Origin of the sequence: Nocardioides sp. (genome assembly GCF_031397825.1) — a bacterium.
In the GTDB taxonomy this organism is placed as follows: domain Bacteria; phylum Actinomycetota; class Actinomycetes; order Propionibacteriales; family Nocardioidaceae; genus Nocardioides.
Window position 1 is genome coordinate 1 of the sequence record NZ_JANNML010000030.1, and the last position, 42,863, is coordinate 42,863.

The 42,863-nt window shown below is 69.3% G+C and carries 44 protein-coding genes and 1 tRNA gene; 25 read left to right on the forward strand and 20 right to left on the reverse strand.

What is annotated here, in order from left to right; all coding sequences use genetic code 11:
* The first annotated feature begins 204 nt into the window (after nt 1-204).
* Complete coding sequence (locus RMN98_RS02005) at nt 205-2,568, forward strand: DNRLRE domain-containing protein (protein WP_309647130.1); 2,364 nt, start codon at nt 205-207, stop codon at nt 2,566-2,568.
* Between the two features lies 1 nt (nt 2,569).
* Here RMN98_RS02005 and RMN98_RS02010 read toward each other — a convergent pair whose 3' ends face one another.
* Nucleotides 2,570-2,947, reverse strand: coding sequence for a hypothetical protein (locus RMN98_RS02010; RefSeq protein WP_309647131.1), 378 nt, complete (start codon nt 2,945-2,947; stop codon nt 2,570-2,572).
* 1,028 nt (nt 2,948-3,975) lie between these two features.
* Between RMN98_RS02010 and RMN98_RS02015 the strand changes: the two genes are divergently transcribed.
* On the forward strand, nt 3,976-4,683 hold the full coding sequence (locus RMN98_RS02015; RefSeq protein WP_309647132.1) for a hypothetical protein: 708 nt from the start codon (nt 3,976-3,978) through the stop codon (nt 4,681-4,683).
* A 2,033-nt stretch (nt 4,684-6,716) separates the two neighbouring features.
* Here the strand turns inward: RMN98_RS02015 and RMN98_RS02020 are convergent.
* Genes RMN98_RS02020 through RMN98_RS02030 form a run of 3 tightly spaced genes read right to left on the reverse strand, consistent with a single transcriptional unit; the run spans nt 6,717 to nt 7,638 of the window.
* Nucleotides 6,717-6,923 (reverse strand): hypothetical protein, encoded by a 207-nt coding sequence (locus RMN98_RS02020; protein ID WP_309647133.1) that lies wholly within the window; start codon nt 6,921-6,923, stop codon nt 6,717-6,719.
* Complete coding sequence (locus RMN98_RS02025) at nt 6,920-7,291, reverse strand: hypothetical protein (RefSeq protein ID WP_309647134.1); 372 nt, start codon at nt 7,289-7,291, stop codon at nt 6,920-6,922. Before RMN98_RS02025 ends, RMN98_RS02020 begins: the two co-directional genes overlap by 4 nt.
* Complete coding sequence (locus tag RMN98_RS02030) at nt 7,291-7,638, reverse strand: hypothetical protein (protein ID WP_309647135.1); 348 nt, start codon at nt 7,636-7,638, stop codon at nt 7,291-7,293. Before RMN98_RS02030 ends, RMN98_RS02025 begins: the two co-directional genes overlap by 1 nt.
* Nucleotides 7,639-7,845: 207 nt before the next feature.
* On the opposite strand from RMN98_RS02030, the gene RMN98_RS02035 reads away from it, so the two are divergent.
* The 4 genes from RMN98_RS02035 (at nt 7,846) to RMN98_RS02050 (ending at nt 11,995) form a co-directional block, all read left to right on the forward strand.
* Nucleotides 7,846-9,108, forward strand: coding sequence for a hypothetical protein (locus RMN98_RS02035; protein WP_309647136.1), 1,263 nt, complete (start codon nt 7,846-7,848; stop codon nt 9,106-9,108).
* Between the two features lies 1 nt (nt 9,109).
* Nucleotides 9,110-11,029 carry a hypothetical protein gene (locus tag RMN98_RS02040; RefSeq protein WP_309647137.1) on the forward strand — a complete coding sequence of 640 codons (1,920 nt, stop codon included), beginning with the start codon at nt 9,110-9,112 and terminating at the stop codon, nt 11,027-11,029.
* Nucleotides 11,030-11,462: 433 nt separating this feature from the next.
* A tRNA-Asp gene (locus RMN98_RS02045) sits at nt 11,463-11,536 on the forward strand.
* 102 nt (nt 11,537-11,638) lie between these two features.
* Nucleotides 11,639-11,995 (forward strand): metallopeptidase family protein, encoded by a 357-nt coding sequence (locus tag RMN98_RS02050; protein WP_309647138.1) that lies wholly within the window; start codon nt 11,639-11,641, stop codon nt 11,993-11,995.
* Here RMN98_RS02050 and RMN98_RS02055 read toward each other — a convergent pair.
* From RMN98_RS02055 to RMN98_RS02065, 3 genes are read right to left on the reverse strand one after another with little or no spacing between them, the layout of a single operon-like run.
* Nucleotides 11,986-12,312 carry a CrcB family protein gene (locus RMN98_RS02055; RefSeq protein ID WP_309647139.1) on the reverse strand — a complete coding sequence of 109 codons (327 nt, stop codon included), beginning with the start codon at nt 12,310-12,312 and terminating at the stop codon, nt 11,986-11,988. The genes RMN98_RS02050 and RMN98_RS02055 overlap by 10 nt on opposite strands.
* Nucleotides 12,309-12,722, reverse strand: a complete 414-nt coding sequence (locus tag RMN98_RS02060) for a CrcB family protein (protein ID WP_309647140.1) — start codon at nt 12,720-12,722, stop codon at nt 12,309-12,311. The genes RMN98_RS02055 and RMN98_RS02060 overlap by 4 nt, the downstream gene beginning before the upstream one ends.
* Entirely contained in the window at nt 12,719-13,615 is an 897-nt protein-coding gene (locus RMN98_RS02065; RefSeq protein ID WP_309647141.1) for an ATP-binding protein, read from the reverse strand. The genes RMN98_RS02060 and RMN98_RS02065 overlap by 4 nt, the downstream gene beginning before the upstream one ends.
* Nucleotides 13,616-13,872: 257 nt before the next feature.
* Here RMN98_RS02065 and RMN98_RS02070 point away from each other — a divergent pair, with 257 nt between their 5' ends.
* Nucleotides 13,873-15,351, forward strand: coding sequence for an NAD(P)/FAD-dependent oxidoreductase (locus tag RMN98_RS02070; RefSeq protein WP_309647142.1), 1,479 nt, complete (start codon nt 13,873-13,875; stop codon nt 15,349-15,351).
* Nucleotides 15,352-15,373: 22 nt separating this feature from the next.
* On the opposite strand, the gene RMN98_RS02075 is transcribed toward RMN98_RS02070, so the two are convergent.
* A complete protein-coding gene (locus tag RMN98_RS02075) occupies nt 15,374-16,045 on the reverse strand; it encodes a PaaI family thioesterase (protein ID WP_309647143.1) in 672 nt (223 codons plus the stop codon).
* 85 nt (nt 16,046-16,130) lie between these two features.
* On the opposite strand from RMN98_RS02075, the gene RMN98_RS02080 reads away from it, so the two are divergent.
* A complete protein-coding gene (locus RMN98_RS02080; protein WP_309647144.1) occupies nt 16,131-16,682 on the forward strand; it encodes a GNAT family N-acetyltransferase in 552 nt (183 codons plus the stop codon).
* Here the strand turns inward: RMN98_RS02080 and RMN98_RS02085 are convergent.
* On the reverse strand, nt 16,639-17,553 hold the full coding sequence (locus RMN98_RS02085; protein ID WP_309647145.1) for a hypothetical protein: 915 nt from the start codon (nt 17,551-17,553) through the stop codon (nt 16,639-16,641). The two genes, RMN98_RS02080 and RMN98_RS02085, sit on opposite strands and share 44 nt — an antisense overlap.
* Before the next feature lie 151 nt (nt 17,554-17,704).
* Nucleotides 17,705-18,946, reverse strand: coding sequence for a lytic transglycosylase domain-containing protein (locus RMN98_RS02090; RefSeq protein WP_309647146.1), 1,242 nt, complete (start codon nt 18,944-18,946; stop codon nt 17,705-17,707).
* A 196-nt stretch (nt 18,947-19,142) separates the two neighbouring features.
* Between RMN98_RS02090 and hemL the strand changes: the two genes are divergently transcribed.
* The 6 genes from hemL to ccsB are packed head-to-tail and all read left to right on the forward strand — an operon-like array spanning nt 19,143 to nt 25,135.
* Nucleotides 19,143-20,474: a glutamate-1-semialdehyde 2,1-aminomutase gene (gene hemL / locus RMN98_RS02095; protein WP_309647147.1), complete on the forward strand. Its 1,332-nt coding sequence runs from the start codon at nt 19,143-19,145 to the stop codon at nt 20,472-20,474.
* Nucleotides 20,471-21,151, forward strand: coding sequence for a histidine phosphatase family protein (locus RMN98_RS02100; RefSeq protein ID WP_309647148.1), 681 nt, complete (start codon nt 20,471-20,473; stop codon nt 21,149-21,151). The genes hemL and RMN98_RS02100 overlap by 4 nt, the downstream gene beginning before the upstream one ends.
* Before the next feature lies 1 nt (nt 21,152).
* On the forward strand, nt 21,153-21,740 hold the full coding sequence (locus RMN98_RS02105) for a TlpA disulfide reductase family protein (RefSeq protein ID WP_309647149.1): 588 nt from the start codon (nt 21,153-21,155) through the stop codon (nt 21,738-21,740).
* The gene (locus tag RMN98_RS02110) at nt 21,733-22,494 is read left to right on the forward strand and encodes a cytochrome c biogenesis protein CcdA (protein WP_309647150.1); all 762 of its coding nucleotides are present in this window, start codon (nt 21,733-21,735) and stop codon (nt 22,492-22,494) included. The genes RMN98_RS02105 and RMN98_RS02110 overlap by 8 nt, the downstream gene beginning before the upstream one ends.
* The gene (locus RMN98_RS02115; RefSeq protein WP_309647151.1) at nt 22,491-24,098 is read left to right on the forward strand and encodes a cytochrome c biogenesis protein ResB; all 1,608 of its coding nucleotides are present in this window, start codon (nt 22,491-22,493) and stop codon (nt 24,096-24,098) included. The genes RMN98_RS02110 and RMN98_RS02115 overlap by 4 nt, the downstream gene beginning before the upstream one ends.
* A complete protein-coding gene (gene ccsB, locus RMN98_RS02120; RefSeq protein ID WP_309647152.1) occupies nt 24,095-25,135 on the forward strand; it encodes a c-type cytochrome biogenesis protein CcsB in 1,041 nt (346 codons plus the stop codon). Before RMN98_RS02115 ends, ccsB begins: the two co-directional genes overlap by 4 nt.
* Here ccsB and RMN98_RS02125 read toward each other — a convergent pair.
* Entirely contained in the window at nt 25,132-25,707 is a 576-nt protein-coding gene (locus RMN98_RS02125) for a TetR/AcrR family transcriptional regulator (protein WP_309647153.1), read from the reverse strand. The two genes, ccsB and RMN98_RS02125, sit on opposite strands and share 4 nt — an antisense overlap.
* 74 nt (nt 25,708-25,781) lie before the next feature.
* Between RMN98_RS02125 and RMN98_RS02130 the strand changes: the two genes are divergently transcribed.
* Complete coding sequence (locus RMN98_RS02130; RefSeq protein ID WP_309647154.1) at nt 25,782-26,360, forward strand: dihydrofolate reductase family protein; 579 nt, start codon at nt 25,782-25,784, stop codon at nt 26,358-26,360.
* A 4-nt stretch (nt 26,361-26,364) separates the two neighbouring features.
* On the opposite strand, the gene RMN98_RS02135 is transcribed toward RMN98_RS02130, so the two are convergent.
* Nucleotides 26,365-26,613: a hypothetical protein gene (locus RMN98_RS02135; protein ID WP_309647155.1), complete on the reverse strand. Its 249-nt coding sequence runs from the start codon at nt 26,611-26,613 to the stop codon at nt 26,365-26,367.
* 44 nt (nt 26,614-26,657) lie between these two features.
* On the opposite strand from RMN98_RS02135, the gene RMN98_RS02140 reads away from it, so the two are divergent.
* Nucleotides 26,658-26,951, forward strand: coding sequence for a DUF4229 domain-containing protein (locus RMN98_RS02140; protein WP_309647156.1), 294 nt, complete (start codon nt 26,658-26,660; stop codon nt 26,949-26,951).
* Between the two features lie 25 nt (nt 26,952-26,976).
* On the opposite strand, the gene RMN98_RS02145 is transcribed toward RMN98_RS02140, so the two are convergent.
* From RMN98_RS02145 to RMN98_RS02155, 3 genes are read right to left on the reverse strand one after another with little or no spacing between them, the layout of a single operon-like run.
* Entirely contained in the window at nt 26,977-27,111 is a 135-nt protein-coding gene (locus RMN98_RS02145; protein ID WP_309647157.1) for a hypothetical protein, read from the reverse strand.
* Between the two features lie 52 nt (nt 27,112-27,163).
* A complete protein-coding gene (locus RMN98_RS02150) occupies nt 27,164-28,054 on the reverse strand; it encodes a 1,4-dihydroxy-2-naphthoate polyprenyltransferase (RefSeq protein ID WP_309647158.1) in 891 nt (296 codons plus the stop codon).
* 31 nt (nt 28,055-28,085) lie between these two features.
* Nucleotides 28,086-29,369 (reverse strand): MFS transporter, encoded by a 1,284-nt coding sequence (locus RMN98_RS02155; RefSeq protein WP_309647159.1) that lies wholly within the window; start codon nt 29,367-29,369, stop codon nt 28,086-28,088.
* Nucleotides 29,370-29,397: 28 nt separating this feature from the next.
* Here RMN98_RS02155 and RMN98_RS02160 point away from each other — a divergent pair, with 28 nt between their 5' ends.
* From RMN98_RS02160 to RMN98_RS02175, 4 genes are all read left to right on the forward strand, one after another.
* The gene (locus RMN98_RS02160) at nt 29,398-30,405 is read left to right on the forward strand and encodes an AMP-binding protein (protein WP_309647160.1); all 1,008 of its coding nucleotides are present in this window, start codon (nt 29,398-29,400) and stop codon (nt 30,403-30,405) included.
* Entirely contained in the window at nt 30,398-31,360 is a 963-nt protein-coding gene (locus RMN98_RS02165) for an o-succinylbenzoate synthase (protein ID WP_309647161.1), read from the forward strand. The genes RMN98_RS02160 and RMN98_RS02165 overlap by 8 nt, the downstream gene beginning before the upstream one ends.
* Complete coding sequence (gene menD / locus RMN98_RS02170; protein ID WP_309647162.1) at nt 31,357-32,943, forward strand: 2-succinyl-5-enolpyruvyl-6-hydroxy-3-cyclohexene-1-carboxylic-acid synthase; 1,587 nt, start codon at nt 31,357-31,359, stop codon at nt 32,941-32,943. The genes RMN98_RS02165 and menD overlap by 4 nt, the downstream gene beginning before the upstream one ends.
* A gap of 275 nt (nt 32,944-33,218) precedes the next feature.
* Complete coding sequence (locus RMN98_RS02175; protein WP_309647163.1) at nt 33,219-35,081, forward strand: Na+/H+ antiporter; 1,863 nt, start codon at nt 33,219-33,221, stop codon at nt 35,079-35,081.
* Nucleotides 35,082-35,091: 10 nt separating this feature from the next.
* Here the strand turns inward: RMN98_RS02175 and RMN98_RS02180 are convergent, their stop codons facing one another.
* Nucleotides 35,092-35,925, reverse strand: coding sequence for an NAD(P)H-binding protein (locus tag RMN98_RS02180; protein ID WP_309647164.1), 834 nt, complete (start codon nt 35,923-35,925; stop codon nt 35,092-35,094).
* Entirely contained in the window at nt 35,922-36,416 is a 495-nt protein-coding gene (locus RMN98_RS02185) for a GNAT family N-acetyltransferase (protein WP_309647165.1), read from the reverse strand. Before RMN98_RS02185 ends, RMN98_RS02180 begins: the two co-directional genes overlap by 4 nt.
* Nucleotides 36,417-36,443: 27 nt before the next feature.
* Here RMN98_RS02185 and RMN98_RS02190 point away from each other — a divergent pair, with 27 nt between their 5' ends.
* On the forward strand, nt 36,444-37,076 hold the full coding sequence (locus tag RMN98_RS02190) for an MBL fold metallo-hydrolase (RefSeq protein ID WP_309647166.1): 633 nt from the start codon (nt 36,444-36,446) through the stop codon (nt 37,074-37,076).
* A gap of 1 nt (nt 37,077) precedes the next feature.
* On the opposite strand, the gene RMN98_RS02195 is transcribed toward RMN98_RS02190, so the two are convergent.
* A complete protein-coding gene (locus RMN98_RS02195) occupies nt 37,078-38,349 on the reverse strand; it encodes an isochorismate synthase (protein ID WP_309647167.1) in 1,272 nt (423 codons plus the stop codon).
* Nucleotides 38,350-38,407: 58 nt separating this feature from the next.
* On the opposite strand from RMN98_RS02195, the gene RMN98_RS02200 reads away from it, so the two are divergent.
* Nucleotides 38,408-39,031, forward strand: coding sequence for a hypothetical protein (locus RMN98_RS02200; protein WP_309647168.1), 624 nt, complete (start codon nt 38,408-38,410; stop codon nt 39,029-39,031).
* Nucleotides 39,032-39,043: 12 nt separating this feature from the next.
* Here the strand turns inward: RMN98_RS02200 and RMN98_RS02205 are convergent, their stop codons facing one another.
* A complete protein-coding gene (locus RMN98_RS02205) occupies nt 39,044-39,937 on the reverse strand; it encodes a L,D-transpeptidase family protein (protein WP_309647169.1) in 894 nt (297 codons plus the stop codon).
* A gap of 146 nt (nt 39,938-40,083) precedes the next feature.
* On the opposite strand from RMN98_RS02205, the gene RMN98_RS02210 reads away from it, so the two are divergent.
* Nucleotides 40,084-40,773, forward strand: a complete 690-nt coding sequence (locus RMN98_RS02210; protein WP_309647170.1) for a demethylmenaquinone methyltransferase — start codon at nt 40,084-40,086, stop codon at nt 40,771-40,773.
* Nucleotides 40,774-40,794: 21 nt separating this feature from the next.
* Here RMN98_RS02210 and RMN98_RS02215 read toward each other — a convergent pair whose 3' ends face one another.
* Nucleotides 40,795-41,547: an adenosylcobinamide-GDP ribazoletransferase gene (locus RMN98_RS02215; RefSeq protein ID WP_309647173.1), complete on the reverse strand. Its 753-nt coding sequence runs from the start codon at nt 41,545-41,547 to the stop codon at nt 40,795-40,797.
* A 233-nt stretch (nt 41,548-41,780) separates the two neighbouring features.
* On the opposite strand from RMN98_RS02215, the gene RMN98_RS02220 reads away from it, so the two are divergent.
* Nucleotides 41,781-42,140: an NADH-quinone oxidoreductase subunit A gene (locus RMN98_RS02220; protein ID WP_309647171.1), complete on the forward strand. Its 360-nt coding sequence runs from the start codon at nt 41,781-41,783 to the stop codon at nt 42,138-42,140.
* A 148-nt stretch (nt 42,141-42,288) separates the two neighbouring features.
* A complete protein-coding gene (locus tag RMN98_RS02225; protein ID WP_309647172.1) occupies nt 42,289-42,843 on the forward strand; it encodes an NADH-quinone oxidoreductase subunit B family protein in 555 nt (184 codons plus the stop codon).
* Nucleotides 42,844-42,863: the final 20 nt, after the last annotated feature.

The window sequence follows — 42,863 nt, forward strand, 5'->3', positions numbered from 1 at the left end:
AGGCAGCTCCTACCGGCTCAAGGACAGCGGCATCGACACGCTGCCATCGGCCAGAGCCGAGAACACGGCACAATGACCAACACCGAAGTGGCCTAACTTTCAAAGAGCAGAACCGGCCGAACTTTCGACGAGCGCTGACAAAATCTGGCGCGCTTACTGAGCACCTCTAAACAGGGCGGTGCCAGCCACTCTGGGAGCAGTTCATTGTACCGTCTCGTTCATTTTTCACGCCCTCTCAACTTTTCAGCCGCCACCATTTTAGTGTCGCTGCTTTTGGTGTCGATGACGCAGCATGTGTCTGCCGCACGGCTTCCAGAGCAGCAGGGCGCAATAGAAGTATTACCAGCGCAAAGCACGGGCATAGTGCCGGAGATGTCCACGGCGACAAGCAACACGTACATTGACGAAAATGGCGATATGCGCCTCGAAGCCTTCGCTGAGTCGGTGAATTATTGGGCTGAAAGTCAGGAATGGTTGCCGATCGATAACGAACTCGTCCCGGCCCCAGGTGCGGCATATGAGGCCGTCAATAGTGCCAACAGCTTTCAGGCGAAGATTCCTGCCGACCCGTCGACCACTCCGGTTCGATTCGAGACCGAGGATGTGTGGGTCACGATGCGTCTGCACGGCCTTTCCGAAGCCCCCGAAGTTTCAGGTGCGGCTGCGACGTTCGACGAAGTGCGTGGTGCGGATGCGGTCACCTATGAGGTCACCAGCAACTACCTGAAGGAGAACATCCTTCTCGAAGAGGCTCCGGTCGGCCCGCTTCGCTATACATACACCATTGGGACTAGCGCGGGTTTGACACCACACCTAAATGCTGATGGCTCGATCGAGTTCCGCAAGGCCAACGGCGATGTTACCGTCGTGATGCCAGCCGCCTACATGTTCGACTCCGGCGAAGACGTAAGCGTGAGCACGCAAGTGTCCTACGAGCTGGTTCGTAACGGCGCAGGCTGGATGCTCGCCGTCACTCCTGATGCGGGCTGGTTGCAGGACCCTGCTCGAGTTTATCCTGTTACAATTGACCCATCGTTGGGAAATGAGCCTGCAGCCAAGGATTGCTGGATTCGAGATAGCACGCCATCCGGCAACAATTGCGGGGATGCCGCAACATACGTGAAGGTAGGACGAAGCTCGGGCCCCATCAATTACCGAGGGCTACTTGACTTCGACACCTCCTCTATACCCGCTAACGCAACGGTCAGCTCCGCGGAAGTGCCTCTATACCTCGATCACACGCAGTCGGCGAGCGCCGTTACTGGTGAGTACGCGCTCTTCCGTGCGGGTCTTGCATTCAGCGGCAGCTCTGCGACTTGGAGCAACTCGGGGACATCCGGAGCATGGGATGGCGGAGACCCTGGAGCCACCGCCTACGGCACGCTGTCGATGAACGGCAGTGCGTCCGGATTCCGTATCTTCGGCGGAAATCTCAAGGATCTTGTCCAGAGCTGGGTCACTAATCCGGGGAACAAGACGGGGCTGGTCCTCAAGCAGGCGGGAACGTCTACCCTGAACGTCCTGTCTTTCTACTCCTCAGCGCCCGCGGCTTCTAACGATAATAAGCGTCCTAGGTTGAATGTGACCTACTCCGTCCCCAACAATGCACCAGCAACACCCACGGGCGCGTTCGCATCACCTGGCACGCCTCAGTCGGCGCACTCTACAACGCCGACATTAGGCGCATCAGTGTCCGATCCCGACGGTCAGATGCTCACCGCGAAGTTCACGGTGCTGAAAGACGGCGTCAGCGTCGCCACACTCTGGGACTACAGCGTTCCCTCTGGAACTGTGGCGGATGCGTTGGTGCCGTCGGGGGTGCTCAATTTGAGTGTAACTTATGAAGTCTTCGTGAGCGCTTTCGATGGGGCCCTCTGGTCGCCCGAAGCTCGCATGGCCATGCTTGTAACGACCGCAGCGACTGATGACACTCTAATTGACCCAGGTACTGCTGGTGACTCTGTCATCGCTGAAGAATTTGACAGCAGTCTCCCGGGATATTCAGACCCTGACGGTAGCGGCCAATGGAGGTCCTACGTCACGGCGCCGGATGGGTCGAAGACCTACTTCTCGAGTGACTCAACAACCAACGTTGAGGGTCGAGGGTCAACGTGGTGGGACGCCCAGTGTCCCGGAGATTCCGGCAGCGACAAGTACAGGCACCTCAAGGAATACCCCCGCAAATCGCTGCACACGCGGATGGTTGGATCTGACGCTATCCACTACTGCGGTATGGCGAATCGCGACGGGAGCGAGGCGGCTTTTGGTCTGCGCTACATCCGCGCTGGTCACAAATCGCAATTCGCAAAGCTCGCTGCCTGGGAGGGGCGTGACTGGGGGAGCTTTATGAACTGGTGGGTATGGCACACGGTTTCTGAACCGGACGCAGTCTTCGAGCAGAACGAGGCCCGCTTCTGTTACGAGCGCATGGTCTCATTCGTTAATCCGGCAGGAAATATTACCCCTCGAGTCATGGTGGTTATCCTTGGAAAGACGGCTAGGCGAATTATGACTGCCTGGCCTAGGAGTAACGCTTCGTATTACTGTACGGGTAATCAATTGGATTAACTCAGGTCGCTATGCCGTCGCTCGACAATGGCAGCATTGTTTGGAGGCTGCGCAACACGTCGATCCAGTAGGCGTCGTCGTAGCCATGAATAGTGGTCCACTCTCTACCGGTGCCGAAGACGTCGCTAGCAAAGATGAACTCTGTAGAAACGAGCGCTCGTGACCAATCCAGAACTGTAAGTCCCCTCCCGGCATGAATCGCGTCAGCGATGCGACGACCATCCTGTTCAAGTTCTTCAAGTCCGGAGAAGCCCATGGCTATGGCCAACGCAGGAGTGCACTCCGATGGCCCTTGCCAGTCAACGAGACCATAAAAAAGCATGTACCGCTGTGCATCAGAGAGGGGTGGAGAGATCAAAGGCTCGTCGGTGCTCGGCATGCCGAAAGTATGCCAGATAAGCAGTTTGGTCGTGTGGGAGCGTTGCCTGTCGACATCGGGAACCGCTGCTCGCCACTTTCGCCCGCCGTGACGTGGGGACAAATTCTTGCCCCTGATGAACTCCTGTCGTGATCACACCATCCCTTGCGGGAACGCTCGCGAGTCGTCCAGAGAGACGGCCTGTACGTCTGGAGCGTAATCACGCCATGTACTCCCGCGGGGTTCGACAAGTGACGCCAGCGACAAAGGCCAAGAGACCCCCGGGCCCTGCGTAGATGCGCCCAGGGCCGGGGGTCTCGCTTCGTGCGAGACCGGACAAAGCACGCCCTATCGAGGTGACGACTGATCAACCGGTTGATGCCCTGATCTCGCGGTATAGCCGCATCGAGGTCGATGCTCTGCTTAGATCCGGCGCTGGTCTACGAAGGTGTTCCGGTCAAAGTTGCGCGGCTCGCGCTCCACCCCGTGTCGAGATCGACACAACAGCACGGTGCGGGCATCTCAGATGCGACCTGGTGAAGACCCGAGGCTGTTCGAGTTTGCCCGCCGGCAAGGTAGAACGATTCGCCCGCTTCCGCCCCCACCCAGAGGAAGTCAACTTCGATCATGACGGTCTCCCGCCGTTACCAACCCGGCGAGCGGTGGGGCCGCGGCGTCCGAATTGACGTCTCGCCTGGGGTTTCGCGATCAGTTCTCGCCAGTTCACCGAATCTATCTTTCAGGTGCGCCGCGTGGGCGTTGCCGGACACGGCATGTGCGACGCGGCAAGGGAACGAATCACAAGCGACCGTCACGGCGAGCCGAGGCGCTGACCTTGCTCGCTGCATCAGATTGTAGTAGCAAATATGCTACATGAATCAAGAGTTTGTGTATCAAAGCGCGGAACGTTCACCGGTCTTGAATGAGGAGTCACTCCTCAGGATCGAGTGCCACCCCCCACCACCCCCACCCGGTGCGCGTTGATCTTGAGTTTCGTGGATCGTCGGCTTATGATGTTCGCCCCTCTTGATTGGTCTCCAAGGATGAAAATGAACGCGCGAAGCGTCGGCGCAATTCTCGCAGTGGCTCTGTTCTCGGGCAGCGGACTGTCGGCCTGCGGAACTGCAGCTTCCCCGGCTCCGGAAGTGGCGGCACCTCCACTTGACCAAAGCCGACCACCTTCTGAGGTAGTTGAAGTGGTTGAGTCTCATGCAAGAGAGGGATTTGAGCACACTGGAGGGGTGCTTAAGCGCACAGGGATTGTCGTGGCTGATGCAGGTGGGCAGAGACTCGAACCTGGAGAATTCGGTCGAGCCAGATCGATTGAAGCGTTGTTCGCAGAAGGTGAACATTCCTTTCGTCTGGCCCTGAATTACTCGGCTGCTGAGTCCGAAGGGGACCCAGAGCGCATCTGCGACGTTGGGGTTGCGGACGGCGCCTACGTGTCTTGCGAGGCCGAGAAAGTTGAAGGCCTAACGAAATTTGTGAAGGTGATGGCGTTGCTGCCTCCCGAGGAGGTATATATCCGGGAGCCACTGGTTATTGCTCGGCCCGATAGGTTGAAGGAGCATGACGGGCTAGTTTGGTATCGGCGAAGTGTTCAATTTGTTGATCCCGAGAACTCAAGAATTGTTTCCGCTAGCGAGGTATTTCCAGCGAATTCGGTGGATGCCGCGATGAAGGAAATGCGGATGTCGATTACAGAGCTAACGAACATGGCCTCTGATCCTGATTTGGCTATGGACGTGACAGAATGAGGGCGACTGCAAAGGGCGTTGAGAACACGCTTCAGGGCGGATCTGGGACTGCGCGGATCGTGGTGGTCGCGATACTCGCTCTCGTATTGATCGGGTTGCCAAGCCAACCTGCCCATGCGGCGCAAAGTTATATTGCTAAAATACCAAATACGTTCTCACCCGACGCCAGCCGTTATGGGGGCCTGACGTTCTGGCAGGCTGTGAAAACCCGCTTCACGGCGGACATGACCCTCCAAGACACTGAGTGCGACAATAAGGGCGTTCATGCCTATTTCAACGTTTTTCCTGTGAGTGGCACAGTTGGCTACACGCGCACCTTCTACTGGGGCGGCGGATGCGGAGGGGGGAATGGGACTACTGGGGATTTCCCGAACGAGTATTTTGACCGACCTTCAAACATTGATGACGTTTTCCCCGTGGTATGTCTAATAGACGATGGCATGATCGACGGTTGTCTGGGCGGAGCGGGCCACGACAATCCGTACACGTAGTAGCGACACGCCCTCACGCGCCGATAGAGTTCAGGACATCGCCTGGTTCCAGTTGCCAGCCGCGCCCCCCTCAGGGATAATTCCACGGAATTCCAACGACGACACCAAACGCCGTGACTGGGCGATACGGCTCCCGTGAAGACATGGCGGGGTTATGCTTTTGCCATCGGGGGAAGACGACGACGAATTCGTGCGGAACTGTCTCACAATTAATTTCTCCACCCGGAAGCGGTGGAATTCCGGATGGGACCTACCTACCTTTGCGCACCCGGATTTCCTGTTGTCATGGGAAGTTCGTTGAGATGCTTTGGAGGTGACAGTGGGGACTTTTGCACGCTGGCGGCGGGGATTCACAAAGGCGGATCTAAGACCGGGCCCGGGGCTGGGGAGTGCAATTATGCTTATTTTAGTCCGATCGGGAAGATGGCCAATCTCGATAAGCGCCTAGTGACGCCAAGATGACGTCCGCGAAAACGCTCTGCCTTGCATTCACATTCTTAATAACTGCCAGCGCCCGCAGCGATGAGGGGGGCACCCTGAATGGTCCCGCTCCCTCCAGAGCGCCCAGAGAAGCAAGCGGCCCGGTTTCCCTCAACCCGGGAGACTTGCCTCCAGATGGAGACGACGCCCTATTGTCCGGGACCCTAAAGTTGAAGAATTGTGCTTAATTGTGGACGTCCCACAATACCCGGCCCTGATTCCAGTTTTCTTTACGTTGGAAGTTGAATGGAAGCCGACCGGGGAGCAGGTACTCGCGGATGGGGAGATTTACGCTGTGGGCGATGAGGTTAACTTTGGAGGAGGCATGGCCAGCGAAGACGAGACGCCGCCCGCGGGGTACGTTGTCTCGAAAACGTGCACGAAGTTTGGTTTATTTCGCGTGACCAGTCTCGGATAGGCGGGCTCCGTCTTTCGTGGCTTGAGTCATTGCAACTCCACGTAAGGCGCGACAGAGGTCTTGGGATATTCAGCCAGTCTGCGGGCCGGCTTTCGAGTGTGGAATTGCAGCACCCTCTACCCACCCGCGAAGCCAACAGTGAAACTGATTCACGACCGGCTGCACTACTTGCACTTGGCCGATTCGTCCAGGGTCTGTCTGTTGGCAGCCCTGACTGGGCATTTCGCCATCCAACTGAACCCGCGACGAACTGGCCGCGGAAGTTCAAGGAGGTGGTGGTGGGGAAGTTCCCCGGTCCGTTGAGGATGACTCCGGAGCACCGGATGGGGTTCCCGGAGGGCTGGGCTGTCCAAACCAATGTGGTCATACGACCCCAAGTCGCGGTAGACAATGGTGCCGGTGCATCGCGTCCGGGAGCGGCCGAACGCAACGCGACCATGAACTACTTACCCTTCTTGCCGCCCTTGGCCTGTGCCAAGGCGCTGGCTGCGATGCTCTTCGTTCGGGGCGACGAGCGGCCGTCGCGCAGAGCGCTTGAGGCCTGCTTGGCGACCTTGGCGCTCGTGACCTTGCTACTGCTTCGCTTGGACATTGGCTTACCTCCTTCCTGTCCGCCTGCACTCCGACTTCGGCTTCCCCGCCGATCAGCAACGCCGCTCCGCTCTGATGAATGAGTCCTCAGGCATCGAGACGTAGGCCTCAAAGGCGCCGAACTTCTCTTTCAACTGTCGCACGGTGTAGCCGGGGAGGAGGCGGTCCAGGTCGCCGACGAGTCGTGCCGCGATTGCCTCCCACCCGATAGGTACCGAGCACATCCAGTAACCGGGATCGTTCGGGATTCGGACCGTCATCGGGTCTCCTCAATGGCGGCCACCGAGAGGGACGGGTCGCCGAGCAGGCTGACCGAGACGACGGGGGTGGTGTCTCGCAAGGTGCCGACTGCGGCCGGGTTAAGGCCTGTGATCCAGAACCGGTAGCGCTCGCCGGTGATCGGCTCGGGCAGGTTGCCGATGACGGGCAGGACTTCGCCGTCGCGTCGGAGCGTGTCGCTCCAGTAGGCGTCCGGGTCCTTGGAGTGGGGCTCCGAGTTCGTTGCGTCGGGCACGCGCATGTACGTGTCGCCCTCCCCGAAGGAGAAGAGGTGGCAGGACCCAGACGAGGTCTCGACGACCCAGCGGGTTCCCAGTGCGCCCCACGTGGCGCTGCTCTTGTTGGTCATCATTCGGTCTCCTCGATGGTCGAGTCGGGCTGCCAGTAGGACTGGTCGATGCCGCAGCAGTCGCACGCGCACTCGTGGAGCCAGGACGGTCCGCGGGCGTACCGGTAGGCGCTCTGGGTGCCCTGATCGTCTAGGTAGACGGCGTCGTCGAGGTCGGGGTGGTCCTGGTGCTCGCACCGACGCCCGAGGCGCCCGCGGTACATGACGAGGGGCGCGTCTCGGAGCGCGTGATCGCTCGGGTTGTGCAGTGCGCATCCGCCGATGCGACCGCGGCAGCGCCACTGCGGATGCGTGTTGCTGATGATGTTGCCGTCAGCGAGAGCCCACATCTCAAGGTTCTCTTCCATGCGGTTCTCATCCTCCTTCGAAGTTGCTTTCTCTCATCTGCACGCTTCAGCACGTCGTTGAGTGCGCTACGAGGTCGCTGCCGGACACGGCCTGTGTGACCGGGAAGCGAACGAATTACAAGCGGCGCACTTCTTGACGAGCCGTGTTGTGACTGTGTTGGCTCCATGCAGATGTAGCAAATGTGCTACATGAATGAGGAGTTTGCAATGGCAAAGCGAGGAACCTTCACCACCGTCAGTCGCGCCGAAGCGGCCGCGGGAGACACCGCCGCGATGACGTCGCGGGCCGCGCTCGAAGAGACGCAGTTCGCTCAGGCAGCGGGCGCGAAGGGATCGCAGCCTGGCCCTGTTGCGGTTCACGAAACAACAGAGAACCCGGTCGTGCGGCAGGCGCGGACGCGCAAGTCCAAGCGGGTCTGCGCGCCGTCGGTCCCGACCAGCCAGGAGCGCCACCAGGTGCTGACCGACTACCGCCCCACTTCTCTGCGCTGGGAGGACTACCGGCACTTCCAGAAGGAACTCGTCGCCCTAGTCGAGCGCATGGACTTCACCAGCACTTCCGTCGACGCGGCGTTCTTGGCCAGCAGCACCGCCTTCTTGCGCTGGCGGCTGCGGGTTGCAGCGCCCGAAAGCCTTGCCGCGGTACTCACCGAGGCGAACATCCAGGCCTACGGGATGCACCTGGAGTCCCAGGGAGCGACCTCCGCCACGACTATGGCTCGGCTTCGACACCTAAGGCGCGGTGGGCCGATGCCCACCGGGCCCATCCGCAAGTTGGTACGCGAGCCGCACACCCGCGCCGAGGCGCTGGCCTTCTGGGAGAGCCTCGCCCGTATCGCGCAAGAGCGGGCCTTCGAGGGCAAGGTGCTTTGGGCGTTGACATTCGGGCTCGGACTCACCGCGCAAGAGGTGCAGGCCGCGACCGCCGACTGGGTCCACGTCGAGGGCGAGAAGATGTTCGTGGTCGTGCACTACGACACTGGGGAGTTCAGGGTGATTCCCGTCGTCGACGCACCCGTGCGGCAGGTACTGGCACAAGCGGCACGCCAAGCCCGTCAAGCAATCGTCGAGCAGACGGCCGAGAAGGTGCGGCGCAGTCGTAAGCCCATCTCCGCAGAGGCATGGCTACTGAGTCCGCACATCGTTGTGCGGCGCAACCTCATCAGCGTCCTTAAGGTCGCGCTGAGGCGCGTCCACGGCCTCTGGGCGACCTACGACGCCGCCAGGGCGCGCGGTGCCTGGATCGCTGGCCTTCTCGAAAGCCCCATGTCGTTCTCGATGGTGTGTCAGATCGCTGGGCTCAACCCCGGCACGAAGACGCCCACCGAACTCCTCAGGTACCTCCCCGAACACAAGGACGTCGCTCTCCACGCGGCAGCGCAGCGGCTTCTGGGCGAGCCCGGCAGGCACCTGATCATCCTCGACCTCGCTACGCGCCCCGGTTCCGGGACCGTGACGGAGGTGAACTGAAATGGGATACAGCACTCACCGCCCCGACAGCGCCTCCACGTTCGAACTCGTCAAGCAAGGACTGGCCCTCGTGGAGATCTCGGGAGTCGTGCCGCTTCTGGAGGCCGCCACGTCCGGCTCCGCGGCAGAGGCGGGAGGCAGGCCCGCCGATGGCTTTGACGCGGTCACATCCGCCTCAGCCACGCCGAAACTCGGTCGTCCCCAGACCCGGGAGAGGCTCACGGCCCGCTCACTCTTGACCCTGATCTACGTCTTGTCGCGTCGGAACAGGGACTTCACCTGGGCGGCGCTGGTCGGTCTCATCTTCGGCGAACTCGACGACGCGAGCCGCGCTTCGCTGGGCATGACGGCGCCCTACTGGTCCGACGATTCCCGGTGCGCACAGGTCGTCGGGCCTCGCTCTGACGGCCCGGAGGTCGCGCGGCACCTACCCCAGGCTGAGCGGATCCGCGCCAAGAAGGAGTTCAAGCAACAGGCCAACCAGATCGGCTTTCAGTGCAAGGCGCTCATGGAGTGCATCGACACCACCACCCTGGCTGCGAACAAGAAGCACACCGTTGCCGAACTCCGGGCAAGTCAGGAGGCCGACGCAGACCTGGATGCGCGCGCCGCGCTCCGAGACGAGGTCGTCTATCGGCTGATCCGCGCCAGTCTCGTCCTCGGCAACGACCTGAACTACGGCACGAAGGACCTCAAGCAGGGCATCTTCAAGTCGTGGGACGGGCACATCGGGATCGACGAGACGAAGGCGCGTGTGACCACCGGCATGCACCCCGGTGACATCGCCCCAGCGTTGCAACTCGCCCGCCAGACAGCGCACGACCGGCACCTGCGCCACCCCGATGTCGTCGGTCTTCAGAGCATCATTGCGCTTAGCGGCAGCGCCGAGTACACCGTCCCCGCAGTCTGCCTGGGCATTGGCGTCACCGAGCCCGGCACCGACGTTACGGGACCCGTGCTGGCCGGGATCGACCTGATCCAGCGCATCGACCCCTCACTGATCCCGCCCGTGCGCACGAAGAAGAGCGACAAGCAGGGGGTCTGGCACCGGTACGTGGTGGGCGACCGGGCGTATCCGCAGGCAACAGGCCTCAACACAGGCCTGATCGAGCGGAACTTCGGCCTCGTCGGTCTGCCGCTGGACCGTCAGCGACCCTACGAGCGCCTCGCGGAAACCGGCAGCACGTCGACAGAAGGCCCCGTCTTGGCCCGATGCGGGTCCGTCATGTGCCCGGGAGTCAACAAGCAGCGCCTCACTCGGACACTCAAGCACCCCGGCCACGACGCAACCCAGGCCCAGCGGGACGCGCACGCGGAACAGGAGGCGTACCTGACGGCCTTCAAGATGGGCCAGAAGTGGCGCTTGCCCGAACTGCGCAACATCAAGGTCGGTCGCCCCAAGGCTGGAGAAGCCCCCGAGCAGCAGTACAAGTTGCAGGTCGCCTGCCCGGCTACTGAGGGCCGTGTCCTCTGCCCTCTCGTGCGGCGACCGGAGCAGGAGACCCGTGACCTCATCGAGCGCGGGGTCCCCAGCGTTGAAGCCGCTGATCTGCCCAAGGGCGAGTCACTGCCGACGTGTTGCGGAAAGACGAGCGTCGTGAACTTCGACGACAGCGGCAACAAGAAGGGCGTCAAGTACTGGCAGCCCCTCATCGCGGAGTCGTCAAGGCACTGGGCCATCTACAACCCCGGCCGCAGCCGCACCGAGGCCTACTTCTCGGTCCTAAAGTCACCCACCGGGGGCAATTTCACACAGGGACGCACCGAGTGGAAGCGTGGATCCATGTGGAGTCTCACGGCCGCGATGGCCGCCGTGGAGACCAACCTGCGCTTCATCACCTCGTTCGTGGAGAAGTCGACGCTCCCTGTGGAGGCAGTCGAGACGCGAGAAGAGTCGGAAGCAGTTCCCCCCGCCGCCTAACTCACCGGCAACAGCGAAGGGCCTCAAGACAACAGTCTTGAGGCCTTTCGCTGCATTCAACAGAAGAACTGTAGGAACTTCAGGGGCCTCCGGGAGTCCGCTGACAACCCAAGCGATAGCAGCCGACCTAAGCGCCTTCGCTTCGTGACCGTGACAGTCCGCGGCGACGAGACCCAGGGGCCGGAGTGCCCTCGCAGTGGATGCTCAAGGCGACGCCTCGGGCCACCGCGCCGGGCGAGAAACTGTAGGAACTCGAAGCCGAAACTCTAGGAACTGCCCTGCGTCGCCCGTCCGGCTGAGCGTGGCACAGGATTTTCGTGACCATTCGCTCCACCCGCTCCAGTCCCTCGATCCGATCCCGGATTGGGAGGTGCCGAGGGGGATGGGTTAGAGTTCCAGCGCTCCGGCAGTGCCGGGCAAAATGCAGCACCAAGGCCCCGTAGCGCAGTTGGTTAGCGCGCCGCCCTGTCACGGCGGAGGCCGCGGGTTCGAGTCCCGTCGGGGTCGCAGCAGAAGCAGAGCCAGCACGTCCCGGACCACCAGGTCCGGGACGTGCTGTCGTTCGCGGGCAGTTCCTGGTCCTGCCCGGGCGCCGGGCACAATGACCGGATGCCGATCGAGATGGACCCCGAGCGCTTCGACGCGCTGGTCGACCGCGCGCTCGACGGCATCCCCGAGGAGCTGGCCGCGCTGGTCCAGAACGTCGTCGTCCTCGTCGAGGACGAGCCACCGGCAGACGAGCCGCCCGACCTGCTGGGCCTCTACGACGGCGTCGCCCTCACCGAGCGCGACCACACCATGGGGGTCGAGCTCCCCGACCGGATCTTCATCTTCCGCGGACCCCTGCTCGACATGTGTGCCGACGAGGCCGAGCTGGTCGAGGAGGTCCGGATCACCGTCGTGCACGAGGTGGCCCACCACTTCGGCATCGACGACGAGCGGCTGCACCGGCTCGGCTACGCCTGACCGACCCAGAAGCCCACAGCGCACGCGCCGAGGGCCACCAGGACCGTCAGGGCCGCGTAGAGCGCCCCGCGGCGCCCCAGGGCGTGCGTCTGCACGGCGAAGGCGCTGTAGGTCGTCAGGCCGCCGCAGAAGCCCGTCCCCAGCAGCGCCACCAGCTGCTCGTCGAGCGACATCGCGGTGAAGAGGCCCAGCAGGAACGAGCCGACCACGTTGACCACGAAGGTGCCGACAGGGACGTCGCGGTCGAGCCGGTGGCCGACCAGGAAGCGCAGGGTCGCGCCGACGGCGCCACCGAGGCCCACCAGCAGTGCGGTCACCGGTCGCCCCCCTCGGCAGCCACGGTGGCCCGCTCCTCCGGGCGCGACCAGTGCGACGCGACCGTCACGGCCACCAGCGCGGTCAGGAGCGTCCCCAGCAGGTACGTCGCGGCGAGGGCGGGGCGGCCCTGGTCCAGCAGGCTGCGTCCCTGCTCGGAGGTCGCGGAGAGGGTCGTGTAGCCGCCGAGGACGCCCGGCCCGAGGGCGACCGCGAGCGTCCGGGACCGTCGTACGGTTGCGAGCGCGGGGAGCAGGGCCAGCGCGAGGGCCCCGGAGACGTTGATGGCGAAGGTCGTCCACGGGAAGCCGCTTCCGTCGGCGAACGCCTCACCCAGGGCGTGGCGCAGGACGGCGCCGACGGCTCCACCGAGGGCCACCGCACCGACCAGGCGCGGCAGCGGGGGAGTCACGAGACGCTAGTGTGCCTGACCCGACCCGGGCGGAGCGGCTCACGCCACGGCACGGGGTCCTCGCCACCGGTCTGGCGGACGAACTCGCCGAGGAACCACTCCTGGAAGCGCTGCTGCTCCGGCGTCCGGGCCAGCGAGAGCAGACGCTCCTCGCGACAGAAGGCGTCGGCCAGGTCGAGCAGCTCGATGAAGCGGCCCACGGTCGTCGCCGCCTCGGTGTCCATCACGACGTGGATGTCGGTGCTGGTCTGGCCGGCCGCGAGGGCCGCCTCGATCTGCCCGGCGCCCATCCCCTCGCGCAGGGGCTGCTCCAGGCTGCCGAAGAGGTCGGAGAGGCTCTTGGCCAACGGGTAGTCGGACTCGTGGGCCAAGGCCAGCAGGCGCACCTCGCGGCGCAGCTCGCGGTAGTGGCGCTGGAAGGCGATGTAGGAGGTGAGCGGGACGTCGCGGATGTCGAACTCGATGAGGTCCTGGCCCTCGAGCTGCTCGCGGGGCCCCTCGAGGATGCCGGTGATGGTGCCCTCGGCACCGTCGTCGTCGGCGAAGCCGGTCGCGGGGTTGAACCACACGACCTTGCCGTCGTCCTCGATCTCGGCGCCCCAGGCGTCGGCGCTGCGCGCCACGATGCTCAGGCCACGCCCGAAGGTCAGCAGCAGGTCGTCCTCGTCGATCGGCTCGGTGTTGGACGGGAGCGTCGGCGGGGTCGTCGACCCGTCGCGGACCTCGACACGGGGGTGCTCCCGGGTGCCGCGCACACGCACCTGGATCGGGGCCGCCCCGTGGAGGAGGGCGTTGGTGACGAGCTCGGAGACGCCCAGCTCGGCGCACTCGACGAGGTCCTCGCGGCCGATGTCAACGCACGTCTCGACCACCCAGCGGCGTGCATCTTGCACACCCCTGGGCCCAGAGCCCAAGGACAGGGCCGGCCGGTTCAGCGGCAACGAATTCTCCGACGTCAACAGGACAGGGTGGAGCCATTGTCGGCTGATTTACCCCGGGGGGCGCGGCAGCAAACCTGATGTCGTTGAAATTTCTTCACGCCGCCCCAGTGGTCCAGCCATGTGACACAGACGACGGAAGCCGGGATTGGTCAGCGTTGTCGGGTCACGGGACAATGGTGGCGAGGACCCACCGACCACGGGAGCAGACCATGAGCACCGAGACCAGCAGCGCACGCCACCAGGTCGTGGTGATCGGGTCCGGCTTCGGCGGACTGTTCGGCACGAAGGCCCTCCGACGCACCGACGTGGACGTCACGATGGTCGCCAAGACCACCCACCACCTCTTCCAGCCGCTGCTCTACCAGGTCGCCACCGGCATCCTGTCCGAGGGCGAGATCGCGCCCCCGACGCGTGAGGTCCTCAGCAGCCAGAAGAACGTCCAGGTCCTCCTGGGCGAGGTCACCGGCATCGACCTCGAGAAGCGCGTGGTCACCTCCCACGTCCTCGGTCGCGAGAACGTCCACCCCTACGACTCGCTGATCGTCGCGGCCGGAGCGGGCCAGTCCTACTTCGGCAACGACCAGTTCGCTGAGTACGCCCCCGGCATGAAGAGCATCGACGACGCCCTCGAGCTCCGCGGCCGCATCTTCGGCGCCTTCGAGATGGCCGAGCTCGGCGCCCAGCGCGGCGACAACGTGGACCACCTGCTGACCTTCGTGGTCGTCGGCGCCGGCCCGACCGGGGTGGAGATGGCCGGCCAGATCGCCGAGCTCGCGCACCGCACCCTCAAGCGCGACTTCCGGGCCATCAACACCCGCACCGCCCGGGTCGTGCTCCTCGACGCCGCGCCGCAGGTGCTGCCGCCGTTCGGCAAGAAGCTCGGCGACTGGACCGCCCGCGAGCTCGAGAAGCTCGGCGTCGAGGTCCAGCTCGGTGCCATGGTGACCGACGTCGACGAGCGCGGCCTCGAGGTGAAGTACAAGGACGGCCGCGTCGAGCGGATCAACACCGTCACCAAGATCTGGGCCGCGGGCGTCCAGGGCAGCGCGCTCGGCAAGACCCTGGCCGAGCAGACCGGTGCCCCGCTCGACCGCGCCGGTCGCATCGGCGTCAACCCCGACCTCACGCTGCCCGGGCACCCCGAGGTCTTCGTCGTCGGCGACATGATCGCCCTCGACAACCTCCCCGGTGTCGCGCAGGTCGCGATCCAGGGCGCCAAGTACGCCGCCAAGGAGATCGACAACCGGCTCAAGGGCAAGCCCGCGCAGCCGCCGTTCCGCTACTTCGACAAGGGCTCCATGGCCATCATCAGCCGCTTCCGGGCGGTCGCGATGGTCGGCAAGCTCCGCCTCACCGGCGTCATCGCCTGGCTGATGTGGCTCGCCGTGCACCTCGTCTACATCACCGGCTTCAAGAACCGCGTCACCGCGGTCCTGCACTGGTTCGTCTCGTTCCTGGGTCGCGGCCGCTCCGAGCGCACCACGACCGAGCAGCAGATCTTCGCCCGCGCCGCCCTCGGCCGGTTGCGCCGCGGCGCGACCGACCTGGTCTCGGCCCCCGGGGCCTACGACGCCGCGCGTGAGCTGCTCGACGAGAGTCGTCGCCACGAGCTGGAGCGGCAGGCCGTCGAGGAGGCCAGGCTCACCGACGCCGGCGAGCGTGGCGTCAAGAGCGCCGAGCGGGTCTGAGCCCCGCCTCCGATCGCGGGTCCTACTCGAAGTAGCTCGGGGTCGGCGCCTCCGGGTCCCGACGCTCGATCGCGGCGCGGGCCCAGCGCGGCAGGATGAACACGCCCTCGGCCTCCACCGTCACGCCCTCGGGGCCGATGATGTGGCCCTTGGCCCAGGTCTTGATGCCTTCGCTGCGGTCGATCCAGGCCTCGGCCCGCAGGTCGCCCAGCGGTGTGCCCTGGCGGTAGGTCAGGGTGAGGGTGCCGGTCATGCCGGGCTTGCCGCCTGCGCCAGCCGCCTCGCCGAGCAGCTGGTCCAGCAGCAGCGCCGAGACGCCGCCGTGCACGAGCCCCGGAGGCCCCTCGTAGGCCGCGCCGAGGTGGAAGTCCGACCACGCGCGGCCGGTGTCGTCGTGGTCGATCACCAGCGGGGGAGCCGCACCGTTGCGCAGCCCCACCACCGTGTTGCCCCACGGCCGTCCGCGGCCCTCGGCGCCGAACCGCACGCCGTACGGTCCCTCCAGCTGGCTGGTGCGCAGGCGTGCCACGATCGCCTCGATCTCGCCCTGCGCCCGCCGGATCTCGTCGTCGTCGACCGTGGTGCGGATGGCGGCGTCCACCAGCTCGCGCACCGACTGGGCGAAGGGGCCGTAGAGCGCCTTCTGGCGCTCCACCTCCTCGAGGTCGAGGTCGTCCTTGACGTATCCGCTCACGGCGGAAGTCTAGAACACGTTCCAGTTTTGTGGTGGGCCCGGAATGCGGTGGCCGGGGGCGCGGCCGCTCTGATGGGATGAGGCCATGACCGAGCTCGTCGTCCCCGATGTCCGCTGGCACGCCTCGTGGGCGGCCGCGATGGCCGAGTTCGGCACCGACTACCCCCACGGGTCCGGCCTGGGTGACCCCGCGCCGGTCTACGACGAGCACGGGTGCGCCGCCTACGCCGCGTGGCTGCGCTCCGCGGCCACCGACCCGATCCGCGAGGACTGGGTGCGCTGCTCGTTCTTCTGGATCACCGACGGGACCGAGGTGGTCGGCTTCCTGGCGCTGCGGCACGTGCTCAACGACTGGCTGCTCCAGGAGGGCGGCCACATCGGCTACTCCGTGCGCCCGTCGCGCCGTCGCGAGGGCCACGCCGCTCGGGCGCTGGCGCTCTCCCTGGGGAAGGCGGCCGTGCTCGGCATCGAGCAGGCGCTGGTGACCTGCGACGAGGACAACGCGGGCTCCCGGGGGACCATCGAGGGTGCCGGCGGGATCTTCGAGGACCCACGCAACGGCAAGCGACGCTACTGGATCGCGACCGACGTCGTCAGTCGGTCCGCTCCGGGCGGTGACGTCGCAGCACGCTCATGAACTCCGTCGGGTCGACCATGGAGGAGTCGATCACGAACGGCGACATCCCGCGTCGCAGGAAGAGCACCCTCCAGCCGCGCTTGCCGGCTGTGCCGACGACCTCGATCGGGGTGTAGGGGCTGTCCAGGTCGAAGACGAAGCGTCCGGCGGAGCCGAGCACCTCGAGCTGGCCGCTGGTGACGCTGAGGCGCGGCGCCGACGAGCCGGCCCGCAATGCCCACAGGACCAGGCTGAGGGCGCCGAGGGTGGCCGCGACGGCGATGGTGTTGGTCGTGCGCACGTCGTAGGCCTCGTATCCGGCGTAGGCCGTCGCCGCCAGGGAGGCGAGCAGCAGGAGGCCGACCAGGCGACGGGCGCCGGTGCGGGGCTTGAACACCACGTGGCCGTTGTCGCGCGCGTCGGGGACCGGCGTCCTGGCGCTGACCGGGGTGGCCGGCGTCGCGGGCTGGGGTGCGGTCGGGGGCGAGGGGGGCGTCGAGGGGTTGCTGGACTGGACGAGCGTCACCCGGGGCGGGGAGGTCGGCTCCTGGGTGGTGGTCGCTGGCGCCGTGGGACGCAGGCGTCGGGCCAGACGGGACAACGCCGAGGTGCGCGACCAGCTCAGCCGCTCCTCCGGGGGTGCTGCGGGTGCCGGTGTGGGGGGTTCCTCGAGGACGACCGAGCCGGCGGTCGCCGTGGTGGCCTCGTGCGCCTCGTGGGCCTCCTCGGCGAGCCGCACGGCCAGGGCCACCTGCTCGGCCTCGAGGGCCGCGTCGGGGGTGACCGGACCGACTGGTGCGCGGGTCTCGCCGACAGCCCCTTCGCGGTGCGAGAGCCAGCGTTCGAACAGCTCGCCGGCAGGCTCGCTGTGCGACGGTGTCGGGTCCTCCATGGCAGTCAAAACTACGCCTCCGATCTCGTTCGCGAGGGACTTTGCGCAGGTCGGAGGCGGGTGCGGCCCCTGGGGTTGCGCCAGGTGAGGGTGCTCCGACATGCGACGAGCCCCGGCCTCAGGCCGGGGCTCGTCGTGGGTCGAAGGGCGATCAGCTGGTGTAGTCCTTGACGCACTGATCGAACTTGTCGTCGCTCTTGAGCGGGTTGTCGATGTAGCCGTCGAGGGTGCACTGCACGATCGCCTGGGCGAGGGTGAGGACGTCGTCGACGGGCTCGACCTGGGTCGAGGGCAGCGGCGGGATGGTGACCGAGGGCAGCGGGACCGGGTTCTCCTCGGGGATCGGGAGACCGCCGCCGTTGCCGCCACCGGTGTTGCCGCCACCGGTGCTGCCGCCACCGGTGCTGCCGCCGTCGGGGGTGGGGTCGGTGGTCTCGGGTGCGGTGGGGGTGGTGCCGCCGCCGGAGGGCTGGGGCTTGATGTCGGCCCCAGGTCCGTTGCCCCGGGGGCCGGAGGCGGGCGGGGTGTAGCCGGGGTCGGGCACGATGTAGCCGGCCGCGGTGGTGGAGTTGGGCACCGAGGTGTAGTCGCCGGACATGTAGTTCTCCATGATGGAGAGCACGAGGTCGACGTAGGACTGGGAGTGGTTGTAGCGGTAGACCGAGGCGCGCTGGCCGGTCAGGGTCGCGAGGTCGTCGTTGCCGGAGCAGAGGTAGACCGCGGTGGCCAGGGCGGCGTCGTCGATGTCCTGGGGGTTGCGCTGGGCGTCGCCGTCGGCGTCGACCCCGACGACCGACCAGGTCGAGGGGATGAACTGCATGGGGCCCACGGCGCGGTCGAAGACCTGGTCGTTGTCGTAGAGGCCGGCGTCGGTGTCGCGGATGACGGCGGTGTTGTTCTTGCCGTTGAGGGCGATGCCGTAGATGCCGGGGGTGGCGATGCCGTCGTTGTTCAGCGCGTTGCCGCCGTAGCGGCCGTGGTCGGACTCGACACGGCCGATGGCGGCGACGAGCTGCCAGGACAGGTTGCAGGTCTTGTCGGCGGAGTTGATGACGGTCTCGGCGCGCTGGTAGGCGGCCAGGGCTGCCGAGGGGATGCCGTTGGTGGAGGAGGTCGCGATGATCTGCGCGGTGTTGCCACCCACGCCGCCGCCGAGCTCGCCGCCACTGACCGAGGCCGGAGCCTCGATCGCCTCGGTCGGCACGCTCGTGCCGTCGGGCAGCGAGGTCGACTCGGTGATGGTCGGTGCGGACACCGCGGTGGTCGGACCGACGCCGGCGAGGCTGGCGGTCCAGGCGGCCGACAGCAGCGCGAGCGGCAGGATTGCCGTCGCTTTCTGCGTGCGACCGAAGCGCTTGGCGGACATGGACATCTCCCCTTGAGTTGCAGCCATGCTTCCCACCTGCCGGCTGTGCTAACCCAACGAATCGTGTCACAGCCAAGTTACGGCCGGAGGGGAAAACGTCGTGAAGGAGCGGGGAGGTGGTAGGCGTGACCCATGGTACGGGACCGTGGTGTCCGTCACACGATCCCGCTCAGCCGGCGGGCGCGGATGCTGCTCGCTGGGGTCCCTCGGCGACAATGAGGAGGTGACCACGGCCGATCCTGCCCCCACGTCCGGCGCCCTCTTCGCGAGGGCCAGGGCTGTCACGCCCGGAGGGGTCAACTCCCCGGTCCGGGCCTTCAACGCGGTCGGTGGCACCCCGCGCTTCATCCGCTCCGCGAGCGGTGCCTGGCTGACCGACGTCGACGGCGTCGACTACGTCGACCTGATCTGCTCGTGGGGCCCGATGCTCCTGGGGCACGCGCATCCCGAGGTCCTGGCTGCCGTGACCGGCGCGGTCGCGCGGGGCACGTCGTACGGCACCCCCACCGAGCCCGAGGTCCTGCTCGCCGAGGAGATCGTCGAGCGCACCCCGATCGACAAGGTGCGCTTCGTCTCCTCGGGCACCGAGGCCACCATGTCGGCGATCCGGCTGGCGCGCGGCTTCACCGGTCGCGACGTCGTGGTGAAGTTCGCCGGTTGCTACCACGGACACGTCGACTCGTTGCTCGCCTCGGCCGGCTCCGGCCTGGCGACCTTCGCGGTGCCCGGGACGCCCGGAGTGCCGGAGTCCTCGACCGCCCTGACGCTGGTCCTGCCCTACAACGACCGGGCTGCCGTCGAGGCCGCCTTCGCCGAGCACGGCGACCGGATCGCCTGCCTGATCACCGAGGCGGCGGCCGGCAACATGGGCGTCGTGCCGCCCGAGCCCGGATTCAACGGCTTCCTCGCCGACATCTGCACCCGCCACGGCGCGCTCTTCGTCACCGACGAGGTCATGACCGGCTTCCGGGCCTCGCGCACCGGCTACTGGGGCATCGACGGGGCGGTCGAGGGTTGGACCCCCGACCTGATGACCTTCGGCAAGGTGATGGGCGGCGGCTTCCCTGCGGCGGCCTTCGGTGGTCGCGCCGACGTCATGTCCCACCTGGCGCCCGAGGGGCCCGTCTACCAGGCCGGCACCCTCTCGGGGAACCCGATCGCCACGACGGCCGGCCTCACGACGCTGCGCCTGGCCACCGACGACGTCTACGCCCACATCACGAGCGCGGGCGACGTCATCAAGCAGGCGACCGCCGACGCGTTGACCGCCGCCGGTGTGCCGCACGTCGTGCAGGCCGCGGGCACCATGTTCTCCGTCTTCTTCACCGACCCCGCCGACGGCCCCGTGCGGGACTTCGCGGCCGCCTCGCGCACCGACAGTGCGGCCTACGCCGCCTTCTTCCACGCCATGCTGGAGCGACACGTCTACCTCCCGCCGTCGGCGTACGAGGCGTGGTTCCTGTCCTCCGCCCACGACGACCGGGCGATCCAGACCGTCCTGGACGCCCTGCCCCACGCCGCGACAGCGGCCGCCGCCGCCGGAGGAGCCCGATGAGCCAGACCCCCGACACGATCGTCCACCTGATGCGCCACGGCGAGGTGCACAACCCCGACGGCGTGCTCTACGGCCGCCGGGACGGCTTCCACCTCTCCGAGCTCGGCAAGCAGATGGCCGAGAAGGTCGCCGACGCCGTCAAGGACCGCGACATCGTGCACCTGCGGGCCTCGCCGCTGGAGCGCGCGCAGGAGACCGCCGCGCCCCTGTCGCTGCTCCGCGGCCTCGAGATCACGACCGACGAGCGGATCATCGAGTCGACCAACGTCTTCGAGGGCAAGCGCTTCGGCCAGGGCGACGGCACGCTGAAGAAGCCGAAGAACTGGAAGTACCTCTACAACCCGTGGAAGCCGTCGTGGGGAGAGCCCTACGCCGACATCGTCGCCCGGATGATGGCCGCGGTTCACGACGCGCGCATCGCCGCGACCGGTCACGAGGCCGTGCTGGTCTCGCACCAGCTGCCGATCTGGACCACCCGTCTGCACGTGGAGAAGCGCTCCTTCCTCCACGACCCCCGCAAGCGCCAGTGCACCCTGACCTCGCTCACCTCCTTCCACTTCGTCGGGGACCGACTGACCCAGGTCTCCTACAGCGAGCCCGCGGGCGACCTGATCCCGACCGGGGACAAGAAGGCGCCGTTCTCCGCCGGGGGAGCCCCCGAGGAGAAGCGGCCCTGACATGACCGCCCCCGCCCGAGCCCACGCCGCGCGCCCCGTCGTACGACGGGCGGCGATGCTGGCCGTCGTCCTGCTGGCGGTCTCGGGTTGCTCGAGCCTGCGCGGGACCGGTGACGGCGGGTACGTCGAGCAGCTGGGCAGCATCGCGCAGATCGCGGTCGCGGACCGCGACGAGCCGATCGAGCTGGCCGGTGACACGCTCGAGGGCGAGCCGCTCGACGTGGCCGACCTGCGCGGCGAGGTCGTCGTCCTCAACGTGTGGGGCTCGTGGTGCCCGCCGTGCCGCACGGAGGTGCCGTTCCTGGTCGAGGCCGATGCCGAGCTCGACGTGCCGTTCGTCGGGGTCAACATCCGCGAGGAGGTCGCGCCGGCGCTGGCCTTCGAGCGGAAGTCCGGCATCGACTACCCCTCGATCCACGACCAGGCGAGCGAGGCGCTGCTGGGCCTGGGGCGCTATGCGCCGCGCTCCCCGCCGGTCACCATCGTGCTCGACCGGGAGGGCCGCGTCGCCGCGGTCGTCTCGGGCGCGCTGACCTCTGCCCTGACCCTGACCGAGCTGGTCGAGGAGGTGCTCGCCGAGGATGGGTGACTGGTTCCAGACCCAGGCCGCGAGCGGCTCCCTCGCCCTGGCCCTGCCCGTCGCGCTGGTCGCAGGGCTGGTGTCGTTCTTCTCGCCGTGCGTGATCCCGCTGCTGCCCGGCTACCTCTCCTACGCCACCGGGCTCTCCGGGGCCGACCTCGCGTCCGGTGAGGGCGAGGCGCACCGGGGACGGATGTTCGTGGGCTCGGTGCTGTTCGTGCTCGGGTTCGCGCTGGTCTTCGTCAGCATCGGTGCCGCCACGGGGGCGGTCGGCTTCTGGCTGCGCACCTGGCAGCGCGAGATCACCGTCGTGCTCGGGGTGCTGACCATCGTCTTCGGCCTGGCGTTCGCAGGTCTCATCCCGTTCCTCCAGCGCGAGTGGCGGGTGCACAAGGTCCCGGCCGTCGGGCTGGCTGCGGCCCCCTTCCTCGGCATCCTCTTCGGCCTCGGCTGGACGCCGTGCATCGGCCCGACCCTGGGCGCGATCACCACGTTGTCGATCAACGAGGCGACGGCCGGCCGTGGCGCGCTGCTGGCCGGGATCTACGCACTCGGACTGGGCCTGCCCTTCGTGGTGCTGGGCCTGGCCTACACGCGGGCCCTGGGCGCCATCGCGTTCGTCCGTCGTCACCAGGCCTGGGTCACGCGCATCGGCGGCGTGATGCTGGTGGTCGTGGGCCTCCTGCTCGTCAGCGGTCTCTGGGACAGCGCCGTGACCTGGATCCAGGTCCGGCTGATCAGCGACTTCGAGGTGAGCGTGTGACGACCCGGACCTCGGCCCCCGTCGAGCCCCCTCCCGAGACCCCGGAGCGCCGCCTCGGCGAGCTCAACCCGCGTGAGCTCGGTCGCTGGCTGTGGCGCCAGCTGACCTCGATGCGCACGGCGCTGATCCTGCTGCTGATGCTCGCCCTGGCGGCCGTGCCGGGCTCGGTCATCCCGCAGGAGGGCGTCGACTCCCTCAAGACCTCCCGCTGGCAGGCCGACCACCCGACGCTGACGCCGATCTACGAGAAGCTCAGCCTCTTCTCGGTCTACGACTCCCCGTGGTTCAGCGCGATCTACATCCTGCTGATGATCTCGCTGGTCGGCTGCATCATCCCGCGCACGTTCGTCTACCTCCGTGCGATCCGGACACCCCCGCCGGTCGCCCCCCGCAACCTGACCCGCCTGCCCGACCACGCGTCGTACGGCAGCGGGGAGAGCGTCGACGAGGTGCTCCGGCGTGCCCGGGAGGTGCTCAGGGCCCGCGGCTACCGGCTGCGGTCGGCGCAGGACGGTGACGACTTCGTCAGCGCCGAGCGTGGCTACCTGCGCGAGGTCGGCAACCTGGTCTTCCACCTGTCGGTCGTGGTGGTGCTGGTGGGCTTCGCGCTCGGCAGCCTCTTCGGCTTCCGCGGCGGCGCGGTCATCGCGCAGGGCTCGACCTTCGCCAACACCATCAGCCAGTACGACGACTTCGAGCCCGGCTCCCTCTTCTCGGCCGACCAGATGGACCCGTTCGTCTTCTCCTTCGACTCCTTCGACGTCGAGTGGCAGCGCACCAACCGCGGTGTGCTGGCGCGGGCGTTCGACGCCGGGCTGACCTACACCGACCAGCCCGGCAGCGACGAGCAGTCCTACGACCTGCGGGTCAACCACCCGCTGAGCATCGGCGACACCGACGTCTTCCTCATCGGCCACGGCTATGCCCCGGTCATCACCGTGACCGACGGTGAGGGCAACGAGGTCTACAGCGGGCCCACGCCGTTCCTGCCGCAGGACCAGAGCTTCCTGTCCTTCGGCGTCGTGAAGTCGCCCGACGCGCAGCCCGGTCAGATCGGCCTCGAGGGGCTCTTCTACCCGACCTTCGAGTTGGTCGGCGGCAACCCGTTGACGATCTATCCCGACGACCTCAACCCGCTGCTGTCGATGTCGGTCTACACCGGCGACCTCGGCCTCGACGTGCCGACGTCGCAGTCGGTCTACGTGCTCGACAAGGCCAACGCCACGCAGGTGCTCAACGACGAGGGCCAGCCCCTGCGGCTGGACCTGTCGATCGGCGAGACCGCGACGCTCCCCGACGGTCTCGGGACCGTCACCTTCGAGAGCGTCCAGCCCTGGACGCGCATCCAGTTCAGCCAGACGCCCGGCAAGGAGCTCACGCTGCTCGGTGTGGTGCTGGCGCTGATCGGGATGTGCGGCTCGCTGTTCATCCGCCCGCGTCGGGTGTGGGTGCGGGCACGGCCCGGCTCCGATGAGGACGACAGTGCCACCATGGTCGAGGTCGCAGCCCTCGACCGCTCCGGCGGGGGCGACGTCGCCCCGGTGCTGGAGGAGATCGTGGGCGAGCTGCGCGCCGCACCACCCCGAGCCGAGGAGAAGCAATGAGCAACACCGCGTGGGAGACCCTCAGCGACCAGGCGATCGCGGTCAGCGGGATCGTCTACTTCCTGGCCCTGCTGGCGCACCTGATCGAGTGGTCGGCGCTGCGCGGCACCGTGCCGGTCGAGGTGGCGGCCGCCACGGCGTCCACCCGCGCGAGCGCCTCCGCGGGCTCCGTCGCGGTGGCCACCGGCCCAGCGGACGACACGAGCAGCGGCACCGCGGGGTCCCGCCAGCGCGTCGCCCTCTTCGGTCGCCTGGGACTGCTGCTCACGATGATCGCGGCCGTGGTGCACCTGACCTCCCTCGTGGGGCGCGGCATGGCCGCCGACCCCAACCGGGTGCCCTGGGGCAACATGTACGAGTTCACCATCTCGGGCACCTTCGTCGTGACCCTGATGTACCTCGTGCTCTACCGCCGCTTCGCGCTCGCGTGGATGGCCCCGATCGTGGTCGCCTTCGTGCTCTCGATGCTGATGGTCGCGGTGATCTGGCTGCACAGCGAGGTCACCCCGCTGACCGAGGCCCTCAACTCCTACTGGCTCGTCATCCACGTCGTCTCCGCGGTCATCGCCACCGGCGCGTTCTCGCTGGGCGGCATCACCTCGGCGATGTGGTTGATCAAGAACCGCAAGGGCGACATCACCACCGGTCCGCTCGCGCGGGTGCCCTCGCTGGCCACGCTGGACCGCGTCTCCTACCGCATCCACGCCTTCGGCTTCCCGGTCTGGACCTTCGCGGTGCTCATCACGGGGCCGATCTGGGCGCACGAGGCCTGGTCGTCCTACTGGAACTGGGACCCCAAGGAGGTGTGGGCCTTCATCACCTGGGTCGTCTACGCCGCCTACCTGCACGCCCGCTCGACCGCGGGGTGGAAGGGCAAGAACGCCGCCATCCTCGCCCTCGTCGGCCTGGCCACGCTGTGGTTCAACTTCATCGGGATCAACTTCTTCTCCACGACCAGCCAGCACTCCTACGCCGAGAGCGCCCCCGCGATCGTGCAGCCCGCCGAGACCACGGCGCAGGGCCTGCCGGGTCGCTAGGGCCCGACGTCCTGGGCGAGACGACGCGCGGCCCGTCGCGCGACGGCCACGGGGTTGCTCCCGGGGTCGAGCGGCACGGTCAGGTGGTCCAGCAGGATGCCGTTGACCAGGTGGTGCAGCAGCAGGACCAGCTCGGCCCCGCCCGGCAGGCCACGGGACTCGTGGAAGGCGACGTCGGCGCGGAGCCCCTGCCGGAGGAACGGCGTCAGGACCGCCGCGACGTCGGGTGACCGCGACGCCTCGAGGCGCAGCTCGACGAGCGCCCGGGCGAGGTCCGGCCGGAGGATGAGTCGCTCGACGACGTACGCCGCATAGCCCTCCAGCGCCTCCCCGGCCGGGGCGCGCTCGAGCTCGGTCAGCCGGGCCGGGTCGGGGGCGAGCTGCTCGAACGCGCCCCGGGCCATGGCGAGCAGGAGGGCGGCCCGGCTCGGGAAGTAGTTGGAGCAGGTCCCCGGCGGCATCTGGGCCAGCGAGTCGACTGCACGGTGGGTGAGTGCCCGGCTCCCGTGGCGGCCGAGGATCTCCAGCGCCGCTCTCGTGACGTCGGCCCTGCGGCCTGGGTTGGCGACCATGGAGCCGATGGTAGGCCAACCACTACGTCTGTTGTACATTGCGGAGGACCCACACCCCCACGATGGGAGGCGCCATGCGCGAGCTCGTCTACCACGTCGCCACCTCGCTCGACGGCTTCATCGCCGACGCGGCCGGCGACTTCTCGCAGTTCCCCCAGGACAGGGAGACCCTGGCGGCGCTGTTCGACCGCTACCCCGAGACCTGCCCCGCGCACCTGCGCGAGGCGCTCGGTGTCACCGGTGCACCCCGCAGGTTCGACACCGTCGTGATGGGGCGCCGCACCCACGCCCCGGCCCTCGACGCGGGGTTGGTGGGCGGGGCCTATCCCCACCTGCGCCAGGTCGTGGTCACGCACCGGGACCTCCCGGCCTCCTCGGACGTGGAGGTGGTCGGAGGCGACGTCCGCGCCGGTGTGGCCGACCTGTTGGCAGAGCCCGGCAAGGACGTCTGGCTCTGCGGTGGGGCCGACCTCGCGGGTCAGCTCGTCGACCTGGTCGACGAGATCCAGGTCAAGGTCAACCCGATCCTGCTCGGGGACGGGATCCCGCTCTTCCGAGGCCTGGACCGCCCCCGTGACGTGCATGCGGTGGCCGTCGAGCCACTGCCGGGCGGGGTCATGCTCGTGACGTACCGGACCCGACCACGCGGCTGACGGGTCAGGACCCGACGGCGTCCGGGTCGTCGGGGTCCTTGCGCTTCTGGTTGCGACGGCGCTTGCGCTCGATCTCGCGCAGGAAGTCCTCGTCGTCGTCGGGCGCGACCATGCGCGGCGGCGGCTGGGGCCGACGCGGACGCTTCACCTGCGGTCGCCCGCCACCACCCCCACCGCTGCGCTGCTGCAGGAGGCGGACGACGTAGTAGGTCGCCAGGGCGAACACGACGACGAAGAGCAGGAACTTGAGCACCCCTCCAGAGTAGGCGCCTAGTGGTCACGAACTACCCTGGTGGGGTGAAGGAGTTTCTCGTCTACACCGGCCTGCGCCTCGCCCTCTTCGTCGGATCGTTCGCGATCGTCTTCGGGGTGTGGGCGGCACTGTCCGACCAGGTGAACGTCACGTGGGTCGTCGTGATCGCGTTCGTCGTCAGCGGGGTCGGCTCCTACTTCCTCCTCAACCGTCAGCGCGAGGCCTTCGCGCGGCGCGTCGAGGACCGTGCGCGGGCCGCGTCGGCCCGGCTCGAGGAGATGAAGGCTCGCGAGGACGTGGAGGACGCGCAGGACGAGGCGTCCGCCGACCGGCCCTGAGGCGCGGCCCTGAGCCGCCGGCGGCTCAGTCCTTGCGGCGGTCGAGCCGGCGGTTGACCCGTCCCTCGGACTGACCGAGGACCTTGGCGAGGAGCGGGACCCGCATCTTGTAGGCGACGAAGGCCGCGGCGACCAGCAGGACGAGCACGAGGAACCACATGCCCTCGACCCTACGTCGGCTCCCGCAGCGCCGGACGTCGCGCCAGTCAGGCTCAGCCGCGGACGACGAGCGCGGCGGCGACCAGCGCCGCCCAGACCAGCTCGGCGAGGCCGGTCTGCTGGAGCACCGGGATGAGCCCGGGCCCGGTGGCGCCACTCATGACGGTGCGCACCGCCGGGAGCGCCACGGCGAGGAACGCCAGGGCGACCAGCACCCACCAGGTCGTGGCGCCGGCGACCGCCACGACGGCGACCGCCGCCGCGAGGACGAGCAGCAGGTAGAGGGCGCGGGTGCGGCCGTCGCCCAGGCGTACGGCGAGCGTGCGCTTGCCGGCCACGGTGTCGGTGGGGATGTCGCGCAGGTTGTTGACGACCAGGATCGCGCAGGCCAGCGCCCCGACCCCGATCCCGGCGTAGAAGGCCGGCCAGACCCAGCTCTCGGTCTGGACGTAGGTGGTGCCGATGACCGCGACCAGGCCGAAGAAGACGAAGACCATGACCTCGCCCAGGCCGAGGTAGCCGTAGGGGGTCGAGCCGCCGGTGTAGTACCAGGCGGCGACCACGGACACGGCGCCCACCGCGACCAGCCACCAGGCGGTGCTGGCGGCGAGGACCAGCCCGGCGACGCCGGCGACCCCGAACGCGAGGAAGGCGGCGCGCCTGACCGCGGCCGGGGTCGCGGCACCCGAGCCGACCAGGCGCATCGGGCCGACCCGGTCGTCGTCGGTGCCGCGGATGCCGTCGGAGTAGTCGTTGGCGTAGTTGACCGCCACCTGGAGGGCGAGGCTCACCACCAGGGCGAGGACGGCCTTCCACCAGACGCCCTGCCACTCGTCCCACGCTCCGGCGTACGCCGCCACGCCGGTGCCGGCGAGGACCGGCGCGACCGCAGCGGGGAGGGTGCGCGGACGCGCGCCGGCGAGCCAGTCAGCGGAGGTAGCCACGAGACACGATTGTCCCCCAGGTGGTCGCGGCTCAGCGGCTCGGGTCGAGGTCGTGCTCGACGAGGAAGCGCTGGGCGGCGCGGCTGGCCGGGTGGATGCCCACGGTGGCGGCGATCACGATCACCGCGATCACCAGCCAGCCGTAGGACCCCCAGCTGATCGCGAGGAACGTGTAGAGCGCCGGCGCCCAGACGTAGCCGAGCGTGCCTCCGAGGTTGCCGGCGCCCTGGTACTCACCGCGCTTGTCCGGGTCGGACAGCTCGGACTCGAACGCCCAGGTGGCCGCGGAGAGGTAGAGCTCCGCACCGGTCACGGTGATGTGGCCGAGCCAGATCAGCGCGATCGTGAGCGCCCCGACGGTGTCGTGCGTGATCAGGGTGATGACGCAGGAGGCGACGAAGAACGCCGAGCTGATGCGGGCGGCCCTGAGGGCCGTGGCCACGTCCTTGACGCCGCGCGAGGCCGCCATCGGCAGGAAGATGCACATGACGGTGTTGGTGCCGAAGAGCAGCGCGAGCAGGACCCGGGGGGCGTCGGTCTCCTCGACCAGCCACAGCGGGATGACGATCTGGAGCAGCACCTGGTTGGTGCTCAGGACACCGCCGAAGAACGAGGTGGCGAGGAATCCGCGGTTGCGCAGCGCACCCGGCACCTCGCCGGGGGCGTCGCCCTCCAGGGCGCCCTCCACGGCCGCCTCCAGGACGTTGGGCCGCTCGCGGTGGGCGGCCCGCGGCAGGCGCGCGATCCAGTAGGCGTTGACGGCGACCAGCGCTGCGGTGAGCCAGGGCAGCGCCCGGATCACGGTGTCGTTGTCGAAGGCGAGCGCGAAGCCACCGAGGGCGGCGCCGAGCGTGAAGCCGAGGTTGAGCGCGGAGTACATGTAGGCCTGCGACTGCACCCGCTCCTGACGCGGCAGGACGTCGAGGATGTAGGCACCCCGGCCGGCGCCGCCGGCGCTGTTGACGACCTCGAGCACGATGCTCATCGCGAGGAACGCGACGAAGCCGTCGATGAAGGGCCACACGGTGTACATCGCGGCCGTGCCGAACGCGCCGATGCACCAGGTGTTCTGGGGGCCGATCCTGTCGGCGAGCTTGCCGGCCGGCACGGCGACGAGGAAGGACACGACGCCCGCCACCGTGATGCCGAGGCCCACCTGGGCGGCCGAGAGCCCGACGATCTGGGTGAAGAAGACCGCGCTGGCGGTCATGAAGGTGCCGTCACCGATCGCGTAGAGCACCGACTGCACCGACAGCTTGCCGGCGAGGGGTGAGGGGGGCTTCAACGTCGCGATCACCGAGGACACGGCGAGCATGCAACCACGGCGGACTAGCGTTGAGCACATGGATAACGGCGAGGTCACGGCCATGGGGCAGGTCAGGGCCCTGGCCCGCTGGCTGGAGGCGACCGGTGAGCCCGACCCCTGGGTCGTGGAGACCTCCGGGTCGACGGGACGCCCCAAGCGCGTGCAGCTCTCCCGCCGGGCGGTCCTGGCCTCGGTGAGCGCCACCGAGCGCCGCCTGGGTGGGCTCGGACCGTGGGTGCTGGCGCTGCCGGCGTCGTACGTCGCCGGGGTGCAGGTGATCTGCCGGTCCCTCGTCGCGGGGCACGAGCCGCTGCTGCTCGACGCGGCGGCGCCGGTGTGGCCGCGGGAGGGCACGTGGTTCACCTCGTTGGTGCCGACGCAGCTGCTGCGGGTCCTCGACGACCCCGACCAGGTGGCCGCGCTGCGCACCGCCCACACCGTCCTGCTCGGGGGTGGTCCGATCGATCCCGCGCTGCGCATCCGGGCCGAGGAGGCCGGGGTGCGGGTCGTGGCGACCTACGGCATGGCGGAGACCGCCGGCGGCTGCGTCTACGACGGGATGCCGCTGGACGCGGTCGCGCTCGCCCTCGGTGACGGTGGGCGGATCAGGATCGGTGGGCCGACCGTGTTCGACGGCTACGAGGGCGATCCCGTGCAGACCGCCGAGGTGCTCGTGGACGGCTGGTTCCTCACCTCCGACGCCGGTCGCATCGACGAGGACGGCCGGCTCAGCGTGCTCGGGCGGCTCGACGACATGGTGGTGAGCGGCGGCGTCAACGTGCCCGCAGCCGCCGTCGCCGCGCGGCTGCGTGCGCACCCGGGCATCATGGCGTGCGAGGTGCTGGGAGTGCCGGACCAGGAGTGGGGGACGCGCGTCGTGGCCTTCGTGGTCGGTCGGGTCTCCGTGGCGGACGTGCGCGACTTCGTGGCCGCCGTGCACCCGCGCTCGTGGGCACCCCGGCAGGTGGTGGCGCTCGACGCGCTGCCGCTGCTGGCCAACGGCAAGGCCGACCGTCTCGCGCTGCGGGTGATGGCCGGTGCTTGAGGTCTTCAGCATCCCGATGCGCACCCGCTTCCGCGGGATCACCGTCCGCGAGGGCGTGCTGCTGCGAGGTCCCGACGGCGCCGGCGCCTGGGGCGAGTGGAGCCCGTTCCTGGACTACGACGCCGAGGTCGCCGAGCCGTGGCTGCGCTGTGCCGAGGAGGCCGCCGCCGGTGACTGGCCCGCGCCCGTGCGCGACCGGGTGCCGGTCAACGTGACCGTGCCCGCGGTCGGGGCCGAGCAGGCGCACGCGATCGTGACGGCCGGCGGGTGCACGACCGCCAAGGTCAAGGTCGCCGAGCCGGGGCAGACCCTGGCCGAGGACGAGGCCCGGCTCGAGGCGGTGCGTGACGCGCTCGGTCCCGCGGGCGCGGTGCGCGTCGACGCCAACGGCGGCTGGTCGGTCGACGAGGCGGTCACTGCCATCGCGGCGCTGGACCGGGCGGCGGGTGGGCTCGAGTACGCCGAGCAGCCCGTGGCGAGCGTCGAGGACCTCGCCGTCGTACGACGTCGGGTCGGTGTGCCGATCGCCGCGGACGAGTCGATCCGGCGCGCTGTCGACCCCTACCGGGTGCGCGAGCTCGAGGCCGCGGACATCGCCGTCCTCAAGGTGCAGCCGTTGGGCGGCGTGCGGGCCTGCCTGCGGATCGCCGAGGACATCGGCCTGCCGGTCGTGGTGTCGTCGGCGCTGGAGACCTCGGTCGGGATCGCCGCCGGTGTGGCGTTGGCGGCCGCCCTGCCGTCGCTGCCCTATGCGTGCGGGCTCGCGACCGTGCAGCTCTTCCACGGCGACGTCGTCGTGGACTCCCTGCTCCCGGTCGACGGCTGGCTGTCGACGGGGGTGCCGGCGGTGGATCCCGGGCGCCTGGCCGGACTGCGTGCGTCGCCCGAGCGCGTGGCCCACTGGGAGGCCTGCCTCGCCGAGGTCCGGGCCCTGCGGCAGGATCGGTCGTCGTGAACCCGTCGACCCAGCTGGCCCGTGCCGTCGTCTCGGCCCTGGTCGAGGCCGGGGTCAGCGAGGTCGTGGTCTCCCCGGGCTCGCGCAACGCCCCGCTCTCCTTCGCGGCCCTCGCCGCGGCCTCGACCGGCGCCGTGCGGCTGCACACGCGCGTCGACGAGCGCAGCGCCGGCTTCCTCGCCCTGGGCCTGACCCGCAGCCACGCCCGGGCCGCGGTCGTGTGCACGTCGGGCACGGCCGTCGCCAACCTGCACCCGGCGGTCCTCGAGGCCGCGCACGCGGGGGTGCCCATCGTCGTGCTCACCGCCGACCGCCCGGGGCGCCTGCGGGGCACCGACGCCAACCAGACCACCGACCAGGTCGGCATCTTCGGTCGGCTGGTCCCGACGCACGACCTGGCTGTCGGGGCCACGCTGCCGGACCTCGACGTCGACGGTCCGCTGCACCTCAACCTGCAGCTCGACGACCCGCTGCTCCCCGACACCTCCGACGACGGGTGGGTGCCCTCGGTGGCGCTCTCTGCCGAGCGCCGGGGCCGCGGACCCGGGCCCGCCCCGGTCGAGCTGCCGCTGGGCCCGCGCACGGTCGTCGTGGCCGGCGACGACGCCGCTCAGGGCGCCCGGCGCGTCGCCGAGGCCGCGGGCTGGCCGCTGCTCGCCGAGCCCACGAGCGGCTCCCGCACCGGCGAGCACGCCCTGCGCTGCTACCGGTTGCTGCTCGACGGCACCCTCGGGAGCGACATCGAGCGCGTCGTCGTCCTGGGGCACCCGACGCTCTCGCGGCCCGTCACGCGCCTGCTGGGGAGGGCCGACGTGCAGGTGGTCTCGGTCCGCTCACGCGGGGTGTGGGCAGAGCGGCCCTACGCGGTGGCGCTCGAGGCCGAGGCGTTCACGGTCGCCGGTGCCGACGACCCGGCCTGGCTGGCGCGTTGGCGCGAGGCCGACCGCGACGTCGCGCGGAGGCTCGACGTGCTGCTGGCCGCCGAGGCCGACCTCACGCCGTACGAGGTGGCGGGGGCGGTGAGCCATGCCCTCGCGCCCGGCGACCAGCTCGTCGTCGGTGCCTCCAGCCCGATCCGCGACCTCGACCTGATGGTCCGGCCCTACCCGGTCGGCAGCCGCCGCAAGACGATCGCCAACCGCGGCCTCGCCGGGATCGACGGCACGATCTCGACCGCGATCGGCGCCGCGCTGGGGCGCGAGACCCCCGGGCGGACGATCGCGCTGATGGGCGACGTGACGTTCCTCCACGACAGCAACGGGCTGGTCCTCGGCCCGCAGGAGCCACGGCCCGATCTGACGATCGTGGTCGTCAACGACGACGGCGGCTCGATCTTCACCATGCTCGAGCAGGGCGCCCCGGAGCACGCGGCCGGCTTCGACCGGCTCTTCGGGACCCCGCACGGCGTGGACCTCGAGGCGCTGTGCGCCGCCACCCGCACCCCCCACTGGCGGGTCGAGAGCCTGCCCGAGCTCGAGCAGGCGCTCGCCTCGCCGAACGGTGGGATCGAGGTCGTCGAGGTGCGGGTGCGACGCGACAACCGCCGCGAGCTCGACGAGCGGATCCGCGCGCTCGGGGGCTGAGGCGGGGCTCCGGGTCGGGGCGGCCGGTCGCGCGGGTCGCGCGGGTCGTGTGCCGGAGAGCAGGTCAGGGCGCGGGCTCGGGCACACGACCGACGCGAGGCGACCGACCCACCGCGGGCCGCCCTCCGGTCGTGTGCCGGACAGCGCGGTGACGCGCGCTCTGCGGCACACGACCCGGCCGCGGGCGGCCTGACCGCCCACCAGACACCGCCCCGCCGAGCGACGTGACGCGGTCGGTCGGGAATCAAACCGGCTCCGTCGGCGATGATGACCCCGTGGAGATCGCCTTCTTCCTCGTCGCGCTGAGCGTCGGGGTCCTCGCCGTCACGGCGCTCGCGGAGCGGATCGACGTGCCCCCGCCGCTGCTGCTGATCGCGGTCGGCGTGGCGACGTCGTACGCACCGGGCATGCCGGAGGTCCACCTCGAGGCCGAGGTCGTGCTGCTGGGGCTGCTGCCGCCGCTGCTCTACGCGACGGCGATCCAGACGTCGCTGGTCGACTTCAACGCCAACCGGCGCTCCATCCTGCTGCTCTCGGTCGGGCTGGTCATCTTCACCACCGCCGGCATCGGCGCCCTCGTGCACGTGCTCATCCCCGGCATCGGCTGGCCGGCGGCGTTCGCGATCGGCGCCGTGGTCGCGCCGCCCGACGCCGTGGCCGCGACCGCCATCGCGCGTCGCATCGGGCTGCCGCGCCGGATCGTCACGATCCTCGAGGGCGAGTCTCTGCTCAACGACGCCACCGCCCTGGTCGCCCTGCGCACCGCGATCGCTGCGGGCGGGCTGGGCATCAGCACGATGGAGGTGGCCGAGGACTTCCTGGTCGCGGCCGGTGGCGGGGTGCTGGTCGGCTTCGGTCTCTTCGTGCTCGTCGCCAAGCTGCGCAAGCAGATCACCGACCCGCTCATGGACACCGCGATCTCGTTGGTCGTGCCGTTCGCGGCCTACATCCTGGCCGAGGAGATCCACGCCTCCGGCGTCATCTCCGTGGTCATCGCGGGCCTGCTCCTGGGCCACAAGGCGCCCGTCCTCCAGACCGCCCAGTCGCGCATCGCCGAGCGGATGAACTGGCGCACGATCGCCTTCGTCCTCGAGAACACCGTCTTCCTGCTGATCGGCCTCCAGGCCAAGTGGCTCTTCGAGGACGTGGGCCGGAGCGACCTCAGCCCGGGTCGGATCGTCGCGGTCTGCGGCGCGACGCTGGTCGGCGTCATCGTGCTGCGCATGGTGTGGGTCTTCCTGGCCCGTTACCTGCTGGTGCGCCCCGGTCCCGACCGCGCCACCGGCCAGGTGGCGCCGTGGTCCTACACGTTCATCCTCGGGTGGGCCGGCATGCGCGGCGTCGTCACGCTCGCGGCGGCGTTCATCATCGACGACGACACCGAGCACCGCGAGGTGCTGCTGCTGATCGCCTTCACCGTCGTGGCCGGCACGCTCTTCATCCAGGGCCTGACCCTGCCGTGGCTGGCCCGCCGCCTCCGGGTGCCCTCGCCCGACCCGATGGACGACGCCCTGGCCCGCGCGACCCTGCTCCAGCAGGCGTCGAAGGCCGGCTTCGAGGCCGTCGAGAAGATGGACTACGAGGACCCGCACGGCGTCGTCGACCTGGTCCGGCAGCGCATCGACCAGCGCAACTTCGCGGCGTGGGAGCGCCTCGGCACGACCGCAGAGGAGGAGACGCCCAGCGAGCTCTACGCGCGCATCCGGCTCGCCATGCTCGCCGCCGAGCGCGGCCGGATCCTGGAGATCCGCTCGTCGGGCACCGTCGCCTCCGAGGTCGTCGCCGACGTGCTCGCGATGCTGGACATCGAGGAGTCGATGATCGACAACGCGACGCACGAGCGCGAGGACATCCGCGCCGTCAGCGTGCCGCGCGCTCCCGGCGACCAGTGCGACGAGCTGGTCGCCCACCCGGTCGCCGAGACCCTCCACGACGGCACCTGCGCCCGCTGCGTGGAGGACGGCACCCGCTGGGTAGCCCTGCGCCAGTGCCTCGAGTGCGGGCACGTCGGGTGCTGCGACTCCTCCCCGGGCCAGCACGCGACCGCGCACTTCCACGACACCACGCACCCCGTCATGCAGTCCGCCGAGCCGGGCGAGGACTGGCGCTGGTGCTTCCTGCACCACCTCACCGCGTGAGTCGCCCGAGCTAGCGGCCAGCGAGCACGTCCTCCAGCGAGCGGGGCTCGCGCCCGGCCACTCGTCGTACGTCGTCGGAGAGGGCGGCCAGCGACCCGTCCGCGATCGCGGTGTAGGTGCTCACCCACGCGTCGAGCTGCCACAGCGCGGCGCCGTACTGCTCGCGCCGCCAGGCGTAGGCGGCCTCCACCGTCTCGTCCTCGAAGCGCACCTCGCGCCCCTGGGCGGCGCTGATCCGTGCGGCGGTCTCCGCGAGGGTCAGGGCCTCCGGCCCGCAGAGCGTGTACGTCGTCCCGGCGTGCGCGCCCGGGTCCCTCAGGACCGCGGCGGCCACGTCGGCGACGTCCGCGCGAGCGACCGCGGCGACCCGACCCGAGCCGGCCGGGCCGCGGATGACCCCGGTCTCGTCGGTGAAGAGCGGCAGCACGTCGAGGTAGAAGTTGTCGCGCAGGAGCGTGAAGGCCATGCCCGAGGACCGGATCGCCGCCTCGGCGTCGTGGTGGTCGCGACCCAGGGTGAACACGGCGTCGGGGGAGGCGCCGGCGAAGGACGTGTAGACGACGTGTCCCACCCCGGCGTCGGCCGCGGCCTGGATGAACGTGCGGTGCTGCCCGCGCCGGACCTCGGACTCGGAGGCCGAGACCATGAACAGCACGTCGACGCCGGCCAAGGCGGCGCGCGCGGCCGGCGCGTCGTCGTAGGAGCAGGCGCGCACCTCGCCGCCCAGGTCGGGCGCACGTGACGGGTCGCGCACGACGAGGAGCGGTGCGAGGTCGGTCAGCTGTCGTGCGACGAGGCCGCCGAGCGCGCCGGTCGAGCCGGTGACGGCGACCCGGTGGCTCACGTGCCGGCCCTCAGCATCCGCACGTGGAGACCGTGCTCGTGCTCGTCGCTGGTGCCGTCGAGCCGGAAGCCCTGGCGCTCGTAGAACCGGATCGACCGCTCGTTGCCGGCCAGCACCCACAGGTAGGCCGCGCGGTCGCCGATCGCCTCGCTGAACAGCGCGTAGCCCACGCCGGTGCCCCACAGCCGGGCCCGCACGTAGAGCGCCCAGAGCTCGAGCTCGGTGTCCACGTCGGCGTCGCGACCGGGGCCTGAGGACGCGAAGCCGACCAGGCCCTCGTCGTCCTCCGCCACGACCGTGCTGTGGTCGCCGGTGAGGATGGTGCGCCAGCGCTCGACCCGGGCCTCGGTCTCGTCGCGCCGGTCGTCGAGGATCGACTGCGGCATGAGCCCGGTGTAGGCGTCGTCCCAGACGTCGAGGTGCAGGTGCGCCAGTGCCTCGGCGTCCGCCGCTGTGGCACGTCGTACGACGGTCTGGCGGGAGCTCGGCATGGGCCCACTCTAGGTACTGTGCCGGGCATGCGGATCACGAAGCTCGGTCATGCCTGCGTGCGCATCGAGCACGACGGTGCCGTCGTCGTGCTCGACCCCGGCGTCTTCACCGACGCGGAGGCCGTCGACGGGGCGACCGCCGTGCTCATCACCCACGAGCACCCCGACCACTACCTGCCCGACCACCTGCGCGCCTGCGACGCCCCGGTCTTCACCGTCGACGCGGTCGCGGCCCGCATCCGCGAGGACGCGCCGGACCTGCTGGAGCGGGTGACGGTCGTGGCTCCCGAGGAGCGCTTCGACGTCGGGGTCCCCGTGCGGGCCGTCGGTGAGCTCCACGCGGTGATCCACGAGGACTACCCGCGGTTCTTCAACTCAGGCTTCGTCCTCGACGTGGCCGGCACGAGCATCTACCACCCCGGCGACGCGCTGACCCTGCCGGGACAGCCGGTCGACCTGCTCCTGGCGCCGGTGTCGGCGCCGTGGCTGAAGGTCTCCGAGGCCATCGACTTCGTGCGCGCCGTCGGGGCGCCGCGCTCGCTCGGGATCCACGACCGGGTCTACTCCGCGGCCGGCCTCGGGATGGTCGAGACGCACATGGGCAACCTGCTGCCCGACGGCCAGGAGTTCGTGCGGCTGGCCGACGGGGCCGACCTGTAGGTCAGACCCCACCCAGGGCGTCGCGCACCGGCACGAACTTCGCCTGGGCCTCGGCGAGCTCGGCCTCGGGGTCGGAGTCGGCCACGATGCCGCAGCCGGCGAAGAGCCGGATCCCGTCGTCCTCGACCGTGGCCGAGCGCAGGGCGATGCCCCACTCGCCGTCGCCCCGGGCATCCATCCAGCCCACGGGTCCGGCGTACCGGCCACGGTCCATGCCCTCGATCTCGGTGATCAGCCGGGTCGCGACGTCGGTGGGGGTGCCACCGACGGCGGCCGAGGGGTGCAGCGCCTCCGCGAGCCGCAGCGACGAGACCGTCGCGGCGTCGTGGACGACGCCGTTGACGTCGGTGGCGAGGTGCATGACGTTGGGCAGGTGCAGGACGAACGGCGCCTCGGGCACGTTCATCGACGAGCAGTGCGGCTCGAGGGCGTCGGCGACCGAGCGGACGGCGTACTCGTGCTCCTCGAGGTCCTTCGACGAGCGGGCCAGCGTCGCGGCGAGCGCCAGGTCGCGGTCGTCGTCGCCCGTGCGGCGGATGGTCCCGGCCAGCACCCGCGAGGTGACCAGGCCGCGCTCGCGGCGCACCAGCATCTCCGGCGTCGCACCGAACATGCCGTCGACGTGGAAGGTCCAGCACATCGGGTAGGACTCGGTGAGGCGGTGCATCGGCCACCGCACGTCGATGGGCTCGCTGGCCCGGGCCAGGAGGTCTCGTGCGAGGACGACCTTCTCGAGGTCGCCGGCGCTGATCCGGGCGACGGCGTCGGCCACCGCCGACATCCACTCCTCACCGTTGAGGGCACCGTCGGAGAAGCTGACGGTGGTCGGGGCGCGCGGAGGCTCCGCGACGATGACGGCGGGTGACTCGGCGGCCACCCCGGTGGTGGAGATCGTCGTCAGCCAGGCGCGGTCGCCGCGGCGGCCCACCACGACGGCGGGCAGGACCAGGACCGAGTCGCCGGGCAGGTCACCGAAGGCGAAGGTGCCGAAGCACACCGGGCCGGTGCCGGGCTCACCTACCTCGTCGCGGACGTCGGCACGGGCGATCGTCTCGCTCCACCACTTGTCGGCGTCGGAGAAGCGCGTCGGGCCGCTCGTGCGCAGCACGGCGGCCTCTCCCCAACCCACGAGGCCCTCACCACGGCGCAGCCACGCGACCGGGTGGTCGGTGGGGAGCAGCGACACCAGGGACGTCGCGGCGTCGAGGTCGATCGAGACGGTGCGCGCGACCAGCGAGGGAGTCGGCCCACCCGGGGTCGCAGCGTTCGTCACTCCACGAGCCTACCGAGCGCATTGGTCCACCGGGCTGGACCGTGGGTAACGTCACCGCGTGACCGCGACCTCATCTCGCCCCTCGTCCGCCTCGACCCCAGCCGTGCTCGGGGTCCTCGTCGGCCTCGTGCTGCTCGCCGCCGTGGTGGCCTTCGCCGTGCTGCTGCTGCCCCGCGCGCACGGGAGCGCCGACACCGACCTGCCCGCCACCCTGCCCGGCGGACTGACCGCGACGGACGTCGTCGACGACTCCCAGGGTGACCCCGCTGCGGCCCAGGACTTCGCCGACCAGCAGCGCGACCTGATGGCCTCTGCCGAGGACCGCCTGGAGGCGGTCTACGACGTGCCGGCCCACGCCCGGACCTACCAGGACCCCGAGCGTGGGGTGCAGGTGACCGTCATGGTCCTCGAGCAGGCCGCCGGGCCGTTCGTGCCCGACGGCCCTCCGGTCGACCCGTCGCTCCTGGGCAACGCGCGCAACCAGACCGACCTCGTCCAGGTCGGCGAGGGCACCTGCTCCCTGATCTGGCAGCAGCCGGTCCCGGCGGGCCAGCCGATCTCGGAGCCGGACCCGCAGGCGGTCAAGTGTCAGGTGGGTGGCGACGAGAGCACCTACCAGCTGATCGGCGTCGGGATCACCGCCCAGGAGGGCGTCGAGCTCCTCGAGGGCCTGCTCGGCTGACGTCCGCCGGCGTCACGAGCGGTAGACGATCACCGCGTCGCCGACCGCGACCTGGTCGTAGAGCCACGCGATCGCGTCGTAGTCGCGCACGTTGACGCAGCCGTGGGACGCGCCGGCGTAGCCGACCGCGGCGAAGTCGGGGGAGTAGTGCACCGCCTGCCCCCGGGAGAAGAACATCGCGAACGGCATCGCGGTGTCGAAGAGGCTGGACACGTGGTCACGACTCTTGGAATCCACCGAGAAGGTGCCCTCCCGCGTCGGCGTCGCCGAGCCGCCGAAGCGGGTGTCGACCGTGCGCAGGACCTCGCCTTCGACGACCCACCGCAGCGTGCTGCTGGTCTTGTCGATGCACAGCACGCGACCGGTCAGGCAGCGCGGGTCGAGCGCTCCGGGCACGTTGTCGCCCAGCTGGTTGGTGAGCTCGGCCGCGGTCGGCTCGCTGGTCATGCCCAGGAGGCGGTCGAGCGTGCGTCGGTCGACCTCGCCGGTGACCGGGATCTCCCGCTTGGCCTGGAAGCCGCGCACGGCCTCCGTGGTGAGGTCGCCGTAGAAGCCGGTCACGTCGGCTCCGAACCAGTCGATCTGGCGCAGTCGTGCCTGCAGGTCGCGCACCTCGTCGTTCTCGTCGCCGGGGGACAGCAGGGCCGGCCCCGGCTGGAGCTCCGGCTCGGGCTCCGGCTCGGGCTCCGGCGTGGGCTCCGGCTCCGGCGTGGGTTCGGGCTCCGGCGTGGGTTCGACGTCGACCGGCTCAGCGGGCGTGGTCTGCTCAGTGGCCGTCGAGGTGGCCGTCGAGGTGGTCGACGAGGGCTCCGAGGACCGGTGGGTGGCCCAGCCGACGCCGTACGCCGCTCCGGAGAGCAGGGCGGCGACGACCACGATGAGCGTGAGACGACGGACGATCGACATGGCTTTTCCCTTGGTCTGTGGGTGGTTCGACACTCAGGTGACGCCGCCCGGGGCCTCCGGGTTGCAGCCCCGGGCGAGGAATCTCGCGCCGAGACCAAGTCGTGACCGGCTCCGACTCACGACCGGGCTCCCCGTACGCTCTGCGCGTGGCCCGCGCTGAGCTCGACAAGCAACCGACCGACGTCCGTCGGATGTTCGACGCGGTCGCGCGCCGTTACGACGTCACCAACGACGTGCTGTCCCTCGGTCAGGACCGCCGCTGGCGCCGCGACGTCATCGACGCCGTCGACCCCCAGTTCGGCGAGATGGTCCTCGACCTCGCGGCCGGCACCGGCACGTCCAGCCAGCCCTTCGCCGACCGGGGTGCGCGCGTGGTGCCCTGCGACTTCTCCCTCGGGATGCTGCAGGTGGGCAAGAAGGCCAAGCCCCACCTGCCGTTCACCGCGGGCGACGGCACGCAGCTGCCGTTCGCCGACGACACCTTCGACGCGGTCACGATCTCGTTCGGTCTGCGCAACATCGTCGACCCGGCTGCCGGTCTCGCCGAGATGCGCCGCGTCACCAAGCCCGGCGGCCGCCTGGTCGTCTGCGAGTTCAGCCACCCGACGTGGTCGCCGTTCCGCACCGTCTACATCGAGTACCTCATGAAGGCGCTGCCGCCGGTCGCCCGTGCGGTGTCGTCCTCGCCCGACGCCTACGTCTACCTCGCAGAGTCGATCCGCGCCTGGCCCGACCAGGAGGCGCTGGCGGCCATGATCGGCGAGGCCGGCTGGCTCGCGCCCGAGTGGCGCAACATCTCCGGCGGCATCGTGGCGCTGCACCGCGCCACCGCCTGATGCTCGAGGCGCGGCCGTCCGTCAGGTCGAGGCGAGCAGCAGCACCGCGAGGCTGACCTCGACCGCGGCGCCGAAGACGTCGCCCGCGACCCCGCCGAAGCGCCTGGCTGCCCGACGCACCAGCCAGGCCACGGTCAGGAGCGCCAGCGCCGCAGCGACGACGGCGCGCCACCAGGGCAGGTCGTTCACCTCCATGACGACCGCGAGCACGCCGGTGAGCACCACCCAGCAGGCGACGGCGACGCCCGGCGCGATGGTGCCGACGTACGTCGCCGCGAGGCCGGTGTCGCGCGCCGCCGGGACGCCGCGCACCGACATCACCACGGTGACGCCGCGGGACACGCAGACCAGGGTGCCGGCGAGCAGCGGCCCCCACGCCAGCCCCAGCAGCGCGGTCAGCGCCCCGACCTGGATGCCGAGGACCAGCACGAGGGCGGACGCGCCGGCGGGCCCGGCGTCGCCACGCTTCATCACCTCCAGCGACCGCTCGGCGTCGTAGGAGCACGTCAGGGCGTCGGCGGTGTCGGAGAGACCGTCGAGGTGGAAGGCGCGGCTGCCCAGGGCCAGCGCGGCGATGGCGGTCGCCGCCACCGCGATGGGGGCCAGCTCGAGCTCGCGTCCGCCCCAGCACACGAGGCCGACCAGCACGCCGAGCGGGAGCACCGCGAGCGGCGCCACGATCATCCCCGGCACGGTGACCGAGCGGTCGACCTTGCTCGGCGGCCGGACCGGGATCGCGGTGAGCGTGCCGACGGAGAAACGCACCACGTCCATGATCACGCAGCGAGGCTAGCGACCCGCTTCCGAGGGCGGTGAGAAGGGGCCGAATTAGGAGACGTCCTCGTGACATAAATGCCTGTCCCCGAGGGGGCTCGACGGGTCCCGGACCTGGGTGTGACCTGCGTGACGTTGAGTGGCAGGATGTGGGCTGCGCCACCTCGTGATTCGCTTCACAAAGTCACAATCGCGGAGTTCTGCGGGCGCCGAGACACGGAAGGAGCGCTGGGATGGAGCTCTACACACCAGTGCTGGCACTGGCCCTCCTCGCGGCGCTGTTCGCCGTCGGGTCCGTCGCCGCGAGCGCGTTCATCGGGCCCGCGCGCTACAACCGCGCCAAGCTCGACTCCTACGAGTGCGGCATCGAGCCCACGCCGCAGCCCGTCGGCGGCGGCCGGTTCCCGGTGAAGTACTTCATCACCGCGATGCTCTTCATCGTCTTCGACATCGAGATCATCTTCCTCTACCCGTGGGCGGTCCACTTCGACGCGATGGAGATCTTCGGGCTCGTCGAGATGGTCATCTTCATCGCCACCGTCTTCGTCGCCTACGCCTACGTGTGGCGACGCGGCGGCCTCGAGTGGGATTGAGCGTCGCCATGCACGCACATCGCCTGCGTCGTCGTCGGTCGACGGCCGCTCCGCTGCGCTCCGCACCAGGGTCGACGTCCCGCGTCGGCCTCCGGATGCACAGCGCCTCCCAGCTCTCAGCACCTCTGTGCACGGAAGGGACCATCTGATGGGTATCGAGGAGAAGCTCCCCAGCGGAGTGCTGCTGACGACCGTCGAGGGCGTCGCCGGCTACATGCGCAAGGCGTCGTTCTGGCCGGCCACCTTCGGCCTGGCCTGCTGCGCCATCGAGATGATGACCAGCGGTGGCCCCAAGTACGACCTCGCGCGCTTCGGCATGGAGGTCTTTCGCGCCAGCCCCCGCCAGGCCGACCTGATGATCGTCGCGGGCCGCGTCAGCAACAAGATGGCGCCCGTCCTGCGCCAGATCTACGACCAGATGGCCGAGCCCAAGTGGGTCCTGGCCATGGGCGTCTGCGCCAGCAGCGGAGGCATGTTCAACAACTACGCGATCGTCCAGGGCGTCGACCACGTCGTCCCCGTCGACATGTACCTCCCGGGCTGCCCGCCCCGACCCGAGATGCTCATCGACGCGATCCTCAAGCTCCACGACCAGGTGCAGGCCACCAAGCTGGGCGCCAACCGCCTGGCCCAGATCGAGGACCTCGAGTCCGAGGCGCTGCGCGCCCTCCCGACCTCCGAGATGCGAGGGCAGCTGCGGTGAGCGACAAGACCCCTGACAAG

Bases quoted from the DNA above. Each gene is read 5' to 3' on its own strand.
- RMN98_RS02010 (WP_309647131.1), bottom strand. From the start codon at position 2,947: ATGCCGAGCACCGACGAGCCTTTGATCTCTCCACCCCTCTCTGATGCA.
- RMN98_RS02015 (WP_309647132.1), top strand. From the start codon at position 3,976: ATGAACGCGCGAAGCGTCGGCGCAATTCTCGCAGTGGCTCTGTTCTCG.
- RMN98_RS02020 (WP_309647133.1), bottom strand. From the start codon at position 6,923: ATGACGGTCCGAATCCCGAACGATCCCGGTTACTGGATGTGCTCGGTA.
- RMN98_RS02025 (WP_309647134.1), bottom strand. From the start codon at position 7,291: ATGACCAACAAGAGCAGCGCCACGTGGGGCGCACTGGGAACCCGCTGG.
- RMN98_RS02030 (WP_309647135.1), bottom strand. From the start codon at position 7,638: ATGGAAGAGAACCTTGAGATGTGGGCTCTCGCTGACGGCAACATCATC.
- RMN98_RS02035 (WP_309647136.1), top strand. From the start codon at position 7,846: ATGGCAAAGCGAGGAACCTTCACCACCGTCAGTCGCGCCGAAGCGGCC.
- RMN98_RS02040 (WP_309647137.1), top strand. From the start codon at position 9,110: ATGGGATACAGCACTCACCGCCCCGACAGCGCCTCCACGTTCGAACTC.
- RMN98_RS02050 (WP_309647138.1), top strand. From the start codon at position 11,639: ATGCCGATCGAGATGGACCCCGAGCGCTTCGACGCGCTGGTCGACCGC.
- RMN98_RS02070 (WP_309647142.1), top strand. From the start codon at position 13,873: ATGAGCACCGAGACCAGCAGCGCACGCCACCAGGTCGTGGTGATCGGG.
- RMN98_RS02080 (WP_309647144.1), top strand. From the start codon at position 16,131: ATGACCGAGCTCGTCGTCCCCGATGTCCGCTGGCACGCCTCGTGGGCG.
- RMN98_RS02085 (WP_309647145.1), bottom strand. From the start codon at position 17,553: ATGGAGGACCCGACACCGTCGCACAGCGAGCCTGCCGGCGAGCTGTTC.
- RMN98_RS02090 (WP_309647146.1), bottom strand. From the start codon at position 18,946: ATGGCTGCAACTCAAGGGGAGATGTCCATGTCCGCCAAGCGCTTCGGT.
- RMN98_RS02100 (WP_309647148.1), top strand. From the start codon at position 20,471: ATGAGCCAGACCCCCGACACGATCGTCCACCTGATGCGCCACGGCGAG.
- RMN98_RS02105 (WP_309647149.1), top strand. From the start codon at position 21,153: ATGACCGCCCCCGCCCGAGCCCACGCCGCGCGCCCCGTCGTACGACGG.
- RMN98_RS02110 (WP_309647150.1), top strand. From the start codon at position 21,733: ATGGGTGACTGGTTCCAGACCCAGGCCGCGAGCGGCTCCCTCGCCCTG.
- ccsB (WP_309647152.1), top strand. From the start codon at position 24,095: ATGAGCAACACCGCGTGGGAGACCCTCAGCGACCAGGCGATCGCGGTC.
- RMN98_RS02125 (WP_309647153.1), bottom strand. From the start codon at position 25,707: ATGGTCGCCAACCCAGGCCGCAGGGCCGACGTCACGAGAGCGGCGCTG.
- RMN98_RS02130 (WP_309647154.1), top strand. From the start codon at position 25,782: ATGCGCGAGCTCGTCTACCACGTCGCCACCTCGCTCGACGGCTTCATC.
- RMN98_RS02145 (WP_309647157.1), bottom strand. From the start codon at position 27,111: ATGTGGTTCCTCGTGCTCGTCCTGCTGGTCGCCGCGGCCTTCGTCGCC.
- RMN98_RS02155 (WP_309647159.1), bottom strand. From the start codon at position 29,369: ATGCTCGCCGTGTCCTCGGTGATCGCGACGTTGAAGCCCCCCTCACCC.
- RMN98_RS02160 (WP_309647160.1), top strand. From the start codon at position 29,398: ATGGATAACGGCGAGGTCACGGCCATGGGGCAGGTCAGGGCCCTGGCC.
- RMN98_RS02185 (WP_309647165.1), bottom strand. From the start codon at position 36,416: ATGCCGAGCTCCCGCCAGACCGTCGTACGACGTGCCACAGCGGCGGAC.
- RMN98_RS02190 (WP_309647166.1), top strand. From the start codon at position 36,444: ATGCGGATCACGAAGCTCGGTCATGCCTGCGTGCGCATCGAGCACGAC.
- RMN98_RS02205 (WP_309647169.1), bottom strand. From the start codon at position 39,937: ATGTCGATCGTCCGTCGTCTCACGCTCATCGTGGTCGTCGCCGCCCTG.
- RMN98_RS02215 (WP_309647173.1), bottom strand. From the start codon at position 41,547: ATGGACGTGGTGCGTTTCTCCGTCGGCACGCTCACCGCGATCCCGGTC.
- RMN98_RS02220 (WP_309647171.1), top strand. From the start codon at position 41,781: ATGGAGCTCTACACACCAGTGCTGGCACTGGCCCTCCTCGCGGCGCTG.
- RMN98_RS02225 (WP_309647172.1), top strand. From the start codon at position 42,289: ATGGGTATCGAGGAGAAGCTCCCCAGCGGAGTGCTGCTGACGACCGTC.